General features: G+C 68.6%; 52 protein-coding genes and 1 tRNA gene (2 of these 53 running past the window's edge). 22 read left to right on the top strand and 31 right to left on the bottom strand.

Going from position 1 to position 57,671, the window contains the following annotated elements; genetic code table 11:
• The 16 genes from HQ308_RS15995 to infC all read right to left on the bottom strand — a co-directional run.
• Positions 1–215: the 5' portion of a Trm112 family protein gene (locus HQ308_RS15995; RefSeq protein ID WP_222647099.1), read on the bottom strand. It extends 10 nt beyond the left edge of the window; the window shows 215 of its 225 coding nt (coding positions 1–215); its start codon is at positions 213–215; its stop codon lies beyond the left edge, outside the window.
• Positions 216–264: 49 nt separating this feature from the next.
• Positions 265–3,222, bottom strand: coding sequence for an AMP-binding protein (locus tag HQ308_RS15990; RefSeq protein WP_222647098.1), 2,958 nt, complete (start codon positions 3,220–3,222; stop codon positions 265–267).
• A 109-nt stretch (positions 3,223–3,331) separates the two neighbouring features.
• Positions 3,332–4,759, bottom strand: coding sequence for an argininosuccinate lyase (gene argH / locus HQ308_RS15985; protein ID WP_222647096.1), 1,428 nt, complete (start codon positions 4,757–4,759; stop codon positions 3,332–3,334).
• Positions 4,756–5,982, bottom strand: a complete 1,227-nt coding sequence (locus HQ308_RS15980; RefSeq protein ID WP_056447988.1) for an argininosuccinate synthase — start codon at positions 5,980–5,982, stop codon at positions 4,756–4,758. The genes argH and HQ308_RS15980 overlap by 4 nt, the downstream gene beginning before the upstream one ends.
• A gap of 53 nt (positions 5,983–6,035) precedes the next feature.
• The gene (locus tag HQ308_RS15975) at positions 6,036–6,539 is read right to left on the bottom strand and encodes an arginine repressor (RefSeq protein ID WP_222647094.1); all 504 of its coding nucleotides are present in this window, start codon (positions 6,537–6,539) and stop codon (positions 6,036–6,038) included.
• Positions 6,536–7,483 carry an ornithine carbamoyltransferase gene (gene argF, locus HQ308_RS15970; protein WP_027506738.1) on the bottom strand — a complete coding sequence of 316 codons (948 nt, stop codon included), beginning with the start codon at positions 7,481–7,483 and terminating at the stop codon, positions 6,536–6,538. The genes HQ308_RS15975 and argF overlap by 4 nt, the downstream gene beginning before the upstream one ends.
• Positions 7,480–8,688 carry an acetylornithine transaminase gene (locus HQ308_RS15965; RefSeq protein WP_222647092.1) on the bottom strand — a complete coding sequence of 403 codons (1,209 nt, stop codon included), beginning with the start codon at positions 8,686–8,688 and terminating at the stop codon, positions 7,480–7,482. Before HQ308_RS15965 ends, argF begins: the two co-directional genes overlap by 4 nt.
• Positions 8,685–9,587: an acetylglutamate kinase gene (gene argB / locus HQ308_RS15960; RefSeq protein ID WP_222647091.1), complete on the bottom strand. Its 903-nt coding sequence runs from the start codon at positions 9,585–9,587 to the stop codon at positions 8,685–8,687. The genes HQ308_RS15965 and argB overlap by 4 nt, the downstream gene beginning before the upstream one ends.
• Positions 9,584–10,825 (bottom strand): bifunctional glutamate N-acetyltransferase/amino-acid acetyltransferase ArgJ, encoded by a 1,242-nt coding sequence (argJ, locus tag HQ308_RS15955; RefSeq protein WP_222627010.1) that lies wholly within the window; start codon positions 10,823–10,825, stop codon positions 9,584–9,586. Before argJ ends, argB begins: the two co-directional genes overlap by 4 nt.
• Complete coding sequence (argC, locus tag HQ308_RS15950; protein ID WP_222647090.1) at positions 10,822–11,880, bottom strand: N-acetyl-gamma-glutamyl-phosphate reductase; 1,059 nt, start codon at positions 11,878–11,880, stop codon at positions 10,822–10,824. The genes argJ and argC overlap by 4 nt, the downstream gene beginning before the upstream one ends.
• A gap of 48 nt (positions 11,881–11,928) precedes the next feature.
• Positions 11,929–14,430 carry a phenylalanine--tRNA ligase subunit beta gene (pheT, locus tag HQ308_RS15945; RefSeq protein WP_222647088.1) on the bottom strand — a complete coding sequence of 834 codons (2,502 nt, stop codon included), beginning with the start codon at positions 14,428–14,430 and terminating at the stop codon, positions 11,929–11,931.
• 48 nt (positions 14,431–14,478) lie between these two features.
• Positions 14,479–15,573 carry a phenylalanine--tRNA ligase subunit alpha gene (gene pheS, locus HQ308_RS15940; protein WP_222647087.1) on the bottom strand — a complete coding sequence of 365 codons (1,095 nt, stop codon included), beginning with the start codon at positions 15,571–15,573 and terminating at the stop codon, positions 14,479–14,481.
• A gap of 70 nt (positions 15,574–15,643) precedes the next feature.
• Positions 15,644–16,483, bottom strand: coding sequence for an RNA methyltransferase (locus tag HQ308_RS15935; RefSeq protein WP_037186780.1), 840 nt, complete (start codon positions 16,481–16,483; stop codon positions 15,644–15,646).
• Positions 16,483–16,872 carry a 50S ribosomal protein L20 gene (gene rplT, locus HQ308_RS15930; protein WP_027506746.1) on the bottom strand — a complete coding sequence of 130 codons (390 nt, stop codon included), beginning with the start codon at positions 16,870–16,872 and terminating at the stop codon, positions 16,483–16,485. The genes HQ308_RS15935 and rplT overlap by 1 nt, the downstream gene beginning before the upstream one ends.
• A gap of 47 nt (positions 16,873–16,919) precedes the next feature.
• Positions 16,920–17,114, bottom strand: coding sequence for a 50S ribosomal protein L35 (rpmI, locus tag HQ308_RS15925; RefSeq protein WP_027506747.1), 195 nt, complete (start codon positions 17,112–17,114; stop codon positions 16,920–16,922).
• Positions 17,115–17,164: 50 nt separating this feature from the next.
• Positions 17,165–17,842, bottom strand: coding sequence for a translation initiation factor IF-3 (gene infC / locus HQ308_RS15920; protein WP_082544654.1), 678 nt, complete (start codon positions 17,840–17,842; stop codon positions 17,165–17,167).
• Between the two features lie 501 nt (positions 17,843–18,343).
• On the opposite strand from infC, the gene HQ308_RS15915 reads away from it, so the two are divergent.
• The gene (locus HQ308_RS15915; protein WP_231476444.1) at positions 18,344–18,736 is read left to right on the top strand and encodes a DUF1844 domain-containing protein; all 393 of its coding nucleotides are present in this window, start codon (positions 18,344–18,346) and stop codon (positions 18,734–18,736) included.
• 19 nt (positions 18,737–18,755) lie between these two features.
• Here HQ308_RS15915 and uvrA read toward each other — a convergent pair whose 3' ends face one another.
• The gene (gene uvrA / locus HQ308_RS15910; protein ID WP_222647085.1) at positions 18,756–21,674 is read right to left on the bottom strand and encodes an excinuclease ABC subunit UvrA; all 2,919 of its coding nucleotides are present in this window, start codon (positions 21,672–21,674) and stop codon (positions 18,756–18,758) included.
• A gap of 210 nt (positions 21,675–21,884) precedes the next feature.
• On the opposite strand from uvrA, the gene HQ308_RS15905 reads away from it, so the two are divergent.
• From HQ308_RS15905 to HQ308_RS15895, 3 genes are all read left to right on the top strand, one after another.
• Positions 21,885–22,574, top strand: coding sequence for an MBL fold metallo-hydrolase (locus HQ308_RS15905; RefSeq protein ID WP_222647084.1), 690 nt, complete (start codon positions 21,885–21,887; stop codon positions 22,572–22,574).
• 163 nt (positions 22,575–22,737) lie between these two features.
• Positions 22,738–23,760 carry a DoxX family protein gene (locus tag HQ308_RS15900; protein WP_222627019.1) on the top strand — a complete coding sequence of 341 codons (1,023 nt, stop codon included), beginning with the start codon at positions 22,738–22,740 and terminating at the stop codon, positions 23,758–23,760.
• Positions 23,761–23,915: 155 nt separating this feature from the next.
• On the top strand, positions 23,916–26,201 hold the full coding sequence (locus HQ308_RS15895) for an ATP-binding domain-containing protein (protein ID WP_222647082.1): 2,286 nt from the start codon (positions 23,916–23,918) through the stop codon (positions 26,199–26,201).
• 56 nt (positions 26,202–26,257) lie between these two features.
• Here the strand turns inward: HQ308_RS15895 and HQ308_RS15890 are convergent, their stop codons facing one another.
• Positions 26,258–26,710: a universal stress protein gene (locus HQ308_RS15890; RefSeq protein WP_027506754.1), complete on the bottom strand. Its 453-nt coding sequence runs from the start codon at positions 26,708–26,710 to the stop codon at positions 26,258–26,260.
• A gap of 127 nt (positions 26,711–26,837) precedes the next feature.
• On the opposite strand from HQ308_RS15890, the gene HQ308_RS15885 reads away from it, so the two are divergent.
• Positions 26,838–29,726, top strand: coding sequence for an alpha/beta fold hydrolase (locus HQ308_RS15885; protein ID WP_082544653.1), 2,889 nt, complete (start codon positions 26,838–26,840; stop codon positions 29,724–29,726).
• Positions 29,723–30,607: an ABC transporter permease gene (locus tag HQ308_RS15880; RefSeq protein ID WP_027506755.1), complete on the top strand. Its 885-nt coding sequence runs from the start codon at positions 29,723–29,725 to the stop codon at positions 30,605–30,607. The genes HQ308_RS15885 and HQ308_RS15880 overlap by 4 nt, the downstream gene beginning before the upstream one ends.
• Before the next feature lie 57 nt (positions 30,608–30,664).
• Here HQ308_RS15880 and uvrB read toward each other — a convergent pair whose 3' ends face one another.
• Positions 30,665–32,827: an excinuclease ABC subunit UvrB gene (gene uvrB / locus HQ308_RS15875; protein WP_027506756.1), complete on the bottom strand. Its 2,163-nt coding sequence runs from the start codon at positions 32,825–32,827 to the stop codon at positions 30,665–30,667.
• 109 nt (positions 32,828–32,936) lie between these two features.
• On the opposite strand from uvrB, the gene HQ308_RS15870 reads away from it, so the two are divergent.
• Positions 32,937–34,460, top strand: a complete 1,524-nt coding sequence (locus tag HQ308_RS15870) for an ATP-dependent DNA ligase (RefSeq protein ID WP_222647080.1) — start codon at positions 32,937–32,939, stop codon at positions 34,458–34,460.
• Positions 34,461–34,483: 23 nt separating this feature from the next.
• Positions 34,484–35,005, top strand: a complete 522-nt coding sequence (locus HQ308_RS15865; protein ID WP_222627027.1) for a DUF402 domain-containing protein — start codon at positions 34,484–34,486, stop codon at positions 35,003–35,005.
• A 7-nt stretch (positions 35,006–35,012) separates the two neighbouring features.
• Here HQ308_RS15865 and coaE read toward each other — a convergent pair whose 3' ends face one another.
• Entirely contained in the window at positions 35,013–36,230 is a 1,218-nt protein-coding gene (gene coaE / locus HQ308_RS15860) for a dephospho-CoA kinase (protein ID WP_222647079.1), read from the bottom strand.
• A gap of 169 nt (positions 36,231–36,399) precedes the next feature.
• Here coaE and HQ308_RS15855 point away from each other — a divergent pair, with 169 nt between their 5' ends.
• A complete protein-coding gene (locus HQ308_RS15855; protein ID WP_081821417.1) occupies positions 36,400–36,630 on the top strand; it encodes a hypothetical protein in 231 nt (76 codons plus the stop codon).
• Positions 36,631–36,855: 225 nt separating this feature from the next.
• Here the strand turns inward: HQ308_RS15855 and rpsA are convergent, their stop codons facing one another.
• On the bottom strand, positions 36,856–38,334 hold the full coding sequence (rpsA, locus tag HQ308_RS15850) for a 30S ribosomal protein S1 (protein ID WP_027506761.1): 1,479 nt from the start codon (positions 38,332–38,334) through the stop codon (positions 36,856–36,858).
• A gap of 356 nt (positions 38,335–38,690) precedes the next feature.
• Between rpsA and HQ308_RS15845 the strand changes: the two genes are divergently transcribed.
• Positions 38,691–39,503: a class I SAM-dependent methyltransferase gene (locus HQ308_RS15845; protein ID WP_222647130.1), complete on the top strand. Its 813-nt coding sequence runs from the start codon at positions 38,691–38,693 to the stop codon at positions 39,501–39,503.
• 4 nt (positions 39,504–39,507) lie between these two features.
• Here the strand turns inward: HQ308_RS15845 and HQ308_RS15840 are convergent, their stop codons facing one another.
• The gene (locus tag HQ308_RS15840; protein ID WP_222647077.1) at positions 39,508–40,644 is read right to left on the bottom strand and encodes an isocitrate/isopropylmalate dehydrogenase family protein; all 1,137 of its coding nucleotides are present in this window, start codon (positions 40,642–40,644) and stop codon (positions 39,508–39,510) included.
• Positions 40,645–40,664: 20 nt separating this feature from the next.
• Here HQ308_RS15840 and HQ308_RS15835 point away from each other — a divergent pair, with 20 nt between their 5' ends.
• A complete protein-coding gene (locus tag HQ308_RS15835) occupies positions 40,665–41,207 on the top strand; it encodes a 2'-5' RNA ligase family protein (protein ID WP_027506763.1) in 543 nt (180 codons plus the stop codon).
• On the opposite strand, the gene HQ308_RS15830 is transcribed toward HQ308_RS15835, so the two are convergent.
• Positions 41,197–42,090 (bottom strand): DMT family transporter, encoded by an 894-nt coding sequence (locus HQ308_RS15830; RefSeq protein WP_268788575.1) that lies wholly within the window; start codon positions 42,088–42,090, stop codon positions 41,197–41,199. The two genes, HQ308_RS15835 and HQ308_RS15830, sit on opposite strands and share 11 nt — an antisense overlap.
• Positions 42,091–42,092: 2 nt before the next feature.
• Entirely contained in the window at positions 42,093–42,218 is a 126-nt protein-coding gene (locus tag HQ308_RS22675; RefSeq protein ID WP_261769712.1) for a hypothetical protein, read from the bottom strand.
• Positions 42,219–42,301: 83 nt separating this feature from the next.
• Here HQ308_RS22675 and HQ308_RS15825 point away from each other — a divergent pair, with 83 nt between their 5' ends.
• Positions 42,302–43,300, top strand: coding sequence for a GlxA family transcriptional regulator (locus tag HQ308_RS15825; RefSeq protein WP_027506765.1), 999 nt, complete (start codon positions 42,302–42,304; stop codon positions 43,298–43,300).
• A gap of 103 nt (positions 43,301–43,403) precedes the next feature.
• The gene (gene trxA / locus HQ308_RS15820) at positions 43,404–43,775 is read left to right on the top strand and encodes a thioredoxin (RefSeq protein ID WP_027506766.1); all 372 of its coding nucleotides are present in this window, start codon (positions 43,404–43,406) and stop codon (positions 43,773–43,775) included.
• An 81-nt stretch (positions 43,776–43,856) separates the two neighbouring features.
• On the opposite strand, the gene polA is transcribed toward trxA, so the two are convergent.
• Positions 43,857–46,520: a DNA polymerase I gene (gene polA, locus HQ308_RS15815; RefSeq protein WP_222647128.1), complete on the bottom strand. Its 2,664-nt coding sequence runs from the start codon at positions 46,518–46,520 to the stop codon at positions 43,857–43,859.
• A 215-nt stretch (positions 46,521–46,735) separates the two neighbouring features.
• On the opposite strand from polA, the gene HQ308_RS15810 reads away from it, so the two are divergent.
• Genes HQ308_RS15810 through HQ308_RS15795 form a run of 4 tightly spaced genes read left to right on the top strand, consistent with a single transcriptional unit; the run spans position 46,736 to position 50,937 of the window.
• Positions 46,736–48,118 (top strand): branched-chain amino acid ABC transporter permease, encoded by a 1,383-nt coding sequence (locus HQ308_RS15810; RefSeq protein WP_222647076.1) that lies wholly within the window; start codon positions 46,736–46,738, stop codon positions 48,116–48,118.
• A gap of 2 nt (positions 48,119–48,120) precedes the next feature.
• Positions 48,121–49,113 (top strand): branched-chain amino acid ABC transporter permease, encoded by a 993-nt coding sequence (locus HQ308_RS15805; RefSeq protein WP_027506769.1) that lies wholly within the window; start codon positions 48,121–48,123, stop codon positions 49,111–49,113.
• The gene (locus HQ308_RS15800) at positions 49,103–50,116 is read left to right on the top strand and encodes an ABC transporter ATP-binding protein (RefSeq protein WP_027506770.1); all 1,014 of its coding nucleotides are present in this window, start codon (positions 49,103–49,105) and stop codon (positions 50,114–50,116) included. Before HQ308_RS15805 ends, HQ308_RS15800 begins: the two co-directional genes overlap by 11 nt.
• Positions 50,113–50,937, top strand: coding sequence for an ABC transporter ATP-binding protein (locus tag HQ308_RS15795; RefSeq protein ID WP_027506771.1), 825 nt, complete (start codon positions 50,113–50,115; stop codon positions 50,935–50,937). The genes HQ308_RS15800 and HQ308_RS15795 overlap by 4 nt, the downstream gene beginning before the upstream one ends.
• A gap of 214 nt (positions 50,938–51,151) precedes the next feature.
• On the opposite strand, the gene HQ308_RS15790 is transcribed toward HQ308_RS15795, so the two are convergent.
• On the bottom strand, positions 51,152–52,489 hold the full coding sequence (locus HQ308_RS15790; RefSeq protein WP_027506772.1) for an ABC transporter substrate-binding protein: 1,338 nt from the start codon (positions 52,487–52,489) through the stop codon (positions 51,152–51,154).
• A 189-nt stretch (positions 52,490–52,678) separates the two neighbouring features.
• A complete protein-coding gene (locus HQ308_RS15785; RefSeq protein WP_027506773.1) occupies positions 52,679–53,284 on the bottom strand; it encodes an ANTAR domain-containing response regulator in 606 nt (201 codons plus the stop codon).
• Between the two features lie 148 nt (positions 53,285–53,432).
• Between HQ308_RS15785 and HQ308_RS15780 the strand changes: the two genes are divergently transcribed.
• Positions 53,433–53,509 (top strand) — tRNA-Leu (locus HQ308_RS15780).
• A gap of 21 nt (positions 53,510–53,530) precedes the next feature.
• Here HQ308_RS15780 and HQ308_RS15775 read toward each other — a convergent pair.
• A complete protein-coding gene (locus tag HQ308_RS15775; protein ID WP_222647073.1) occupies positions 53,531–53,908 on the bottom strand; it encodes a hypothetical protein in 378 nt (125 codons plus the stop codon).
• Between the two features lie 72 nt (positions 53,909–53,980).
• Between HQ308_RS15775 and HQ308_RS15770 the strand changes: the two genes are divergently transcribed.
• From HQ308_RS15770 to HQ308_RS15760, 3 genes are read left to right on the top strand one after another with little or no spacing between them, the layout of a single operon-like run.
• Positions 53,981–54,439: an anthrone oxygenase family protein gene (locus HQ308_RS15770; protein ID WP_037186651.1), complete on the top strand. Its 459-nt coding sequence runs from the start codon at positions 53,981–53,983 to the stop codon at positions 54,437–54,439.
• Positions 54,436–54,933: a DNA-deoxyinosine glycosylase gene (locus HQ308_RS15765; RefSeq protein ID WP_222647072.1), complete on the top strand. Its 498-nt coding sequence runs from the start codon at positions 54,436–54,438 to the stop codon at positions 54,931–54,933. Before HQ308_RS15770 ends, HQ308_RS15765 begins: the two co-directional genes overlap by 4 nt.
• The gene (locus HQ308_RS15760; RefSeq protein ID WP_056447941.1) at positions 54,930–55,589 is read left to right on the top strand and encodes a YoaK family protein; all 660 of its coding nucleotides are present in this window, start codon (positions 54,930–54,932) and stop codon (positions 55,587–55,589) included. The genes HQ308_RS15765 and HQ308_RS15760 overlap by 4 nt, the downstream gene beginning before the upstream one ends.
• Positions 55,590–55,598: 9 nt before the next feature.
• Here HQ308_RS15760 and HQ308_RS15755 read toward each other — a convergent pair whose 3' ends face one another.
• Positions 55,599–55,964, bottom strand: a complete 366-nt coding sequence (locus HQ308_RS15755) for a helix-turn-helix transcriptional regulator (RefSeq protein WP_082544652.1) — start codon at positions 55,962–55,964, stop codon at positions 55,599–55,601.
• A 128-nt stretch (positions 55,965–56,092) separates the two neighbouring features.
• On the opposite strand from HQ308_RS15755, the gene HQ308_RS15750 reads away from it, so the two are divergent.
• Positions 56,093–56,341 (top strand): helix-turn-helix transcriptional regulator, encoded by a 249-nt coding sequence (locus HQ308_RS15750; protein ID WP_027506778.1) that lies wholly within the window; start codon positions 56,093–56,095, stop codon positions 56,339–56,341.
• Here HQ308_RS15750 and HQ308_RS15745 read toward each other — a convergent pair.
• Together HQ308_RS15745 and pyk are read right to left on the bottom strand one after the other, a co-directional pair.
• A complete protein-coding gene (locus HQ308_RS15745) occupies positions 56,316–57,191 on the bottom strand; it encodes an acyl-CoA thioesterase II (protein WP_027506779.1) in 876 nt (291 codons plus the stop codon). The genes HQ308_RS15750 and HQ308_RS15745 overlap by 26 nt on opposite strands.
• Before the next feature lie 60 nt (positions 57,192–57,251).
• Positions 57,252–57,671 carry the 3' portion of a pyruvate kinase gene (pyk, locus tag HQ308_RS15740; RefSeq protein ID WP_222647071.1) on the bottom strand. 999 nt of this gene lie beyond the right edge of the window, so only the last 420 of its 1,419 coding nucleotides appear in the window; its start codon lies beyond the right edge, outside the window; its stop codon occupies positions 57,252–57,254.

The raw sequence follows: 57,671 nt of genomic DNA, 5'->3' as shown, positions 1-57,671 counted from the left end.
ATCGGAGCGGGCGCGGTCGCCCGAGTCAGAATGTCCTCGTGCTCGGCGTCGGTGGCGTCACGCGCATCGTCGATGAGCAGCACCGGAATGCCGTTCTCGATGGGGTAGACACGGCGCAGCCGGGGGTTGTAGAGCAGCTCGTCCTGGATCAGCAGAAGCGGACCCTTGTCCTGCGGGCAGGCGAGAATGCTGTGCAAGCGAGCATCGACGCTCAAGAGGACTCCTCGTTCCGTCGTCGCGTCGGTCTTCCGACGCGGTCTCACCCTACTGATGCGCGGTGAAGCGCTCCGCCGCCACTGCCTTCGTCATGCGCTTGTACTCGCCGGACGTCGACGCCAGATACCAGGTCTTGACCCCCGGACCGGGCAGTCCGGCAGCGCGCAGCGTGTCGTCGAGCGGTCGGAACGCGCGGCTCAGCGGGATGTCCGCGACCACGTGCACGACGTCGGGTCGCTCGGCCGGATCCAACACCGACAGCGCATCCGACACCATCGACGCCGTGAGGTTCTGACCCGCCCGCACGGTCACCGCGCACACCGACCACTGGTCACCGTGCTCCCCGATGCCGTACGCCACGGCCAGGTCCACCGGCTCCGCCTCGCCGATCGCGTCGGCTATCGGCTGCGGGTAGACGGGTCCGCGTGCGGTGGTGATCACCGAGCGCTTGTGCCCGAGCAACCAGTAGTCACCGCCCTCGTCCCGACGGAACAGCAGGTTGGTCGGAGTCCACACGTCGCCGGCACTGAAGACACCACGCATGAACGCGCCGCTGGAGTCGTCCAGTCCGGGGCGGCCGAGCAACAGGCCGGGTTCGCCGGTCTCGCAGTGTCGGACGAATCCCTGCTCGTCCACGAGGTACCGACCCGAGACGGCGTCGTATGCCGCGAGTTCCACCCGTGCACTGCCCGGCAGCGGGCGACCCTTTGCCCCGATCTTCGTTCCCGCCACGTTCGCGAGGACGACGTCGCCCTCGGTGGACGCGTAGAACTCGAGTACCCGCGCAGGTGCCAGTCGTTCGAGCGTGTGCCGCCACAGGTTGGTGGGCATGCCCGATCCGATGAGGAGCCGTACGGCGTGCTGTCCTCGGTGCGGAAGGGATTCCGACGTCAGGATGTCCCGCATCATGGTCCACGTGTAGGACACGACCGTGACGCCGTAGCGCTGCACCTCGTCCGCGAAGCGCTCGGGCTCGACACCGCGCGACAGCGCGATGCGGGACCCGCCCGCCAACGCGCCGCCCACCGCCACGAGCAGTCCGGCCGAATGGTGCAGCGGCGCCAGGCAGTACACGGTGTCGCCGCGGGACAGACCTGCGGAGCTGGCCGTACCGAAAGCCGACAGAGCCCAGCGGTAGTTGGTGATGAACTTGGCATCCAGGGTGTCGTCGTTCCCGCTGAACAGCACGAAGGCGAGTTCCCGTGCGCGCCCGGGGTTGGGGACGTACCACCCCGGCAACTCCACCGTCGACGGGTCGACCTGCTCGAGATCCACGACCAGGTCGGAGTCCTCGATGTCGAGCGAGCGGGACTCGCCGCCGCCCAGGACCAGCACGTCCAGTCCGTGGTCGACAGATCCGGCCAGATTGTCGGGGTCGACGATCAGCAGTTCGACGCGCCCGAGTCGCAGCGACGCCGAGAGATCGCTGGTGGGCTGCAGCATGACGGCCACCGCGCCGATGCGGGACAGTGCGGCGACGGCGGCGAGTGCGCTCGGACGTGTCTCCATCAGCACGCCGACGTGCATCGCGGGGCGTACACCGTTGACGATCAGGCCGCGCACCACGTTGTCGATGCGCTGGTCCACGGCGGCGTAGGAGTACACACGGTCGTCGAACACGAAGCACTCACCGGCACTCGCGCGCCGAGCCTGCTCACCGAGCAGACGACCGAGGGAGACCTGCGAATGAGGTTGCAGCTGGCCGAGTCTGGCGAGACGGGGCAGTGTGCGAGCGGCCTCGGACGAGATCTCACGAGACCCCTTCACGGCCCCGGCCGCCGCCGAGGCGATGCCGCGACCGAGACCCAGGCCGACCTCGGCGATGGTGGCCGCGGTGTGGACGAGACGATTTCCCACCGACACGCCGCTCTCCGAGGCCGGGTGCTCGTCGTACCCCATGGCGTGCACCTCGACCGGCCGCGGCCCCAGGCCCTCGCGCCACCGGATCCACCCCGCCGTGCTCGGCCACGTCTGCGTGGCCGCGGTGCTCCCCACCACCAGTCCGAAGTGCCCGGCGCGCAGCCCTGCTTCGTACACCTTGGCCCGCGGAGCCGCCTTGCGGATGCCGCGCACCGCGAGCGGTTGGCCGATGTCGTCGACCTCCCCCACGAACGCGAGGATCGGCATGGTCAGTTCCGCGAGCGAGACGACCTTGCCGCGGATGGAGAACCCACCCGTCATCATGCGGTTGTGCACGACGAACTGCGTCAACAGTTCCGCGACCGCCGGGCCCGACCAGGCGACCCACCCGTCCATCGCGAGGAACCGGCGCTGGGACTCGCGGGGCAGGAGCGCGTCCCGGTCGTGGAGCTGGAGCAGGAAGTCGATGCGCGACTTGACGGTCTTGGCCGGGTCGAGCAACTGGAACCCGGTGCGGGCCATCCAGTCGGTCACCGCGAGACGCGTGAACACGTGCTCGGCGAGGAACTCGGCACCCTTGGTGGCAACGTTCGCCGGGATCCCGAGAGGGAGCGCCGCGAGGGTGTCCACCGGACTGCCGAACGTGATGATGCTGGCGATGTCGCGACTCGAGCGGTACGCGGCGGCCTGGTAACAGAACATGCCGCCCTGCGAGTACCCACCGAGGTGGACCTCGCGACCCGTCCGCTCGGCGACGATGTCGATGATCTCGCTGATCGCGACGATGTGGTCCGCCAGCGTCCGGTTCCACCCGCCCTCCTCGGTGGCCGGCGAACCGAAGTCGACCACCCAGGGGTCCATCCCCGCCTCGTGCAGGATGCCGACGCCGCCCTGGTCGCGGGTGACGTCGTAGACGTCGGCCGACATCATCATCGGCGGTACGAGCACGACGGGCGGACCCGTCTGGTCGGACTCCGGGAAGTACCGACGCAGCCGGTACATACGATCGCGCGCGACCACCGAGAAGGGAGACGGAACGGCATCCGTCTCGAGTCCCCCGAGACGGATGACCTCGAGCCCGTTCTGCGCCGTGGCGACCACACGCCGCAACGACGTCGCGACCGACCCGGTGTCGATTCCCAGCAACTGCACTCCTCGAAGGCGGCATCGATTCGGTCGGTGTGGTCCACGACTCGTCGACCGATGAGGACACAGCGTCTCACACCACTCCGACCGCTCGGATCGGGTCGTCCCGTCAGGCCGTGATCCACGTCCTGAGCTCGCCCGCGGTGCGCTGGACCACGAAGATCTGCTCCGCCACCCGCGCGGGCGCGGTACCGCCGCGGCTGTCCCGCGAGCCGATGGATCCGTCGACGGTGAGCACCGAGCGGACCTCCGGTGTGAGCGCCGGGTCGATCGTCGCGAACTCCTCGTCGGTCAGTTCGTCCAGACCCACACCGCGCGACTCCGCACGTCGCACGCAGTCGCCTGCCACCTCGTGGGCGTGCCGGAACGGCACACCGTTGCGGACGAGCCACTCGGCGATGTCCGTCGCCAGCGTGAATCCCGCCGGCGCCAGCTCGCGCAGCCGGTCGGTGTGGAAGGTGAGGGTGGACACCAACCCGGTCAGGGCGGGCAGAAGCATCTCGAGCTGGAGCACCGAGTCGAAGACGGGCTCCTTGTCCTCCTGCAGATCACGGTTGTACGCGAGGGGCTGAGCCTTGAGCGTCGCGAGCAGACCGGTGAGATTGCCGATCAGTCGCCCGGTCTTGCCGCGCGTGAGCTCCGCGACGTCCGGGTTCTTCTTCTGCGGCATGATCGAACTGCCCGTCGACCATGCGTCGGCGAGTGTCACGTAGCCGTACTCCGGGGTGCTCCACGACACGATCTCCTCGGCGAGACGCGACAGGTCCACGGCAGTCATGGCCAGGACGAACGCCGCCTCGGCGGCGAAGTCGCGCGCACTCGTCGCGTCGATCGAGTTCTCCGCGGAACCGTCGAACCCGAGCTCCGCGGCGATCTTCTCCGGGTCGAGTCCGAGCGACGAGCCCGCCAGGGCGCCCGAACCGTAGGGCGACACCGCGGCGCGGCCGTCGAAGTCCCGGAAGCGCTGCACGTCCCGCAGCAGCGGATGGGTGTGTGCGAGCAGATGATGCGCGAGCAGGACCGGCTGCGCGGCCTGCGAGTGCGTCTTGCCCGGCATCGCCGCGTCGGGATGTGCCTGCGCCTGCGCGGTGAGGGCCTCGACCACGTCCAGCACGCCCGCCGACACCCGCCGCACCGCGTCCCGCAGCCACATCCGGAACAGGGTCGCGACCTGGTCGTTGCGCGACCTGCCGGCGCGCAACCTGCCGCCGAGCTCGGGTCCGACCCGGTCGATCAGCCCGCGCTCGAGGGCGCCGTGCACGTCCTCGTCGGACTCGGCGGGACCGAACGCACCCGAGTCGACGTCGGCGGCGAGCTGATCGAGGCCGGTGAGCATCGCCTCGAGATCGCCCGCCGTCAGCAGGCCGGCCGAGTTGAGCACGCGTGCGTGAGCCTTGGAGGCACGGACGTCGTACGGGGCGAGCACCCAGTCGAAGTGGGTCGACTTGCTCAGCGCCGCCATGGCTTCCGCGGGACCCGACGCGAAGCGCCCACCCCACAGAGCGCCCGCGTTGGTGCCGTGAGCGGGTGACGTCACAGGTCCGACTGTCCCTGCGCCGCCACAGCGCCACGGTCACGGCTGGCCGCGATCTTGGACGACAGGCCGTGCAGCTGCACGAAGCCCTTGGCCGACGACTGATCGAAGGTGTCGCCCGCGTCGTAGGTCGCGAGGTTGAAGTCGTACAGCGACTCCCCACTGCGACGACCGTTCACGACGACGGTGCCGGCGTGCAGCACCAGGCGGATCTCACCGGACACGTGCTCCTGGGTGTGCTGGACGAAGGTGTCGAGTGCACCCTTGAGCGGAGAGAACCACAGGCCGTCGTAGACCTGCTCGGCCCACTTCTGGTCCGTGTGCCGCTTGTAGCGCCCGAGCTCGCGTTCGAGGGTGACGTGCTCGAGCTCCTCGTGGGCACGGATCAGGACCATGGCGCCGGGAGCCTCGTAGACCTCGCGGCTCTTGATGCCGACGAGCCGGTCCTCGACCACGTCGAGGCGGCCGACACCCTGCTTGCCCGCACGGGTGTTCAGTTCCTGGATCGCCTGCAGCACCGACACCGGGCGGCCGTCGATGGCGATCGGGCGTCCCTTGTCGAACGTGATGACCAGCTCGTCCGGCGCGTTGAAGTTGGCCGTCGGATCCTCGGTGTAGTCGTAGACGTCCTTGGTCGGGGCGTTCCACAGATCCTCGAGGAACCCGGTCTCCACGGCGCGACCCCACACGTTCTGGTCGATCGAGAACGGCGACTTCTTGGTGACGTTGATGGGGATGCTGTTCTCCTCGGCGAAGGCGATGGCCTTCTCGCGGGTCCAGGCGTAGTCGCGCACGGGGGCCAGCACCTCGAGCTCGGGCGCGAGCGTGTTGAAGCCGACCTCGAAGCGCACCTGGTCGTTGCCCTTGCCGGTGCAGCCGTGAGCGACGACGGTGCCGCCGTGCGAGCGCGCGTTCTCGACGAGGTGCTTGACGATGAGGGGACGGCTGATGGCCGACACCAGCGGGTAGCGGTCCATGTAGAGGGCGTTCGACTGGATGGTCGGCAGGCAGTACTCGTCCGCGAACTCGTCCCGAGCGTCGACGACGACGGCTTCGACGGCGCCGCAGTCGAGTGCGCGCTGCCGGATGACCTCCATGTCCTCGCCACCCTGGCCGAGGTCGATCGCCACGGCGACCACCTCCTTGCCGGTCTCGCGGCCGATCCAGCTGATGGCGACAGAGGTGTCGAGACCGCCGGAGTAGGCGAGGATGACGCGTTCGGCCATGGGGTGTGTGCTCCTTCGTGTGATTCGGACGTTCTAGGATTCGGACTGGTGGTTCAGCGCGCGAGATTCTCGATGCGGTCGGCGAGCTCGCGTCCGGACAGCGGATCGCGGGCGATCACGAAGATGGTGTCATCCCCCGCGACCGTTCCCACAATCTCGGGCAGTGCCGCGCGGTCCAGTGCACTGGCGAGATAGTGCGCGGCTCCGGGCGGCGTGCGGAGAACGGCCATCGTGGAGCTGGCGTCGGTGGAGACGAGCAACTCGCCGAGAAGCCGGGAGAGCCGATCGGTGCCGCCCGCGACCCCTCGGACCGGGCTGCCGTCCTCGGGAACGACGTAGACGCCCGCACCGCCGTCGGCGGCGCGAAGTTTGACGGCGCCCAACTCGTCGAGATCGCGGGAGAGAGTGGCCTGGGTGGCCTCGATCCCCTCCGCCGCGAGCAGCGACTGGAGTTCCTGCTGCGATCGGACCTGGTGGGTGGAGAGCAGGGCCACGACGCGCGCCTGGCGCCCGGCGCGCGTCGACGACGTCACCGGGCCCTGCGACCCGGCGGTCACGGCGTCCGTCGTCCCGATGCCGCCTGCTCGAGCAGCCACACCAGGACGGCCTTCTGTGCGTGCAACCGGTTCTCGGCTTCGTCCCACACGACGCTGCGAGGGCCGTCGAGCACCGTGTCGCTGATCTCCTCGCCGCGGTGGGCCGGGAGGCAGTGCAGGACGAGTGCCTCCGAGTCGGCACGATCGAGCAGCGACTCGTTGATCTGGAACGGGCGGAGGGGTCCGACGCGGTCCAGGCCGTCGTTCTCCTGTCCCATCGACGTCCACGTGTCGGTGACCAGCACGTCGGCTCCGGTCGCGGCGGCGATCGGATCGTTCGTGACGGTCACGCTCGCTCCCGTCCGCTCACCGCGCTCCTGCGTGGCCGCCAGCACCGACGGGTCCGGCACGAAGCCCTCCGGGGCGGCGATCGTGACGTCGACGCCGGCGGTGACGGCGCCGAGCATGAGGGAGTGCGCCATGTTGTTGGCACCGTCGCCGAAGTACGAGAGGCGCAGACCTCTCAACGATCCCTTGCGCTCGGCGAGCGTCTGGAGATCGGCCAGCACCTGGCAGGGGTGGAAATCGTCGGACAGCGCGTTGACGATGGGCACGCTCGCCCCCGTCGCCATCTGCTCGAGGCGCTTCTGCCCGAACGTGCGCCACACGACGGCGTCGACGTAGCGGGACAGCACGCGCCCGGTGTCCTGCAGCGTCTCCTCGCGTCCGAGCTGCGTGCTGCGGCCGTCGACGACCACTGCGTGGCCGCCGAGCTGCGCGATGCCCATCTCGAACGAGAAGCGGGTGCGCGTCGAGTTCTTCTCGAAGATGACGCCGACGCCGCGCGGACCCTCCAGCGGGCGCCGCGAGAACGGTGCCTTCTTGAGTTCGGCTGCGAGAGCGAGGATCTCGGCCTGCTCCTCGGGGGAGAGATCGTCGTCTCGAAGGAAGTGCCGCAGTGTCACGAGGTCGCCTCTGCTGTCGGCCGCGCCTCGTCGAGGACCGCGGGAAGTGCACGGACGAACGATGCTGCCTGCTCGTCCGTGATGATCAGGGGCGGCGCCAGACGCAGGACGTTCGCCTGCGCCGCGTTCACCAGGAAGCCTGCGTGGCGGGCCGCGGTCTCGACATCGGCCGCCACCGGCTCGGTGAGGACGATGCCCAGCAGAAGGCCCGCACCCCGTACGTGATCGACGAGGGGATGTCCGAGCGCCTCGATGTCGTGTCGCAGGATCTTGCCCAGCCGGTCGGCGTGCGAGAGCAGATCCTCGGACGCGAGAGTGCGCAGCACCGCCAGGGCCGCCGCCGAACACACCGGGTTGCCACCGAATGTGGTCCCGTGCTTCCCCGGGGTGAGCATAGCGGCTGCCGGGCCGATGCCGATGCAGGCGCCGATGGGCAGTCCCCCGCCCAGCGCCTTCGCGAGGGTGATGACGTCCGGGACGATGCCGAACCGCTGATGGGCGTAGAACCACCCCGTACGGCCGATGCCCGTCTGGACCTCGTCGAGGATCAGCAGGGCGCCGTGGCGCGCAGTGATCTCGCGCGCTGCGGGCAGATAGCCCTCCGGCGGGACGACGACTCCGCCCTCACCCATGATCGGTTCGAGGAAGACGGCGGCCGTGTTCTCGTCGACCGCCGCCTCGAGCGCGGCGATGTCGCCGTAGGGAACGTGCGACACACCGGCGGGCATGGGCTCGAACGGAGCCCGCTTGTCCGCCTGCCCCGTGAGCGCGAGGGCTCCCATGGTCCGACCGTGGAACGCGTTCTCCGCCGCGATGATGTTCGGTCGACCCGTGAGACGCGCGATCTTGAAGGCGGCCTCGTTCGCCTCGGTGCCGGAGTTGCAGAGGAACACCCGAGCATCGCCGCCGGCCGCGTGACCGAGGTGCTCGAGGAGGTGCTCCGCCAGTTCGATCGACGGCGGCGCCGCGTAGAGGTTGGACGTGTGGCCCAGCGTCGTCAGCTGGGCGGAGACCGCCTCGACGACGGCAGGATGTCCGTGGCCGAGGATGTTGACCGCGATCCCGGCGAGGAGATCGAGGTACTCCTTGCCGTCGGCGTCCGTCACCACGGCTCCCGAACCGCCGACCAGCGCCACGCGCGGCACGCCGTAGTTGTTCATCAGCGCATTCGAGAAGCGTTGCTGCAGTTGCTCCGTGCTGGTCATGCCCGTCCTCTCGTACTGCCGTCGTGCACCATCGTGCCGATGCCCTCGCCGGTGAACAGTTCCAGGAGCACGGAGTGCTCGAGTCGACCGTCGATGACATGGGCGCTGGGAACTCCCCCGCGCACCGCGCGCAGACACGCCTCCATCTTGGGGACCATGCCGGCGTCCAGGCCGGGCAGCAGTTCGGCGAGGACGTCCGCCTCGATCTCCGAGACGAGCGACCCGCGGTCCGGCCAGTTCGTGTAGAGCCCCTCGACGTCGGTGAGGACGACGAGCTTCTGCGCGCCGAGCGCCTCCGCGAGGGCCGCGGCCGCGGTGTCCGCGTTGATGTTGTGCACGACGCCGTCCGCGTCGGGAGCGATGGTCGAGACGACCGGGATGCGCCCGGCCTCGATGAGGTCGTGCACCGCAGCGGGATTCACCGTCGTCACGTCGCCCACCAGACCGATGTCGGTGGCGACACCGTCGACGGTCACGGTGCGTCGAGTCGCCGTGAACAGGTGCGCGTCCTCGCCGGAGATGCCGACAGCGTAGGGGCCGTGCGCGTTGATCAGTCCGACCAGCTCGCGACCGACCTGCCCGAACAGGACCATGCGCACGACGTCCATCACCTCGGGCGTCGTCACGCGGAAGCCGCCGCGGAACTCCCCCACCAGTCCGAGTCGAGTGAGCATGGCGGTGATCTGGGGACCGCCGCCGTGCACGACCACCGGGTGGATACCGACGGTGCGCAGGAACGCCATGTCGGCCGCGAACGCGGCCTTGAGTCGATCGTCGATCATGGCGTTGCCGCCGTACTTGACCACGACGACCTTGCCCGTCCACTGCTGGAGCCACGGGAGGGCGCCGGCGAGGATGCGTGCTGTGTCGTGTGCGGACACGGGCTCGGACGTCGTCATGACGAGTACGCCGAGTTCTCTTCGACGTAGGCGTGCGACAGATCCGTGGTCCTGATCGACGCCGACGCGGAGCCGACACCGAGGTCCACCTCGACCGTGATGTCGACGGCCGAGAGATCGACCTCACGAGCGCCGGGCACACCCATGCTGTCGACGCACACGGGATCGCCGTTGAACGACACGACGATGCGATCGGGATCGAGCGCGACCGGCGCGATGCCCACAGCGGCGAGAACGCGGCCCCAGTTGGGATCGGAGCCGAACAGCGCCGTCTTGACGAGGGAATCGCGTGCGATGGTTCGCGCCGCCACGAGTGCGTCCTGTTCGGACTCGGCACCACCGACCCTGACGATGATCCGCTTGGTCACGCCCTCCGCATCGGCCATCAGCTGATCCGCGAGGTCGTCGCACACCGCGAGGACAGCGGCGTCGAGTTCCTCCTGTGTCGCCTCGATGCCGCTGGCACCGGACGCGAGGAGCAGCACCGTGTCGTTCGTGGAGGTCGCGCCGTCCACGTCGAGTCGGTCGAAGGACTGTGCCGTCGCGTGCCGGAGGGCGCGATCGAGCTGATCGGCACTCGCCACGGCGTCCGTGGTGACGACACACAGCATCGTCGCCAGCGAGGGCGCCAGCATGCCGGCGCCCTTGGCCATGCCGCCCACGTTCCAGCCGTTCTCGTGGTGGATCGCGGCCTGCTTCGGCCGGGTGTCGGTCGTCATGATCGCGTAGGCCGCATCGGTGCCGCCCGAGATGCCTCCGGCGAGCTCGTGCACCACCTCGGTGACACCGCCGAGCACCTTGTCCATGGGCAACCGGTCGCCGATCAGTCCGGTCGAACACACGGCGATCTCGCCGGCGCCCGTCTCGGTTCCCCAGTCGCTGAGGGTCGATGCGAGGTGCTCGGCGGTACGGTGCGTGTCCTGGAATCCGGGCGCACCGGTGCAGGCATTGGCGCCGCCCGAGTTCAGGACGACGGCGCGGAGCCGACCGGAGGTCAGCACCTGCTGCGACCACAGGACGGGCGCAGCCTTGATCTTGTTCAGGGTGAAGACACCGGCCGCTGCCAGATCGGGACCCTCGTTGACCACGAGGGCGACGTCGAGGCCCCCCTTGGCCCGGAGACCGGCCTCGACCCCGGCGGCCCGGAATCCCGCTGCCGACGTCACACCCTGTGTGCGGACGAGAACCCCGGGAGCGCGCGTGGGGGCGCCGGGAGAGGACTGGCTGTGGTCGGTCATGGTGCTGTTCCCACCGTGGAGAGTCCGGCGCTCTCGGGGAGTCCGAGAGCGATGTTCATCGACTGCACCGCGGCACCGGCGGTGCCCTTCGTCAGATTGTCGATGGCGGCGAGGACCACCAGCAAGCCCGCGTCCTCGTCGACCGCCACCTGCAGGTGGACCGCGTTGGACCCGAGCACCGACCCCGTCTGCGGCAGCTGCCCCTCCGGGAGAAGGTGAAGGAAAGGTTCGTCGGAGCAGTACTTCTCGTAGACCGCACGCGCCTCGGAGGCCGACACTGTCGTCGGAGCGGTGCACGTCGCCAGGATGCCGCGCGGCATCGGAGCCAGCACAGGAGTGAACGACACGATCACGTCGGTGCCGGCGATGGCGGAGAGGTTCTGCGTGATCTCCGGCGTGTGGCGATGCGCGCCGGCGATGCCGTAGGCACGGACCGACCCCATGACCTCGGAACCCAGCAGGTCCGGCCTCGCCGCGCGACCGGCGCCGGAGGTGCCGCTCACGGCCACCACGGTCACGCGGGGCTCGACCATGCCGGCAGCGAACGCGGGCGCCAGAGCCAGCGACGAGGCGGTGGGATAACACCCCGGGACCGCGATGCGCGTCGCTCCGACCAGGGCGTCCCGACCACCGGGCAACTCGGGCATGCCGTAGGGCCAGTGTCCGGCGTGCTCCCCGCCGTACCAGCGATCCCAGGCGGCGGCGTCGGTCAACCGGAAGTCGGCACCGCAGTCGATGATCAGCGTGGAGTCCGACAGCTGTTCGGCGAGGGCGGCTGACTTCCCGTGCGGGAGCCCGAGGAACACGACGTCGTGCCCCTCCAGGGCCGCGGCGTCCGTGTCCACCAGCACGCGGTCCGCGAGCGGAACGAGATGCGGATGGTGTTGCCCCAGCGTGGTTCCGGCGTTTCCACCGGCCGTCAGGGCGCCGATGGTCATCCGGCCGTCGAGCATTGCCGGGTGTCCGAGCAGCAGACGCAGGATCTCGCCACCCGCGTAGCCACTGGCGCCCGCGACGGCCACCCGGGTGCCCGTCGATGTCGATGCACTGTCCATACGATGATTATGCATGACGGTGCAAGCTCATTCAAAAGCGGCGCACCGTCAGTGTCGGAGTTCGGCTCCCACCGCCGTCGCCGCTGCCGCGACGGCGGCATCGCGAGCGGCACTCGCCTCGTCCTCGGTCAACGTACGGTCCGCCGCTCGGAACCGCAGGGCGAAAGCCAGCGACTTCCGGCCGGCACCGACCTGATCGCCGGAGAACACGTCGAAGACACGAATGTCCTCGAGGAGTGGGCCCGCCCCCGACACCAGAGCCGACTGCACGGCGGCGGCCGGGACGGACTCGTCGACGACGACCGCGACGTCCTGCAGCACGGCGGGGAACGGCGAGATGGACGGCGACGGCAGCGGCTCGCGGGTGGGAACGAGATCGAGGTCGATCTCCACCGCGCAGGTCCGCGGCGGCAGACCGGCGCGCTCGAGGACACCGGGATGCAGCTCACCCGCGTGCCCGACCACGACACCGTCGACAACGACTTCGGCACACCTGCCCGGATGCCACGGAAGGTACTGGGCGGACCGGAGTTTCACCTCGACACCGGACGCGCTCGCGATCGTCCTCGCTGCGCTGAAGGCATCGGTGGCGTCGGCGGGGCGGCCGGCGCCCCACGGCCCGGGTGCCGTCACCGCACCGGTCAGGACGACGGCAGCGTGCAGCGGCTGCACCGGCAACGACTGCTTCAGAGCGTCGATCTCGTCCTCGGTGGGACGACGGTCGACGGCGAGCGCATCGATCGGGCGCGTGCCCTCGCCCGGTTCGACGACCTGCGCGACGGCGAACAGCGCCAGATCCCGCTGTCCGCGCGAGACATTGCGCTGGGCGATCTCCAGGAGACCGGGGACGAGAGTGGTCGCCAGTTCGGGTCGGTCCGCCTCCAACGGATTGAGCACCCGCGTGGTCACCCGGCGCGGATCGTCCGCGTCGAGTCCCCAGACGTCGAAGACCCCGGCCGGCAGGAACACGGGCGCGAGGACCTCGACGTGCCCTGTGTAGGCCAGTGCCCGACCCACCGCCCGGCGACGACGCTGGGCGCCGGTGAGTCCGCGGCCCGCGGGAGCGTGCGGCAGGACGGACGGAATGGACTCCAGTCCCTCGAGTCGCAGCACCTCCTCGACCAGGTCGGCGGCCTGACGGAGGTCGGGACGCCACGTCGGCGGCGTCACGACGGCCACCCCGCGCCCGGCCTCGGACACGTCCACGACGACCTCGCACCCGACCTGGGTGAGGCGGCGCACCGCGGTTCCGCTCGGATAGGTCACACCCGCCACCCGGTCCGGCAGGTCGAGATCCATGGTCACGGTGTCGGACACCGTCGGTGCACCGATGTCGGTGAGCAGCGGCTCCACCCGGCCGCCCGCGATCGAGGCCAGCAGTGCGGCGGCACGGTCGAGCGCGCGCACCGGGAGAGCGGAGTCCACCACTCGTTCGTAGCGACGGCTCGCCTCACTGGGCAGCCGGTGACGGCGCGCGGTGCGGAACACGGCGAGCGGGCTCCAGATGGCCGCCTCGAGCAGGATGTCGGTGGTCTCGTCGCCCACCTCGGTGGACGCGCCACCCATGACACCGGCCAACGACACCACGCCGGACTCGTCCGCAATGACGACGTCCTCCGGGTCGAGGGTGCGCACGGTGTCGTCGAGGGTGCGGAGCGTCTCCCCCGCCTCGGCCCGGCGGACCACCAACCCGCCCGACAGCGCGGAGGCGTCGAACGCGTGGAGCGGTTGGCCCAGTTCGAGCATGACGTAGTTGGTGACGTCGACCGCGGGCGAGATGGGTCGCACCCCGGACAGCAGCAGCCGCCGCTGGATCGTCCAGGGGGTCACCGCGGCCGGATCGATGCCCACGACGCGGCGCGCGGCGAAACGGGTGGCATCCGACTCGGAACGGACGTCGACGGGCCACGCCTCGCCCTCGGAGGCGGCCGCGGACACGACGGGCTGCGGGGCGTCGGCGGGATCGACGAAGTCCAGGTCGAAACCGCACGCCAGTTCGCGGCCGAGACCGCGCACGCTCAGGGCGTATCCGCGATCGGGCGTCACGTTGACGTCGAACACGGTGTCGTCCATGCCCAGAACGGCGAGTGCGTCGTCGCCGGGCACGGCCGTGCCGGCAGGCAGCACGAGAATGCCGGAGTGATCCGAACCGATACCGAGCTCGGACACCGAGCAGATCATGCCGTCGGACGTGCGCCCGTACGTGGACCGGGCGGCGATGGCGAACCCGCCGGGCAGAACACTGCCGGGAAGTGCGGCCACGATGAGGTCGCCCTCCGCGAAGTTCCGTGCACCGCACACGATTCCGCGGGGCTCCGCCTCGCCCACCTCGACCAGGCAGAAGCGGATCGGCTTCTTGAACTCGGTCAACTCCTCGATGGACTGCACACGGCCGACGACCAACGGGCCCGTGATCTCCGGAAGAGGGATGACGTCCTCGATCTCGAAGCCGACGGACACGAACCCCGCGTCGAGCTCGTCAGCAGTGACGCTCCACTCGGGAGCGGCCTTCCGGACGACCTCGGTCAACCAGGACTGGGGCACTCGCACGACTTCTCCACTCTCTCTGTCTGAATGCTTGTCTGCAGGGGCCGAGCGTCAGCCGGCCACGCCGAAGGGCAGGCTGAACCGCACGTCGCCCTCGACGATGTCGCGCATGTCGGGAATGTCGTTGCGGAACTGCAGCGTTCGCTCGAGGCCCATACCGAAGGCGAACCCGCTGTAGAGCTCCGGGTCGACGCCACAGGCGCGCAGCACGTTCGGATTCACCATGCCGCAGCCACCCCATTCGACCCAGCCCGCTCCACCCTTCTTGCGGGGGAACCACACGTCCACCTCCGCGGACGGCTCGGTGAACGGGAAGTAGTTGGGGCGCATCCGGGTCCGCGTCTCCGGGCCGAACAACGCACGCGCGAACGCGTCGAGCGTGCCGCGGAGATTGGCGAGCGTGAGCCCCTTGTCCACGGCGAGTCCCTCGACCTGATGGAAGACGGGCGTGTGCGTCGCGTCGAGTTCGTCCGTACGGAACGTGCGCCCGGGGCACACCACGTAGATCGGCAGGTCGCGCTCGAGCATCGACCGCACCTGCACCGGCGAGGTGTGCGTGCGCAGCACCTGACGAGACCCCTCGGGCGCGACGTGGAACGTGTCCTGCATCGTCCGCGCGGGATGGTCGGGCAGGAAGTTGAGCGCGTCGAAGTTGAAGTGCTCGGTCTCCACCTCCGGGCCCTCGGCCACCTCCCACCCCATCGCCACGAAGACGTCGGCGACCTGATCGGCGATGACGGTGATGGGATGGCGGGCACCCACCGGGCGGCGGACGGACGGCAGGGTCACGTCGATCGCCTCGGCGACGAGCACGGCCGCGTCACGTTCGGCGAGCAGCACCTCACGACGATCGTCGAACGCGATCCGCACGCGGTCACGCGCCACCTTGACCCGCTTGCCGGCGTCAGCCCGCTCGGTCTTCGGCAGCGAGCCCAACGCGCGCTGTGCGAGCGCGAGGGGCGCCTTGTTCCCGATGTGGTGGATCTTGGCCTCGGACAGAGCGTCGATGTCGGACGCGGCGGCGAAGGCGGACTCGGCCTCGGTGACGGCTGCGTCCAGCGCCGCGTCGGTCAGCGCCTCCGCGTCGGCAGCGGCCTGATCGGCCTGCGCTTCACCCTCGTTGCGCTCCACGTCCACACACTCCATCGTCTCGATCGGCGAGCACCTCTGTCGCGGTGCTCCTCACGGTCGCCGGGCAGAACCCGGCGGGGAAAGCCTAGGCGGTGCCCCCGCGGCGCTGCACCCGCGCACCGGCGTACAGACACACGGCGGCCGCGGTGGCGAGGTTGAGACTCTCGGCGCGGCCGTGGATGGGAATGCGCACCCGGTGATCCGCAGCAGCCGCGACCTCGCGGGACAGCCCGTGCGCCTCGTTGCCGAACACCCAGGCGGTGGGCCCGGCCAGCGCGTCGTCGGCGTCGTCGAGGTCCAGTTCACCGTCGACGGTCGTCGCCAGCAGACTGGCGCCGGTCGCACGGACCGCGTCGAGTACCGCCGTCACCGAACGCTCCCGTGCGACGGGGAGATGGAAGAGACTTCCGGCGGACGCGCGGACGCTCTTGCCGTTCAGCGGATCGACACTGTCCCCGGCGAAGATCACCGCGCCGGCGCCGGCGGCGTCCGAGACGCGCAGGATGGTGCCCGCGTTGCCCGGCTCGGAGATGTCGACGACGACCGTCACGAGTGACGGGTTCGCGGCCAACGCCTCGGCCAGGGAGACGACGACGGACGTGCACACGGCCACGATTCCAGGCGGCGTCACGGTGTCCGACAGCGATTTCGCCGCGCGCTCGGTCATCAGCTGCGGCTGCGCACCGGCCGCGGCCGACGCCTCGAGAAGTCCGCGGTGCTCGTCGAACCAGCGCTCGGTGGCGAACACCTCGCGCACGACACCGGCGGCGACCGCCTCGGTCACCGCGTTCTCTCCCTCCGCGAGGAAGAGGCCGGTTCGCCGACGTTCGACGCCGCGCTGCAGCTTGACAGCCGAAACGACCCGCGGAGTCCGCTCGGTGAGCGGCGCCGCGGGTCGTGACGGAGTGTCGTCGAAGCGCCTGATCAGGCTGCTTCTCCGGCCGGTGCGTTGATGTCGGCAGGCAGTGCCGCCTTGGCGATCTCGACGAGTGCGGTGAACGCCGCAGCGTCGGAGACCGCGAGCTCGGCGAGGATCTTGCGGTCGACCTCGACCTCGGCGATCTTCAGACCCTGCACGAAACGGTTGTACGTGATGTCGTTCGCCCGAGCTGCCGCGTTGATACGCGTGATCCACAGCTTGCGGAAGTCACCCTTGCGAGCGCGGCGATCGCGGTACGCGTAGGTGAGCGAGTGGAGCTGCTGCTCCTTCGCCTTGGTGTAGAGACGCGAACGCTGCCCGCGGTATCCGCTGGACGCCTCGAGAATCGAACGACGCTTCTTCTGGGCGTTGACCGCCCTTTTCACGCGTGCCACTGGTGAATCCTGTCGTAGAGGGGCCTAGGGCCCGGGTGGGAAAGAGATCAGAGACCGAGAAGCCGCTTGACGCGGGGAACGTCGTTGGGGCTGACGACGGCCTTGCCGTCGAGGCGACGCGTCACGCGCGAGGACTTGTGCTCGAGCAGGTGGCGGCGGCCGGCCTTCTGGCGCAGGATCTTTCCGCTACCGGACACCTTGAATCGCTTCGCGGTGCCGCTGTGAGTCTTCGACTTGGGCATGAGTCCTCAGTTCTGTTACTTCGGTCGGTGGTGCTGGTGGATCCGAACGCTCAGGCGCTCGGTGTGGCTGGTGCCTGCGGCGTCGCCGGCGTCTGCGGAGCAGCGGGTGCCGGCGGTGTCGCCTCGGCGGCGGGTGCAGCAGTCGGCGCGGAGGCCGGCGGCGGCACGGTGGCGCGCGGTGCGTTGGACGCCTCCGCTGCCTTCGCCCTGGTCTTGGCGCCCTTGTGCGGAGCCAGGACCATCGTCATGTTGCGGCCGTCCTGCTTGGCCGAGGTCTCGACGAAGCCGTGCTCGGCGACGTCGGCGCCCAGGCGCTGCAGTAGGCGGTAACCGAGTTCGGGCCGCGACTGCTCGCGTCCACGGAACATGATGGTCACCTTGACCTTGGACCCGGCCTCGAGGAAGCGGACGACATGGCCCTTCTTCGTCTCGTAGTCGTGGTCGTCGATCTTGGGACGAAGCTTCTGCTCCTTGATGACCGTGAGCGTCTGGTTTTTGCGCGACTCACGAGCCTTCTGCGCGGCTTCGTACTTGAACTTGCCGTAGTCCATGATCTTGCAGACCGGCGGACGGGCGTCGGGTGCGACCTCGACGAGGTCGAGATCGGCTTCGACAGCCAGGCGGAGTGCATCTTCAACACGCACGATCCCCACCTGTTCACCGCCAGGTCCGACGAGTCGGACTTCGGGAACTCGGATGCGATCGTTGATGCGGGTCTCAGTGCTGATGGGGCCTCCTCGGTAGTGCGGTGACGGATGGTGGTGCTCGACCCGATGCGGTGCGCCGTCCTACGCGCTCCACACCGGCGCTCGTGCTCTCCGTCTACCTCGACACCGTGGCCACCCGATTTGTTCCCGCGGGAACCTTCCGAACGACGAAAACCCCGTCGCTCACGATCGAGATCGCGAGCATCGGGGTCCGGTACCGACCGGTCGACGGATGACACCATCCGCGGGCCACCCCGTCTCGTCGACGAAGCGCACCACTTCCCGATGTGGCTGGGAAGGACCGGAACCACTGCCCGGCGAACCGTGCGGTGGTGGGAGTCGGACTCCACTTGCTGCCTTCAGGTTCCGCATCCGTGCCCGGCACTCACGCGCCGACACGGACACACCTGAAGGCGGTCGTGGAAAGAAGAATAACACCAGGTGCCCTCGCGGACCGAATCCGTCCGGTCACGCACCGGGCGGGGACGTCGGTGTCGACGCATCGTGGCATCGTCTGATGTCATGACGACCCCCGATGATGCCGTTCAGGCCGGTGCTCCCCAGGTGGAGGGCGATGCGCCGCAGCTCGAGCCGGACGTGCGTGAACTGGCCGACGTCCCTGCGATCGAGGTCATCAGCCGCGCCGCGGTGATGCTCATGAGCTCCGCCGCCGAGAAGCTGGGACTCTCCGACGCGGATCCGTCCGACAGCCCCCACCTCGACCTCGACGAGGCGCGACGCGTCATCACCGCACTCGCCGGACTGGTCACGGCCTCCGTGGAGTACCTGGGACCGCACGCCGGCCCCATCCGCGAAGGGCTGCAGGCACTGCAGAAGGCGTTCCGCGAGCAGTCGGCGCACCCGGACGCGCCCGGCGCCGGGCCCGGCGAGAAGTACACCGGGCCCGTCCACTGACCGTCACGCGACGGCCCGGTCAGGAGACTGCGACAGGCTTGCGCTTGCGGGTCCGCTTGACCGGGACCGGTGGGGTCGAGGCGGCGTCGAGAGACTCCTGCAGGAACTTGCCGGTGTAGCTCTCGGGCACGGCGGCGATCTGCTCGGGAGTGCCCTCGGCCACCATCGTTCCGCCGCCGGATCCGCCCTCGGGTCCCATGTCGATGACCCAGTCGGACGTCTTGATGACGTCCAGGTTGTGCTCGATGACGATGACGGTGTTGCCCTTGTCCACCAGACCGTTGATCACCAGCAACAGCTTGCGGATGTCCTCGAAGTGCAGACCCGTGGTCGGCTCGTCGAGGATGTACACCGTGCGTCCCATGGAGCGCTTCTGCAGCTCTGCGGCCAGCTTCACACGCTGCGCCTCGCCGCCGGACAGCGTGGTGGCCGGCTGCCCCAGACGGACATAGCCCAGGCCCACCTCGTTCAGCGTCTTGAGGTACCGGTGGATCGAGGTGATCGGTTCGAAGAAGTCGGCCGCCTCCTCGATGGGCATGTTCAGCACCTCGGCGATGGTCTTGCCCTTGTAGTGGACCTCGAGCGTCTCCCGGTTGTACCGGGCACCGTGGCACACCTCGCACGGCACGTAGACGTCCGGCAGGAAGTTCATCTCGATCTTCAGGGTGCCGTCACCCGAGCACGCCTCGCACCGGCCGCCCTTCACGTTGAAGGAGAACCGACCCGGCTGGTAGCCGCGGATCTTGGCCTCGGTCGTCGCGGCGAACAGTGTCCTGATCTTGTCGAACACCCCGGTGTAGGTAGCCGCGTTGGACCGCGGCGTACGGCCGATGGGTGACTGGTCGACCCGGACCAGCTTGTCCAGCTGGTCGAGGCCGTTGACGCGGGTGTGCCGACCGGGTACCTGACGAGCGCCGTTGAGCTTGTTCGCCATCACCGTCGCCAGGATGTCGTTGACCAGCGTGGACTTGCCCGATCCCGACACGCCCGTCACGGAGGTGAGCACTCCCAGCGGGAAGCTGACGTCGATGTCCTGCAGGTTGTGCTCCCGGGCACCGATCACGGAGATCGTGCGCTTGGGATCGATCGGGCGACGTACCGCCGGGACATCGATGGCCGAGCGACCCGAGAGGTACGCCCCGGTGAGGCTCTCCGCGTTGGTGAGAAGCGTCTCGTAGGTTCCGCTGTGCACGACACGTCCGCCGCGCTCACCGGCGAGCGGGCCGATGTCGACGACCCAGTCGGACGTGCGAATGGTGTCCTCGTCGTGCTCGACGACGATGAGCGTGTTGCCGAGGTTGCGCAGCCGCGTGAGCGTGTCGATGAGCCGGCGGTTGTCCCGCTGGTGGAGGCCGATGGACGGCTCGTCCAGCACGTACAGGACTCCGACGAGACCACTGCCGATCTGCGTCGCCAGGCGGATGCGCTGCGCCTCGCCGCCCGACAGCGTTCCTGCCGCGCGCGACAGCGTGAGGTACTCGAGTCCCACGTCCAGCAGGAAGCCGAGGCGGGCCTGGATCTCCTTGAGCACCTGGCCGGCGATGGCCTCCTCACGCGGACCGAGCGTCAGCGTGTTGAGGAAGTTCGAGCACTCCGAGATGGACAGTGCACACACGTCGGCGATGGACTTGTCCCCGAAATCGCCCGCGGCGATGGTCACGGACAGGATCTCGGGGCGCAGGCGGGCACCCTCGCACACCGGGCAGTCGACCTCCCGCATGTAGCCGTCGTAGCGCTCCTTCATCTGCTCCGACTCGGTCTGATCCATCCGACGGTGCAGGAAGGGCATGACGCCCTCGAACTCGGCGTAGTAGGACCGGGTGCGTCCGTACCGGTTCTTGTAGCGGACGTGCACCTGATGCTCGCTGCCCTCGAGGACGGCACGCTTCACCTTGGCCGGCAGCTTCCGCCACGGTGTGTCGATGTCGAAGCCCATGGCGTCGGCGAGCCCGGACAGCAGCCGGCCGAAGTACTCGGACGTCTGGCCCATGGACCACGGCGCGATGGCGCCGTCCGCCAGGCTCAGATCGGGGTCCGGAACCACCAGTTCGGGGTCGACCTCCTTGCGGATGCCGAGTCCCGCACACTCGGGGCACGCGCCGTAGGGCGAGTTGAACGAGAACGCGCGGGGTTCGAGTTCGTCGACGGACAGCGGGTGCCCGTTGGGGCACGCCAGACGCTCGGAGAACCGGCGCTCACGGTCGGCGGCGTTCTCCTCGCGGTCGACGAAGTCGAGCACCAGGATGCCGTCGGCGAGGCGCAGCGCGGTCTCCACCGAGTCGGTGAGCCGCTGCTTGGACGACGCCTTGACGGTCAGGCGGTCGACCACCACCTCGATGTCGTGCTTGTCCTGCTTCTTCAGCTTGGGCGGATCGGTGAGCTGGTGCACGGTGCCGTCGACGCGGATACGCGAGTAACCCTGCGTGTTGAGCTGCTCGAAGAGATCGACGAACTCGCCCTTGCGGGTGCGCACGACGGGAGCGAGCACCTGGAAGCGCAGGCCCTCCTCCATCGCGAGCACCTGGTCGACGATCTGCTGGGGCGACTGCTTGGCGATGCGCTCACCGCACTGCGGGCAGTGCGCCGTGCCGGCGCGTGCGTAGAGCAGGCGCAGGTAGTCGTAGACCTCGGTGATGGTGCCGACCGTGGACCGCGGGTTGCGGTTGGTCGACTTCTGATCGATCGAGACCGCGGGCGAGAGGCCCTCGATGAAGTCGACGTCCGGCTTGTCCATCTGGCCCAGGAACTGGCGCGCGTAGGCCGAGAGCGACTCGACGTAGCGGCGCTGACCCTCGGCGAAAATGGTGTCGAACGCCAGGCTCGACTTGCCCGACCCGGACAGACCGGTGAACACGATGAGACTGTCCCGGGGCAGATCGATGTCGACGCCCTTGAGATTGTGTTCGCGTGCGCCCTGCACTACCAGGCGATCCGCCACGGTTGTCCTCTCCTTCGTCACGGCCCACGGCCGTGCAACGTGCTGCGTCGACTCTCTCGTCGACCGCGTGAACTGCCCACTCTTCGTCGGACATGTCGTGTTCGGACACGACAGGCTTCGACGACCATATGCCCGAGGTCCGACAGACTCGACCGGCCGACGGGCTCCGCGCCCGGCTCACGACCGGTCGTCGTGGGTAATCTCACGCTCATGACCGAGAATGCACCGACGATCTCTGACGACTACACCGGCGAGGTGTCCGTGGGGACGGGCTCGCAGCGCCGCACCCTGTCGCACGCCACGATCGTGAAGACCTCGGTGGGCCCGATGGACAACAACGCCTACCTCGTCGTCTGTTCCCGGACGGGCCGATCGCTGCTCGTCGACGCCGCGAACGACGCTCCGACGCTGCGCGCCGTCGTCGACCGCGTGGCACACGAGGTCTCGCTGATCGTCACGACGCACCAGCACTTCGACCACTGGCAGGCACTCGAGGACGTCGCGTCGGCGACGGGCGCCCCGTCGGCGGCACATCCGCTCGATGCGGAACCGCTCCCCGTCGCCCCCACTCGCCTGCTCGACGACGGCGACTCCGTGCAGGTCGGCGACGTCACCCTCGACGTGATCCACCTCCGCGGCCACACTCCCGGGTCGATCGCGCTGGCGCTCACGGACCCCGAGAGCGGCGTCGTGCACCTGTTCACCGGCGACTCGCTCTTCCCCGGCGGCGTCGGCAAGACCGACGGAGAGGCGAATTTCGTGTCGCTGCTGGACGACGTGGAATCGCGGATCTTCGGTCGCTACGACGATCGAACGGTCGTCTACCCGGGCCACGGCAAGGACACGACGCTGGGCTCGGAACGTCCTCACCTCCACGAATGGCGGACCCGCGGCTGGTGATCCGTCACCACGATCCGGTCCCCCGCCCGCCCCACGATTCAATCGCCGGGGCGGGGGGTATGGATACAGTTCGAGAGCGTCACATGCATGTCATGGGCGTGAACAACCGCACTCGTGCAGCCAGAGCAGTCCCCCACACCACAGCCGCAACGCAGGAGGCTCAGTGATTGTCCGCCGGATCGCCCGACCGATGCTCGCATCCATCTTCATCGCAGGAGGCGTGGATGCGCTGCGCAACCCCGCCGGAAGGGCTCAGGCCGCGAAGCCTCTGATCGAGAAGAGCCAGGACGCCCTTCCCGACGAGGTGACGCAGAACGTTCCCTCCGACCCCGAGACGCTGGTCAAGATCAACGCCGCGGTGCAGATCGGCGGCGGATTCCTTCTCGCGACCGGTCGGGCGCCGCGCCTCGCGTCCACCGTGCTCGCGGGCAGCCTCGTCCCGACGACCCTCGCGGGTCACTCCTTCTGGAACGAGACGGACCCGCAGGCGAAGGCGCTGCAGCGCACCCAGTTCATCAAGAACGTCAGCCTCCTCGGCGGCCTGCTCATCGCCGCCGTCGACACCGAGGGCAAGCCGTCCGTCGCCTGGCGCGGTCGCAAGGCGGCCAAGTCGGCCAAGGTCGCCGTCGCCGGCGCCCTCCCGCTGGTGTCCTCCTCGGACAGCTCCGAGACACTCGCCCACGCCGGCGAGCGCGCCAAGGAGCTCGCGGGCGTCGCCGCCGAGCGCGCACAGCCGCTCGTCGAGATCGCCTCGCAGCGTGGCGCCGAGCTGGCGGACGTCGCCCAGGATCGCGGCGGCAAGCTCGCCGAGCTGGCAAAGGAGCGCAGTGCCAAGTGGGCCGATCTGGCCGCGGCACGCGCATCCGAGTTCGCCGACGTCGCCCAGGATCGCGGCAGCAAGTACGCCGAGATCGCCGCGTCCCGCGGTGCCGAGCTGGCCGAGAAGGCCAAGGCCGACGGCAGCGATCTGGCGGAGAAGTACGGCAAGAAGGCCCGCAAGCAGGCCAAGAAGTCCGGCAAGGACGCGCGCAAGCAGTTCGACGCAGCGCGCAAGGAGTACAAGAAGCAGTACAAGTCCACCAGCAAGGACGCGCAGAAGCAGCTGCAGGCCTCGCTCGAGGACGCCGAGAAGCGCGCCAAGGAGGCACGGGCCCGCGTCGAGGGCACGGTGCACCAGTACCTCTGATCTTTTCCCCGCAGCACACGGCCGGTGTTCCCGAGAGATCGGGGGCACCGGCCGTTGCCGTCGGGAGCCCGTAGACTTTTCTGGCGCTTCCGTGCGCCGCCGAGAGGTGCACGACCGCCCTCGTCACCCCGCCCCACTCGCGTACAGGAGACCATGTGCCGGATCAGGGCACCCCGACAGATCTGCACGACGCCGACCTCGATCAGGAACAACAGCGCGTCACCCTGCTCTACGACCGCCTCGACGCTCTGCGGACCTATGCACGGTCCCGGCTGAGCGCCGTCCTGCTCCAGACGGGCGGGACACCGCAGGCGCGCAGCGAACGCGAGTCCTACTCGGCCCTCTACAACGACGACATCGCGAAGTACGACGCGTCCGAGAACGGTCTGTGCTTCGGCCGGATCGACGTCGAGGACGACGCGCCGCGCTACATCGGCCGTGTCGGCATCCTCGACGAGGACGACGACTACCAGTCGTTGCTCTACGACTGGCGCGCCCCGCTGGCCCGCCCGTTCTATCTCGCCACGCCCGCCGCCCCCGAGGGCGTCGTTCGCCGTCGCCACATCCGGACGCGCAGTCGTCGCGTCACCGGGGTGGCGGACGAGTACCTGGACCTCCGGACGGCGCAGGACGCCGGCGTCGCCACCGGATCGGACGGTGTCGCCGGTGAGAGTGCTCTGCTGTCCGCGCTCAACGCCGCACGCACGGGACAGATGAACGACATCGTCGAGACCATCCAGCGCGAGCAGGACGACATCATCCGGTCCACGCATCGCAGCGTCCTGGTGGTGCAGGGTGGTCCCGGCACCGGCAAGACGGCGGTGGCCCTGCATCGCGCCGCCTACCTGCTGTACACGTACCGCAAGCAGCTGGACAAGAGCGGCGTGCTGATCATCGGACCGAACAGCACCTTCCTCGACTACATCGGCCAGGTGCTGCCCTCCCTGGGCGAGACGGGGGTGCTGCTGTCGACCATCGGGGATCTGTACCCGGGTGTCGACGCGAGCCGCGAGGACTCCGCGCGCGCGGCGGAACTCAAGGGCTCCCTCGACATCGTCGACGTCCTGATCGCCGCTGTGCGCGACCGTCAGGAACTTCCGTCGGAGCCGGTGTCGGTCGACTTCGACACCTACACATTGCGGATCGACCGCAAGATGGTCACGCGCGCACGGGGACGAGCGCGGTCCTCGCGTCGACCCCACAACCTCGCTCGACCGATCTTCGTGTCCACCATGATCGATCTGCTCGCCGACCAGTTCGCCGCCATCGTGGGCGGTGACGTGCTCGACGGGTCGAATCTGCTGAGCCGTGACGACATCGCCGACATCCGCGACGAGATGCGGGAGAGCCCCGAACTGATGGGTGCGATCGGCGCGCTGTGGCCGGAGCTGTCCGCCCAGGACGTTCTCGCCGGGCTGCTGGCCTCGGCCGAACGGCTGCGGACGGCCGCACCGGGGTGGGACCCCGAGGACCGTGCCGCCCTCGAACGGTCGGACGACGGACGCTTCAGCGGTGCCGACGCTCCCCTGCTCGACGAGCTCGCCGAGCTCCTGGGTATCGACGACGCCGCGGAACGCGAACGGGAACAGCGTCGCTGGCGCGCCCAGATCGAGGACGCCCAGGGCGCTCTCGACATCCTGACCGGATCGGCACCGCAGGATCTCGAGGACGAACTCGATCCGGAGATCCTCATGGCGTACGACCTCATCGACGCCGACAGACTCGCCCAGCGTCAGGGGCACGGACGCCGGTTGACGGCGGCCGAACGCGCGGCCGGCGACCGCACGTGGACCTACGGCCACGTCATCGTCGACGAGGCGCAGGAACTCTCGCAGATGGCGTGGCGGATGGTCATGCGCCGCATACCCAATCGATGGATGACCCTCGTGGGCGACGTGGCCCAGACGGGCGACACGGCGGGTGCCTCGTCCTGGCAGGACGTCCTGGGCCCCTATGTGGCGCAACGGTGGAAGCTGACCGAACTCACCGTGAACTACCGCACCCCCGCGGCGATCATGGAGATCGCCCGGCGAGTTCTCTCGACGCTCGACCCGGCCGCATCGATCCCGCGGTCGGTGCGGGACAACGGTGAGACGCCGTGGGCGCATCGAGTCACGGAGGACGATCTGGTGTCGGCGGTCGAACGCCACGTCGCCGCGCATCCGCGCCCGGGGATGTCGGCGGTGCTGGCACCCGCGGACATCGCCGCGCGGCTCGCACACCTGGGGGCCGACGACGTCCGGGTGTGCACGGTGCGCGACGCGAAGGGACTCGAGTTCGACTCGGTGCTCATCGTGGAACCCGCACGGATCGTGGACGACTCGGCCCGCGGCCTGAACGATCTGTACGTCGCGCTCACGCGCGCGACACAGCGGCTGGGAATCGTCCACACATCGCCGCTACCGAACGTGATGGGACCCATCGCCCCCGTGACGCAGTGATGCCGTCACGGCACGATCGGATCGTGCCGTGACGGCATCCAGCGGTGGTTCGAGCGTCAGTGCGTGGTGTGCACGATCAACACGTCGCAGCGCGCCTTGCGAGCCGCATCGGACGGAACCGAGCCGAGCAGGCGGCCGGTGAGCGAGTTCAGTCCACGGTTTCCCACCACGAGCAGATCCGCCTTCACCTCGCCGACGAGCTCGAGCAGCGAGTCGACGGGGTTGCCCACCACGGGACGCTCCTCGATCGACGAGGCGCCGGCCGCCACCGCACGCTCCCGCGCGACACGCAGAATCTCCTGTGTCGGAGCGGATCCCGTGATCTGGTACGCGTCGTCCTTCAGTGCGTCCGCGTCCTGCGAGGACGCCTTCGAGTCCGCCGGGTAGTACGCACACGCGATGTAGAGCGTCGCGGCGGAATCGCCCGACAGCGCTGCCGCCTTCTCCACGGCCCGCAGTGACGAATCGGAGCCATCGGTTCCGACGACGACGTTGCGGTAAGCGCTCATACATTCCTCCAGTGGTCATGTCCCGACGATCATCGAGTGTCGATTCGAGACATTAGTCGCAGCGGCGACCGCCCGACGCGGCTTCCGGTCGAAAGCACGTGTCTCTCCCCTCGCATACATTGAAGTAATGCCACGACCCCGATTCCGGTTGCCCGGACGCGCCTCGACGCTCGGACGACCGGTGATCGTCGTCGTCGCGGTGCTCGTCGTCCTCGCCCTCGCCGTGGCGTCGTTCGCACTTCTGCGCGACTCGAACGGTTCCGCGTCGTCGGTGCGGACCGAGGACGCCGTCCGCACACTGCCGGAGAGTCCGGGCAGCAGTGCCACCGTCGACATCGACACGACGCTGTACCTGCCGGACACGGACGGGCCCGTACCGGCGGTGTTGTTGGCCCACGGCTTCGGCGGCGACAAGAACTCGGTGGCCGCCCAGGCACGGGATCTCGCGTCGCGAGGGCTCGTCGTCCTCGCGTACAGCGCGCGCGGCTTCGGCCTCAGCACCGGCAGCATCGGCCTCAACGATCCCGATCGTGAGGTGGCCGACGCTCGCGGGCTGATCGACTACCTGGCCACTCGCCCCGAGGTGCAACTCGATTCCCCGGGTGACCCTCGGGTCGGCGTCGCCGGTGGTTCCTACGGCGGCGCGCTCGCGCTCATGGCGGCCGGAACCGATCCTCGCATCGACGCGGACGCCGCCTCGATCACGTGGAACGACCTGAACCAGTCCCTCTTTCCCAACTACTCGGTGGCCGAGCCGTCGTCGCAGGCACCGACACCCGCCGTGTCCGAGGGCAGCGACGCCGGCGTCCTGAAGCGCGGCTGGGCCGGCATCTTCTTCGGCGCCGGTGCGGCCCCCGCTCCCGGTGGAGCCGGCGACGCTCCGACATCGACCGCCCCCGCTGGAGCATGCGGCCGGTTCGCCCTCCAGGTGTGTCTCGCGTACGCGGAGTCCGCGGTGAGCGGACAACCGTCCGAGGCCACCAGCGAACTGCTGCGTGCGCGCTCGCCCCGGTCGTTCGCCTCCTCGATCACCGCACCCACCCTGCTCGTGCAGGGCCAGCGCGACACCCTCTTCGGACTCGACCAGGCCGACGCCACCGCGCGGCAGATCGCGGCGGCCGGTGGCTCGGTCCAGGTGCGGTGGTTCGACGGCGGCCACGATGCCGGCGGGACCGACGCCACCGCGGACGGTGCGGTCGCGGACTTCCTGGTGCAGCATCTGATCGGGGACGGGACCGACTCCCCGCGCGCCGATTCGGCGTTCACGTACGCGTTGGCGGGCGATCCGACCGACCAGGGCGATCGGGCTCGCGAGCTCACCGCCGCCGCGTATCCGGGGCTCTCGGACGCCACTCCGACCGAACGCCAGGACTTCCCGCTCACCTCGGCCACCGGCAACGACACTCAGACCGTCGTCCGGCCGCCCGGTGGGTCCCCGGCTGCTCTCACGTCTCTGCCCGGGGTCGGCTCCGCCTCGGTCCTCGGCGGCGCCGCGGCCGGGCTCGGCGGGGCCGCGAGCGCACTCCTGACGGGCGACATCCCGGGACAGACCGCGTCGTTCGTCACGGAGCCGCTCGACTCGTCCTACACGATCGTCGGTACGTCGTCGGTGTCCGTCACCGTCGGTCCGACCACCTCGCCGAGCGGCACCGTGCTCTTCGCCAAGCTGTACGACGTGTCCGACGACGGTCGACGCACTCTGCCCAACGGCCTGGTGTCCGCGGTGCGGGTCCCCCCGTCCGACCAGCCCTCCACGGTGAGCGTCACGTTGCCGGGCATGGCATACCAGGTCGCCGCCGGGAATCGCGTCGAGGTGGCGTTCTCCACCACCGACCAGGCCTACGCCGTCCCGCTCGAGCCCGCGGCGGTGTCGGTCACACTCTCCGACGCCACGCTCGCGCTGCCCGAGGTACCCGCCGAGAACGCGGAGTCGACGTTCCCGTGGGTCCCCGTCGTGGGCATCGCGGGGCTCGCCGTGCTGGTCGCCGCCCTCGTCGCTCTCGCATCGTTCATCTCCCGGCGTCGCACCGTCGCCGAGGTGGACGAGTCGCTGGTGGACGTCCCGCTGGTGATCACCGATCTCGCGAAGAGCTACTCCAACGGCTTCCGCGCGGTGGACGGCGTGTCGTTCCGCGTCGGCGCGGGGCAGGTGCTCGGGCTCCTCGGCCCCAACGGCGCCGGCAAGACCACCACGCTGCGCATGCTGATGGGCCTCATCACGCCCTCCAGCGGCGAGATCAGGGTCTTCGGGCACCTGGTCTCTCCGGGGGCGCCGGTCCTGTCCCGACTCGGTTCCTTCGTCGAGGGGTCCGGATTCCTTCCCCATCTCTCGGGGATGGAGAACCTGGATCTGTACTGGAAGGCGACCGGCCGACCGGCGGAGGACGCCCATCTCGAGGAGGCACTCGAGATCGCCGACCTCGGCACGGCGATCCACCGCAAGGTCCGGTCGTACAGCCAGGGCATGCGGCAACGGCTCGCCATCGCGCAGGCGATGCTCGGACTCCCGGACCTCATGGTCCTGGACGAACCCACCAACGGGCTCGACCCGCCCCAGATCCGCACCATGCGCGACGTCCTCATCCGCTACGCGCAGACGGGACGCACGGTCCTGGTCAGCAGCCACCTGCTGGCGGAGGTCGAGCAGACCTGCACGCACGTCGTCGTCATGAACAAGGGCGTCGTCATCAGCTCCGGGACGGTCGACGATCTGATCGGCGCGAGCGGTCCGCTGGAGTTCCGTGTCGATCGGCCCGCCGATGCCGTCTCGGTGCTGCGAGGCATCGACGGCATGGGCGAGGTCGTCGAGGCGGAACCGGAGGGCGCGATCAAGGCGCAGCTCGGAGTGCTCGATCCCGCGATGGTGGTGCGGACGTTGGTGGGCGCCGGTATCGGCGTCTCCTCCGCGTCGCGATCGACACGACTCGAGGACGTCTTCCTCGACCTCGTGCACGACGACACCGACCGACTCCGTCATGCGGCGGAAGCATCCTCGGGGAACGGAACGACCACATGAGCGCCGACAGTCGACCGACGACCACCACCGCGGCGCATCCGGACGGCCGGGTCGCGGGGTACACCCCCGCGGGCACGCTGTCGCTACGGACCGAGCTGACGCGGCAGTTCACGCGGCGGAGAACCCAGTTGTCCCTGGGCTTCCTCGCGTTGCTGCCCGTCATCATGGCCATCGCGTTCACGGTGGGCGGGTCGGACTCCGACACCGCCAGCGGGAGCCTCATCGACCTGGGCACGCAGAGCGGGGTGAACTTTCTCGTCTTCGCCCTGTTCGTGTCGGTGGGATTCCTGCTGATCGTGGTGGTGGCGCTGTTCTTCGGCGACGCGATCGCCAGCGAGGCATCGTGGTCGAGTCTGCGCTACCTGCTCGCGGTTCCTGTTCCGCGAGGTCGGCTGCTGCGACAGAAGGCCCTGGTGTCGGCGATCCTGTCGCTCGCCGCGCTGCTCACGCTCGTGGGGGTGTCGCTCATCCTGGGCAGCGTGCTGTACGGCCTGGGGTCGCTGGTGTCACCCTTCGGCGATGCCCTGTCGTTCGGGCTGTCGATCGGGAGGCTCGCGATCGGCGTCGTCTTCATCGCGATCAATCTGACGTGGGTGGCCGGGCTGGCACTCGCCCTGTCGGTGTCCACCGACGCGCCCCTGGGCGCGGTCGGCGGCACGGTGATGGTGTCGATCGTGGCCCAGATACTCGATCAGATCACGGCACTGGGATCACTGCGCAACCTGTTGCCCGGCCACTACTCGACGTCGTGGACGGGCGTGCTGTCACCGACGCTGTCGTGGAACGACCTGCTCGACGGCGCCTTCTCCTCGCTCGCGTACGCCACGATCTTCGGCATCATCGCGTGGCGACGATTCGCGACGAAGGACATCACGAGCTGACGACGAGGCCCGGCACCGTGTCCGTCGGTGCCGGGCCTTCTCGTGTGCGAGGACGGGTCAGGACAGGCCCGCGGCGTCCATCCCGCGCAGCTCCTTCTTGAGGTCCTGGATCTCGTCGCGCAGACGGCCTGCCAGCTCGAACTGAAGTTCGCGCGCCGCGTTCATCATCTGATCGGTGAGCTGCTTGACCAGGTCTGCCAGCTCGGCGCGCGGCATGGTCGAGACGTCGCGCCCCTCCACGACACCGCTGCTGCCGGCTCGTCCCGCCTCGCCGGGCGCCCGCCGGCCACGGCTCGCGTTGCGGCCCGATCCACCGATGTCCACGGTGGCCTCGGTGTCCTCCGCCTCCTCGTACACCTGGTCGAGGATGTCGGCGATCTTCTTGCGCAGCGGCTGCGGATCCACACCCATCTTCTCGTTGTAGGCGATCTGCTTGGCGCGGCGACGCTCGGTCTCCTCCATGGCGTACTGCATCGAGTCGGTGATCTTGTCGGCGTACATGTGCACCTGGCCGGACACGTTTCGGGCCGCACGGCCGATGGTCTGCACCAGGCTGGTCCCGCTGCGCAGGAAGCCCTCCTTGTCGGCGTCCAGGATCGCGACGAGGGAGACCTCCGGGAGGTCCAGACCCTCACGGAGCAGGTTGATGCCGATGAGCACGTCGTACTCGCCGAGCCGGAGCTGACGTAGCAGCTCGACGCGTCGGAGAGTGTCGATGTCGGAGTGCAGGTAGCGCACCCGGATACCGAGCTCGAGGAGGTAGTCGGTGAGATCCTCCGCCATCTTCTTGGTCAGCGTGGTGACCAGGATGCGCTCGTCCTTCTCGGTGCGCTGGCGGATCTCGTGCACGAGGTCGTCGATCTGGCCCTTGGTGGGCTTGACGACGATCTCGGGGTCGACCAGGCCGGTCGGGCGGATGACCTGCTCGACGACCTCACCGCCGCTCTGTCCCAGCTCGTACTTGCCGGGGGTGGCCGACAGGTACACCGTCTGCCCGATGCGCTGCGTGAACTCCTCCCACGTCAGGGGGCGATTGTCGGTGGCCGACGGCAGCCGGAAGCCGAACTCCACGAGGTTGCGCTTGCGCGACATGTCCCCCTCGTACATGGCACCGATCTGGGGCACCGTCACGTGGGACTCGTCGATGACGAGCAGGAAGTCGTCCGGGAAGTAGTCGATGAGTGTGGCCGGCGCAGTCCCGGCAGGTCGCCCGTCGATGTGGCGCGAGTAGTTCTCGATGCCGGAGCAGAAGCCGACCTGCTTGATCATCTCGAGGTCGTACTGCGTACGCATGCGCAACCGCTGGGCCTCGAGCAGCTTGCCCTTGCCCTCCAGATCGGCGAGCCGCTCCTCGAGCTCGGCCTCGATGTCCCGCACCGCACGCTCCATGCGCTCGGGCCCGGCGACGTAGTGGGTCGCCGGGAAAATGCGCACGCTGTCGACCTGGCGCACCACGTCGCCGGTGAGCGGATGGAGGAAGTACAGCGCCTCGATCTCGTCGCCGAAGAACTCGATCCGGACGGCGAGTTCCTCGTAGGACGGGATGATCTCGACGGTGTCGCCGCGCACACGGAACGATCCGCGGGTGAACGCCATGTCGTTGCGGGTGTACTGCACGTCGACGAGCAGCCGGAGGAACTTGTCGCGCGGGACCTCCTGCCCCACCTCGAGATGCACCGACCGGTCCACGTAAGACTGCGGTGTGCCGAGACCGTAGATGCACGACACCGAGGCGACCACCACGACGTCGCGACGGGACAGCAGATTCGCCGTCGCCGAGTGACGGAGCCGCTCGACGTCGTCGTTGACCGACGAGTCCTTCTCGATGTAGGTGTCGGTCTGGGCGATGTAGGCCTCGGGCTGGTAGTAGTCGTAGTACGAGACGAAGTACTCGACGGAGTTGTTGGGCAACATCTCTCGCAGTTCGTTGGCCAACTGCGCAGCCAACGTCTTGTTGGGCGCCATGAGCAACGTGGGCCGTTGCACCTGCTCGATCAACCACGCGGTGGTGGCCGACTTTCCGGTGCCGGTGGCGCCCAGGAGCACGATGTCCTTCTCGCCCGCCTGGACCCGCTTGGTCAGCTCCGCGATGGCCGTCGGCTGATCGCCCGCAGGGCTGTACTCGCTGACCACCTCGAAGGGACGATCGCTGCGCTCGATGTCGCCCACGGGACGGAACTCGGAGTGCGCCAGGACGGGTTGTTCAGCTGCAAAAGCCATACCACCAGAGTAGGCCCGACCACCGACACAGTCGCCGTTCGGCGGGTCACACGACCCGGCCGCGGGTACACCGACCGTCGCTGTCGGACCTGCGCGTCACAATGAGCCCATGCTGCTCGCACGCGTCGTCGAGACCTCGGCCACGGTGGCCGCCACCCGGTCCCGCAAGGCCAAGGTCCTGGCGCTCGCCGCGCTGCTGTCCGAGTGCGCTCCCGAGGAGGTCGCCCTGGTGACGCTCTACGCGTCCGGCACTCTGCGTCAACGCCGTACCGGCCTGGGGTGGCGCAGCGTCGCCACTCTCCCCCCGGCCGCCGACGCACCGACGCTGACGGTCGCCGCCGTCGACGCGGCGTTCGACGCCGTCTCGACGATGGCGGGTCCGGGATCGCAGGCAGCACGCGCGGCGGCGGTGTCCGCTCTGTTCGGCAGCGCCACCGACACGGAACAGACCTGGCTGCGCGGCGTGGTCACCGGTGAGGTCCGCCAGGGTGCGCTCGACGCGCTGGTCCAGGAAGCCGTGGCGGCCGCGGCCGACGTCCCGCTCCCCGAGGTGCGCCGGGCCGCGATGCTGTCGGGATCCACGGTGACGGCCGCGACGGCCGCGTTCACCGGCGGGTCTGCGGCACTCGCGGAGCTGGGACTGACCGTGGGCCGAGCGGTGCTCCCCATGTTGGCCTCCAGCGCCCCCACCGTGGCCGAGGGCGTGGCGAAGGCGGCCGGTGGCGCCGCCGGCGCCGTGGCGCTCGACACCAAGCTGGACGGCATCCGTGTGCAGGTCCACCGTCGCGGTGAGGACGTCTCGATCAGCACCCGCAGTCTCGACGACATCACCGCACGCCTGCCCGAGGTCGTCGAGTACGTGCGCGCCCTGCCGCTCACCTCCGTGGTGCTCGACGGCGAGGCACTGGCCCTGGACGAACAGGGACGTCCGCGGGCCTTCCAGGAGACGGCGTCACGCACAGCGCAGTCGACGGGTGTGGCCGTGACGCCCTTCTTCTTCGACATCCTGCACCTGGACGGTGAGGACCTGCTGGACCGTGCGCTGCACGAGCGGCTGGCCGTTCTCGACGCTCTGATCCCGGAGGACAACAGGGTGCCGCGGCTGGTGACGGCCGACCTCGAGGCCGCGGACTCGTTCGCGGCCTCGGCGGTCGCGTCCGGTCACGAGGGTGTGGTCGTCAAGAACCTCGATGCGCCGTACGACGCGGGACGGCGCGGCGCCGCCTGGGTCAAGGTGAAGCCGGTGCACACGCTCGACCTGGTGGTGCTCGCAGTCGAGTGGGGATCCGGTCGCCGGTCCGGTCTGCTGTCCAACATCCACCTGGGCGCAGTGGATCCTGCCGGCGGGTTCGTGATGCTGGGCAAGACCTTCAAGGGCATGACCGACGAGATGCTCGCCTGGCAGACGGAGCGGTTCCTGGCTCTCGAGACGGGACGGACCTCGCACGTGGTGCACGTGCGGCCCGAGCAGGTCGTCGAGATCGCGGTCGACGGACTGCAGCGTTCCTCGCGCTATCCGGGCGGCATCGCACTCCGATTCGCGCGCGTGGTCCGCTACCGCGACGACAAGGTGGCTGCGGACGCCGACACGCTCGACGGCGTGCGCAGCATGTTCGCGCCGCCCGCTCCGTGACGGTGAGCGGTACGGTGCGGACCATGACGGGTCTGGCACACGTGCACCCACCGAAAATCGAGGTGTTCGACGTCGCGGGACGCACCAACACCGATCCGAAAGGTGTCGTCCGCCCGGTCGACGTGTACGAGACGACCGACTGGGGGCTCTACATGGCCCGTCCGTCGGACCATCCGTCCTTCGACTACCTGGAGTCGTGGATCGTCCCCAGCCTGGGTATCCGCGCGTCGATCTTCCACTACCTGCCCACGCATGTCCGCGACCAGAATCACTACGTCGACATCGGCGAGTTCGTCCGCGACGGGGACGTGTGGCACTCGGTCGACCACTACCTCGACATCGTCGTCCGTACCGGCCGCGACGCCGAGCTCCTGGACGTCGACGAGTTGCTCGTCGCGCACAGCACCGGGTTGCTCGACGCGCGGACGACGGAGGCCGCCATCCGTCGGGCGTCCGACGCCGTGGACGGAATCGCGGCGGCGAACCACGACGTCGACGGATGGCTCGCCGCTCTCGGCATGACGACCCACTGGGCGGATCGCTGAGGAGCGATCAGTCGGCTTTCCACCCCGTCCGAGCCGCCCACTCCACGACCTCGGGATACACAGTGTCGAAGTACGGCGCCTTCTCCCCCACGTACGCCTCGATGGCGTCCACGTACTCGCCGTGTTCCGCGGCTCGCGAGGCAGCACGGGTCTTCACGTCGAGGTACGCCTCCCGAGCGGCGGGGTCGGCGCGAAGCCGGTCTCGGAACATGAGCGCGAAGACCTGCCCGGGGTACCCGTCGACCCGGAGGTGGATGTTCACCGGTCTGCCCGGGTCGGCTGCGCCGTGCAGACGCTTCTCCCACAGTGCAGGATCGGCTTCCCCCGGCACCGCCGACGGCTTCGGGTCGTCGGCCGTGATGTGTTCGATGCGCGGAAAGGTGGCCGCCGTCAACGGATCGCCCAGTGCGTCCGCGGTGGCGAGATCCGCCACCGTCACCTGGATGTCGAGGACGTCCTTCGCCGGGAAGTCGGGAACCGCGGTGGATCCGATGTGGTCGATCCGTAGCGCTCGGTCGCCGCAGGCGAGGCGCACGCGATCGATCACGCGCTGTGCCTCGGCCGGCCACATCGGGTCGGCCGGCACCACGCGGGGGGCGGTCCGGGCCACGGTCGCCGAGCGGAGGTTGGCCGCGAAGAGCTCGAGACGATCGGCCCAGAGTTCACGGACGGTGGCCTCCAACGCCTCCGGTGTCCCGGAATTGTCGAGCCACACGTCGGCGGCGGCGCGGCGCTGCTCGTCCGTCGCCTGGGCTGCGATGCGGGCGCGGGCGTCGTCCTCGTTCAGTCCACGCGAGGCCACCAGCCGTCGCACCCTCTCCTCCGCCTCGACGTGGACGACCACGACGAGGTGAAAGGCTGCGGCGGTGCGAGATTCGACGAGCAACGGGATGTCGTGCACCAGGACGCAGTCCGGCGGAGCGCTGTTCACGAGTTCGGTCGTGCGCTGCCCGATCAAGGGGTGCAGGATGCCGTTCAGAGCGAGGCGGGATTCCTCGTCCCCGAAGGCCTTGGCCGCCAACGCCGGTCGATTCAGGCTGCCGTCGTCAGCCAGGATGTCCCCGCCGAAGCGCTCGACGAGAGCGGCCAGTCCGGGCGTGCCCGGCTCCACGACCTCGCGCGCGATCTTGTCGGCGTCCACCACCACGGCGCCGAGGTCGGCGAGGGTGCGTGACACCGTCGACTTCCCCGCGCCCATTCCACCGGTCAATCCGATTCTCAACACGCACCCAGTGTGGCCGAGTCCGGCGCGCAGCGCATCAACACGCCGCGAATCACCAGTCTCAAATGCACCATGTTTCCCAACCTGTCGGTTATCTTCGAGGCGCACAACAGGCTTTCGTATTTTCTCCGGAAGGCTCCGCGAGACGGTACTCGACAGGTAAAGGACGGGCATGAACACCATTGCGGGAGAGGGAGTCGGTCGGATGCAGTCCGGACGGCACCGCCTGGGCATGTCCGACGGCGTCCACTGCATCCTGATCCCTCAGGTCGCCGATGCGCTGGCGGAACATCGCCGCAACTGGTTCACCTCGCTCATCAGCCCTGCCCGCCACAGCTTCGCGTCCATGCGCAAGCGCGGCGTGCAGATGGGCACCGGCTGGAGTGCAGCCGCAGCGAGCTGACCCACCGCACCACCGACCACACGAGAGAAGGCCCGATCCTGCGCGGATCGGGCCTTCTCTCGTGTGTGGAGCCGGTCGGGTGCCGGTGCCACGAACGGGAGAAGCCCCGAACCTGTGCGGTTCGGGGCTTCTCTCGTTCAGCGGTCGATCAGCGGATCATGCTCCGCCGGGTCGGCGAATCAGGCTCCGCCGGGTCGGCGAATCAGGCTCCGCCGGGTCGGCGAATCAGGCTCCGCCGGACAGCTTCTCGCGCAGAGCGGCGAGCTGAGCGTCACTGGCGAGCGATCCGCCGGTGGACTCGGGAGCTGCTGCCGCCGGTGCACCCTGTGCGGACGGGGTACCGGTCTCCGAGGAGTAGCCGGCCGCTGCGTTGGCAGCTTCCTGCGCCTCGTCGGCTGCGGTCTTCTCCATCTGCGCGGTGTGCATCTTGTGGCGACGCTCCGCCTCGGCGTAGCGGCCTTCCCACTCCTCGCGCTGCTTGTCGAAGCCCTCGAGCCATTCGTTGGTCTCGGGATCGAAGCCCTCGGGGAAGACGTAGTTGCCCTGCTCGTCGTACGAGTCGGCCATGCCGTACTTGGACGGATCGAACTCGGCGCTGTAGTCCTCGTTGGCCTGCTTCAGCGACAGCGAGATGCGGCGACGCTCGAGGTCGATGTCGATGACCTTGACGAGCGCGTCGTCGCCCACGGTGACGACCTGGTCCGGGACCTCCACGTGGCGCTCGGCCAGCTCGGAGATGTGGACCAGGCCCTCGATGCCCTCTTCGACGCGCACGAACGCACCGAAGGGAACCAGCTTGGTGACCTTGCCCGGGACGATCTGACCGATCGCGTGGGTACGGGCGAACTGACGCCACGGGTCTTCCTGCGTCGCCTTGAGCGACAGGGAGACACGTTCGCGGTCCAGGTCGACGTCGAGAACCTCGACCGTGACCTCGGTGCCGACCTCGACGACCTCGGACGGGTGGTCGATGTGCTTCCAGGACAGCTCGGACACGTGGACCAGGCCGTCGACTCCGCCGAGATCGACGAACGCGCCGAAGTTGACGATGGAGGACACGACGCCCTTGCGGACCTGGCCCTTCTGGAGCTGGTGCAGGAACTCGCTGCGCACCTCGGACTGCGTCTGCTCGAGCCATGCACGGCGCGAGAGGACGACGTTGTTGCGGTTCTTGTCGAGCTCGATGATCTTGGCCTCGATCTCCTTGCCGACGTACGGCTGGAGATCGCGGACACGACGCATCTCGACGAGCGACGCGGGAAGGAAGCCACGGAGACCGATGTCGAGGATGAGTCCACCCTTGACGACCTCGATGACGGTGCCCTTGACGGCCTCGTCCTTCTCCTTGAGCTCCTCGATGGTGCCCCAGGCGCGCTCGTACTGTGCGCGCTTCTTCGACAGGATCAGACGACCCTCTTTGTCCTCCTTGGTGAGGACGAGAGCTTCGACCTCATCGCCCACGGAGACGACCTCGTTGGGGTCGACGTCGTGCTTGATGGAGAGCTCGCGAGAGGGGATGACGCCTTCGGTCTTGTAACCGATGTCGAGCAGGACCTCGTCACGGTCGACCTTGACGATCGTGCCCTCGACGATGTCGCCATCGTTGAAGTACTTGATCGTCGCGTCGATCGCGGCGAGAAAATCCTCGGCGGAGCCGATGTCGTTGACGGCTACCTGCGGCGAGGTGACGGTGGATGAGGCCATGTGGTGAGTTGCTCCGGACGGGTTGGGGTCGGTGGATGGATGTTCGGTCGGACAGACTCGTTCTTCCTGCGGACAGGACACGCGTGCTGCCGTATCTTGAGCGCTGGGAGACGAGACACGACGCAGTCCCCCCGGACACGTCACGGACCCTCGCCGACGAGCGGGAGTCCGACCACGTGCACGCGAAGACAGACATTCGCGTATCGAAGACTACTCGGTGCCCCGCGCACCGAGCAAACCCGGTTACCGTGTTGCGCGTGTCCACAGAAACCCCCGGCGATCTCGGTGTTCCGGCACGTCCGACCGGGTCCACGCCCGGCCACGCTCCCGCCGCCGGCGCGGCCCCCGCGGAGCCGCTGCCCGGTCGCCGCCGCGTCGACTCCCGATCCTCCGAGCGGGCGTCCCGGTCCTGGTGGGACCACGATTCCGACGAGTACCACCGCACCCACGGCGACTTCCTCGGCGTGACGAGCGAGGCCGGCGAGTTCGTGTGGTGCCCCGAGGGTCTGCACGAGGGCGACGTGCACCTGCTCGGTGACGTCGAGGGGCGCGACGTGCTCGAGATCGGATGCGGATCCGCACCCTGCTCGCGTTGGTTGGCCAGTCACGGTGCCCGCGCGACGGGCCTCGACATCTCGGCCGGGATGCTGGCGCACGGCGCTGCGGCGATCGCGGCCCGCGAGGCATCGTCCCCCGGCAGTCCGTCACCCGCGCTGATCCAGGCCTCCGCGGAGAACCTGCCGTTCGCCGACGCGTCCTTCGACGTGGTGTGCTCGGCCTTCGGCGCGATCCCGTTCGTCGCCGACTCCGCCGGAGTCATGCGTGAGGTCCGGCGCGTGTTGCGCCCCGGCGGACGGTGGGTGTTCTCGGTCAACCACCCGATGCGGTGGATCTTCCCGGACGATCCGGGCCCGGCTGGGCTGACCGCCACCATCCCCTACTTCGACCGCACGCCGTACGCCGAGTTCGATCCTGACGGCACCGCCACCTACGTCGAGCACCATCGCACGGTGGGCGACCGCGTTCGCGAGATCGTCGCCGCCGGGCTGACTCTGGTCGACATCGTCGAACCCGACTGGCCGGAGTGGCTCGATCGCGAGTGGGGTCAGTGGTCGCCGTTGCGTGGAGAGCTCTTCCCCGGCACCGCGATCTTCTGCTGCACCGCCTGACCTGTCAGAGACCACGCGCCACGTGGGCGTCGACCGTCTCGAGGAACTCGCTCGTGGACGCGAGTCCCCCGATGTCCGCGGTACCGACTCCCGAGGCGATGGTCGCCTCGACCGCCGCGCGGATCCGCTCACCCACCCGTGCGTGATCGGCGGGCCCGGGTCCCGCCGCGAGGTGCTCGAGCATCGCGGCCACCGACAGCAGCAGCGCCGTCGGGTTGGCGCGGTTGCGGCCCGCGATGTCGGGCGCCGCGCCGTGGGCGGCCTGAGCCATCACCTTGGTGTCCGAGGCGTTGATCGACGGTGCCGTCCCGAGCGACCCGGCCAACTCGCCGGTGAGGTCGGACAAAATGTCTCCGAACATGTTCTCGGCCACCAGGACGTCGAAGGTCTCCCCCGACCGCACGAGCTTCGCCGTGAGGGCGTCGATGTGCTCGTGGTCCACCTCGACGTCCGGGTGCCGCTCGGCCACCTCCATGCACACGTCCTTGAACAGCCCCGTCGTCAACCGCAACACGTTCGTCTTGTGCACCACGGTCACGTGACGCCGACGAGTCTCCGCGAGGGCGAACGCCTGCTCGGCGATGCGTTCGCACGCTCGACGGGTGAACACCGCCACGGCCAGGGCGACGTCGGGAGTGGGCATGAACTCCCCGGATCCGACGGCCATGTTGCGGTCGGCGTAGAAGCCCTCGGTGTTCTCCCGGACGACGACCAGGTCCATGTCCGGACTCGTCGCCCGCACGCCCGGCAACGCGCGTGCCGGCCGGATGTTCGCGTACAGATCGAACTCCTTGCGGATGCGACCACCCGGCGTCAGCTGCCCCCGCGTCTCCTCGGGGTAGGACGCGCTGTCGTGCGGTCCGAGGACCCAGGCGTCCAACTCTGCCAACGCGCTCAGGGTGCGCGGCGGTACCGCGTCGCCGAACTCGTCGAGTGCCGCACGACCGAAGGGCAGCTCCACCCACTCGACGGGAGTGGCACCCAGGGCCTGCACGGCCGCATCGACGATCTGTACGGTCCCGGGCACGATCTCGGTGCCGATGCCGTCGCCGTGCAGGACACCGATGCGGTGCGGTGCGCGGCGCGAACCGGCACCGGAGTCGTCGGACTGTGAGGCCCCGGGATGCGCTGCACTCGTCATGGCCGCCATCATTACCCATCATGGTGCAGTCGGTGGAACTCCTCCTGGACGAGCGCAGCGACGATGCGATCCGGCGCGAGTGGAACTACCTCGCCGAGCTGGGCCTGCCGAGTCAGGCTCGGCACGCGGGGGCGTCCAACCGTCCGCACGTCACCATCGCGGTCGCGTCGAGGATCGACGACGTCGCCGAGCGCCGGCTCGCCGCTCTGATCGCCGACGGACGAGACGCCGGGTCGTGGCGGTTCCCCGAGTCGGTACGCCTCGGCGGGTTGGTGGTCTTCGGCGGATCGCGGGCGGTCCTGGCCCGCTCCGTCGTGCCGACCGCGGCTCTCCTGGATCTGCACGCGCGGGTGTACGAGGCGCTCGCCGACTCGCCCGGCATTCCCCCGCATCTCGAACCCGGGCACTGGACTCCGCACGTGACCCTGGCGATGCGCGCGCGTCCCGAGGACATCGGTTCCGCAGCATCGCATCTCGTGACCGATCTTCAGGACGTCGACGCCGAGGTGTCGGCCGTCCGTCGCTGGGACGGCGACGCGAGAGCCGACTGGCTCATCGGGTGACAGGCGGCGCGGCCACCGAGGCGGCTCGGCGCCTCGTCGTGACCACCACCCCGACGATGATGAGCGCGGTACCGAGCACCGCGTTCGCGGTGACCGACTCGTCGAGCACGAGGGCGCCGAGCGCGATGCCGACGACGGGACTGAGGTACGTCACGGTCGACGCGGCGGACGGTCCCCATCCCGTCACGACGTTGGTGTTCCACAGGAAGGCCAGCCCGGTGCCGGCACAGCCGAGCGCGAGCATCGACGCGACGACGGGCACGTCGAGACGCACCGCGTCGCTCGCCACCACGGGTGCCGCGACCAGCATCATCATCGCGGCGAGACCGATCTGCATCGTCGCCACCGCCAACGACGGCACACCCAGCGGGATGACGAACCGGCGCAGGTACACCAGCGCGACACCGTAGGACGCGGTGGCGCCGAGGCACGCCAGCTGCGCACGCGGGCTGCCACTCAGACCGCTCTCCCACGGCGCGAACACCACGACGATGCCGGCGAAGCCGATCAGGAGGCCCGCGGCGCGCAGCAGAGTCGGCCGTTCGGCGGGAAGAACAGCGAAGGCCAGCACCGTCGTCATGAGCGGCGTCGTCGCGTTGACGATGGATGCCGTGGCCGAGTCGATCTCCTGCTCCGCCCACGCGAACAGCAGCCACGGGAGGATGCACTGCACCACCGCGAGGAACGTCGAGTGGAGCCACACGACTCCTCGCCGCGGGAGTCGAACATGCATGGGACGCAACAGGATCAGCAGTGTGGCCGCACCGAGGACGAGTCGCGCCAGCACCACCTGGACGAAGCTCAGCCCCTCGAGGCCCACCTTCATGAACAGGAAGCTCGCGCCCCACACCGCTGCGGTGGCCAGGAACTGCAGTACGAGCACGATCAGAAACGGTAGTCGCCGTGGCGGGTCACCTCGGCATGGGTGTCGGGTGTCCGATCCGCGAGTGCGAGGGCGGCGAGGACAGTGAGGAGGAGCAGGACTGTCGCGAGAACGAGGAAGAAGGTCATGCGAGAAATACTCCGCCGCAGCGGTTTCCACCAACAGTGGCAGTAATGACATATTTCGTCGTTTTCCTGCCATACTGGGCGACATGCTGACGAAGGTGGTCGTCCCGCTCCTGCCGTTGACCGAGGCGTTCGAACTGGGTGTCGCGTGCGAGGTCTTCGGATTCGACCGGTCGGACGACGGACTGCCGGTCTACGACTTCTCGCTGATCGCGGCCGTCCCCGACCCGATCCGCACTCGGTTCGGCTACTCCATCGACGTCCCGTACGACCTCGATCGACTCGACGACGCGGATCTGATCATCATGTCCGCGGGTGGTACCGCGACGGCGCCGGACGGCACGTTCGCCTGCGGCACCGGTGACGGCCACGACCTCGAACCGCTGGCCGAGAAGTTGCGCGCTGCCGTGGCAAGAGGCGCGCGCGTCGCAAGCCTGTGCACCGGCGCCTTCGTTCTCGGCGAGGCGGGACTGCTGGACGGACGTCGGTGCACGACCCACTGGCGCCATGCGGCGCGCCTGGCCGAGCGCTTTCCCGGCGCCACGGTCGACTCGAACGTGCTCTACGTCCAGGACGGCAACGTCTACACCAGCGCGGGAACCGCTGCCGGGATCGACCTGTGCCTGCACATCGTGCGGTCCACACAGGGCGCCGCGGTGGCCAACGGCATCGCACGACGCATGGTGGTGCCCCCGCACCGTGACGGCGGCCAGGCCCAGTACGTCGCGGTGCCCGTCCCCACCTGCGACTCGGACACCCTCGCCCCGCTCATCGACTGGATCGCCGAGAACCTGCGCGAGGACCTCACCGTGGACGTCCTGGCAGCACGCGTCTCGATGTCGCCCCGCACCTTCGCTCGCCGATTCCAGGCGGAGACGGGCACGACCCCGGCACGCTGGATCAGCGATCAGCGCGTTCTCGAGGCGCAGCGACTCCTCGAGTCCAGTGACCTGTCGGTGGACGCCGTCGCGGACACCGTGGGATTCGGTTCCGCGGCGGTGTTGCGCCAGCACTTCCTGCGGCTACGCCGCACCACACCGCAGTCCTACCGGCGCACCTTCCGGGCGGCGCCCGTCTCGGTCTGATCGAATTCGGGAATGACGGCGCGGGTCCGCCTGTTGACGGTGGACAGAACACCATGCCGGAGCCCACACGAGGTGGGTCGGCACTCACGACGAAAGGATCCTCGTGGCAACGCAGACCCTCACCCAGCAGAACTTCGACGAGACCGTCACCGGTAACGACGTCGTTCTGGTCGACTTCTGGGCCGACTGGTGCGGACCGTGCAAGCAGTTCGCCCCGACGTTCGAGAAGTCCTCGGAGCAGCACCCCGACGTCGTGTTCGGCAAGGTCGACACCGAGGCGGAGCAGGGACTCGCCGCCGCCGCGAACATCCGCTCGATTCCCACGCTCATGGCGTTCCGCGAGGGCGTCCTCGTCTTCGCGCAGCCCGGCGCACTTCCGCAGGCGGCGCTCGAGGACCTGGTCGGCCAGATCAAGGGCCTGGACATGGACGACGTCCGCAAGCAGATCGCGGAGCAGCAGGCCGCGGCCGAGTGACCACCGCGGGCTGACACCCGCACCACGACGGCGGGCGACGGAAGAGATTCCGTCGCCCGCCGTCGTCGTCGTGTGGTCGCCTCAGTGTGCGGCGTCGTCCCAGGTGCGACCCGTTCCCACGGAGACGTCGAGCGGCACCGACAGCTCGATGGCGTGCGCCATCTTGTCTCGGACCAACGCCTCGACCTCGGCGCGTTCGGACTCGACGACCTCGAGCACCAGTTCGTCGTGCACCTGGAGGAGCATCCGCGAGGTGAGCCCGGCCTCGACCAGTCCGAGCTGGACGTCGATCATCGCGACCTTGATGATGTCGGCCGCGGTGCCCTGGATGGGGGCGTTGAGGGCCGCGCGCTCGGCGACCTCGCGGCGCTGACGATTGTCGCTCGTCAGATCCGGCAGGTAGCGGCGACGTCCGTAGAGAGTCGAGGTGTAGCCGACCTTGCGCGCCGCCTCCACGACCTCGTGCAGATAGTCGCGCACCCCACCGAACCGGGAGAAGTACGCCTCCATCTGCTCCTTGGCCTCCTCGGTGGAGATCTTGAGCTGCTGGGAGAGGCCGTAGGCACTGAGCCCGTACGCCAGTCCGTACGACATCGCCTTGACCCGGCGGCGCAACTCCGGCGTCACCTCGTCGATGGGCACCCCGAAAGCGCGCGACCCGACGAAGCTGTGCAGATCCTCGCCGGTGTTGAAGGCCTCGATGAGCCCCTCGTCCTTGGAGACGTGCGCCATGATCCGCATCTCGATCTGGCTGTAGTCCGCCGTCATCAGCGAGTCGTAACCCTCGCCGACGACGAAGCCCTCCCTGATGCGACGGCCCGCGGACGTCTTGACCGGAATGTTCTGCAGGTTGGGCTCGGTGGAGGACAGCCGACCCGTCGCGGCGATGGTCTGGTTGAACGTGGTGTGGATGCGCCCGTCGTCGCTGACCGACTTGAGCAGACCGTCGACCGTCACCTTGAGCCGCGTGGCGTCCCGGTGATCGAGTAGGTGCCGGAGGAAGGGATGCTCGGTCTTCTCGAACATCGACTGCAGCGCTTCGGCATCGGTGGTGTAGCCGGTCTTGGTGCGCTTGGTCTTGGGCATGTCGAGCTCGTCGAACAGGACCACCTGCAACTGCTTGGGTGACCCGAGGTTGATCTGCTTGCCGATCACCGCATAGGCCGCCTCGGCGGCGACGCCCACCTCCCCGGCGAACTGGCTCTGCAGGTCGTGCAGATGATCGAGATCGATCGCGATACCGGTGTTCTCGACGGTGGCGAGCACGCCGAGCAGCGGCAGCTCCATGTCCCAGAGCAGCGGCGCGGACTCGATCTCGTCGAGCTCACGGTCCAGCGCGTCCGCGAGATCCAGCACCGCCTGCGCTCGCAGTATCTCCCCCTCGGCCACCGCTGCCTGCGTCTCGTCCTCGCTGTCGAGCAGGGACAGCTGGGCGTCGCCGGCGTCCTCGATGCGCAACTCGCGCTTGAGGTACCGCAGCGACAGGTCGTCGAGCGCGAAGCTCCGCTGCCCCGGTCGGACCAGGTAGGCCGCGAGTGCGGTGTCGCTGGTCAGCCCCGCGACGGGCCATCCGCGACCGCGCAGCGCATGCAACGCCCACTTGGCCTCGTGGAGAGCCTTGGGCCGCGACTCGTCCGCGAACCAGGCCGCGAGCGCCTGCTCGTCCTCGGCGGTGAGCCCGATGGTCTCGACGTAGGCGCCCTCCCCGTCCGCCGACGCGAACGCGACGGCCGACGCGTCACCGTCGAACGGGGACCGCGTCCCCACGACGGAGAGCCCGGTGCGGACACCGTCCTGCGTGTGCGCCTCGAGCCACTCGGCGAGCTCGCCCGGTTCGAGCGCGCGGCCCCGCACCTCGAAGCCCTCCTCCGCCTCCGGCTCGGTCGACGAGAGGGTGGCGAAGAGCCGATCGCGCAACACACGGAACTCGAGATCGTCGAACAGCGCGTGCACGCGCTCGCGGTCCCACGGCGCCAGCTGCAGCTGATCCGGTGTGTACGGCAGAGGGACGTCGCGCACCATCTCGGTGAGCTGGCGATTGAGGACGACGCTGGAGAGATTGGCGCGCAGCGCGTCGCCGACCTTGCCGCGCACGGTGTCGACCTTGTCGACCAGGTCCTCGAGGCTGCCGTACTCCCGGATCCACTTGGTGGCGGTCTTCTCCCCCACCCCCGGGATGCCGGGAAGATTGTCGCTGGGGTCTCCACGCAGCGCCGCGAAGTCCGGGTACTGGGCCGGGGTGAGTCCGTACTTGCTCTCGACCTCCGCCGGCGTGAACCGCGTCAGGTCGGAGACGCCCTTGCGCGGGTAGAGGACGGTCACCTGGTCGTTGACCAACTGCAGCGAGTCCCGGTCGCCGGTGACCACCAGCACCCGGTACCCCGCCGCGACCGCCTGCGTGGTGAGGGTGGCGATGATGTCGTCCGCCTCGAAGCCCGGCTCCGCCATCACCGGGATGCCCAGTGCTCCGAGGACGTCCTTGGTGATGTCGATCTGGCCCGCGAACTCGTCGGGCGTCTTGATGCGATTGGCCTTGTACTCCGGGAACTTGTCCGCCCGGAAGGTCTGACGAGAGACGTCGAAGGCCGCGCCGACGTGCGTGGGCGACTCGTCCCGCAGCAGATTGATGAGCATGGAGGTGAACCCGTACACCGCGTTGGTTGTCTGCCCGCTGGTGGTCTTGAAGTTCTCGGCGGGCAGGGCGTAGAAGGCGCGGTACGCCACCGAGTGACCGTCGATCAGCATCAGGAGGGGCGAGGACTCGGTTACTGGACTCACGCAGGTCAGTCTAGGGAGGCGTACCGACACGGGCGTGGTCGGCGGTCGACCGCATCGAAACAAGACTGAAACATCGAAGAAATCGAAGCGGCCGTTCTCGATACCCGGAGCCCGATAGAGTCCGACAATTGCAAGCAGAGCCGAGATTCCTCGGCGTTAGTCGACCGTCCGAGAGGACCCCCGTGCCCCCCTCGAGTCCTCGACGGCCCGGACGAACGACGGCCACCGCCGCCCTCGTCCGCGCGCTCGTCGTCGTACTCCTCGGCCTCATCGCCGCAGCCACCTTCGGTGGAACGGCCCTGGCCCAGGAACCCACTCCGTCCCCCACTCCGAGCTCGAGCTCCCCACCCGCGAGCGGCTCCGAGTCCGACTCCGCTCCACCCGCCGACGCGGTGAACGTCAGCGGCAGCCTGAACAACGCCGGTGAACGCCTCGTCGGCGTCGACGTCGTGGCCCTCGACTCCGGAGCGTCCGAGGTGGCTCGCACCACGTCGGAAACCGGTGGGCGATGGACACTTCCGGTCTCACCCGGCAGTTACACGTTCCGCGTCGACCCCGAGACCCTGCCCGACGGTGTCTCCGTGCAGGGCGACGTCGAGCGCACCGTGGAGGCAGGTCGCGCCAACACCGTCATCTTCAGTTTCGGTGAGGAACGCAGCGCCACGGTCGTCCCGTTCTACGAGAAGTTCCTGCGCACCACCATCGACGGGCTGCGCTTCGGACTGGTCATCGCGCTCGCCGCGATCGGTCTGAGCCTCATCTTCGGCACCACCGGGCTCACCAACTTCGCCCACGGCGAGTTGGTCACGCTCGGCGCCGTCGCGGCATGGGTCTTCAACCAGAAGCTCGGGATCCAGCTGATCCCGGCGACCGTCCTGGCGGTGATCGTCGGTGTGGCGGTCGGCTGGGCGAACAACGCCGGACTCTGGAGACCGCTGCGCAGACGCAAGACGGGCCTCATCGGCCAACTCGTCGTCTCGATCGGTCTCGCGATCGCCCTGCGGTACCTGATCCTCATCTTCTTCTCCGACCGCGCCGAGCCGTACAAGGACTACCAGGCGCAGGTGCAGCGTGAGTGGGGGCCGTTCGCCATCACCGACGTCAACCTCGCCTGCATCGTCATCAGCGTCGTGGTGCTCGTGCTCGTCGCGCTCATGCTGCAGAAGACCCGTATCGGCAAGGCCATGCGCGCCGTCGCCGACAACCGCGATCTCGCCGCGTCGTCCGGCATCAACGTCGAGCGCGTCGTGACCTTCGTCTGGTGCATGGGCGGCGGTCTCGCCGCTCTGGGCGGCGTGCTGTTCGGGCTCTCCGAGCTCGGCGGACGCGTCCAGTGGGAGATGGGCTTCAAGCTCCTCCTGCTCATGTTCGCCGGCATCACCCTCGGTGGCCTCGGTACGGCGTACGGCGCCCTGCTCGGCTGTGTCATCGTCGGTCTGCTGGTGCAGTGGTCGACGCTCGTGATCAACCCCGACCTCAAATACATCGGAGGATTGCTCGTCTTGATCGTCATCCTCATCGTCCGGCCGCAAGGCATCCTGGGCTCGCGGCAAAGGATCGGCTGACCATGGACATCATCGGAGCAATCCAGGTATCGCTGGCCCAGCTCGTCGGGCCCTCCGCGATCTTCTACGCACTTCTCGCCATCGGACTGAACCTGCACTTCGGCTACGCAGGACTGCTCAACTTCGGTCAGATCGGCTTCGCCCTGCTGGGCGGATACGGCGTCGGCATCATGACCATCACGTACGAACAGCCGCTGTGGCTCGGCATCCTCGTCGGACTCGCGGCAGCCGGTCTCCTCGCGCTCGTGCTCGGTATCCCCACCCTGCGCCTGCGGGCGGACTATCTCGCCATCGTCACCATCGCGGCGTCGGAGATCCTGCGACTGGTCTTCCGGTCCACCGCGTCGAACGGTGTCACCGGATCGACCAACGGCCTCTTCGGTTTCGCCGATCCGTTCACCAACCTCAGCCCGTTCGACTCGGGCAAGCAGTACTCGTTCGTCGGCGTGAAGTTCTACGGCGACGACCTGTGGGCGATGGTGGTCGGATGGTCACTGGTGCTGATCCTGTGCGGACTCGTGTACCTGCTCACGCACAGCCCCTGGGGACGCGTCCTCAAGGCGGTGCGCGAGGACGAGGACGCCGCCCGCTCGCTGGGCAAGAACGTCTTCGTCTACAAGATGCAGGCCCTCGTCCTCGGTGGCGTCATCGGCGGTATGGGCGGCGTGTTCAACGCTCTGCAGACCAAGTCGATCAACCCGGACTTCTACTCGACGGCGCAGACCTTCTTCGCCTTCGGCGCACTGATCCTCGGCGGTGCGGCCACGGTCTTCGGTCCGGTCGTCGGAGCCATGCTCTTCTGGTTCTTCCTGTCGATCCCCGACGTGCTGCTGCGTCAGGCCGCCGCCGGCGACGACCCGCTCATTCCGATGACCGAACAGCAGGTCGGCGCCACACGATTCGTCCTCCTCGGCATCCTCATCGCGGTGCTGATGATCTTCCGCCCGCAGGGACTGCTGGGCAACAAGCGGGAGGTACAGCTCGATGCCAAGTAACACCATCGCGGCACGCAAGCCGCTCAGCGCCGAGGTGCGCGCGGCGTTGTTCGCCGACGTCGCGAACACCCCCGGCGTCGCCAAGCCCGACCCGACCATGGTGGTCGACGGCGTGTCCCGGACCTTCGGTGGCCTCAAGGCCGTCGACGTGGCACACCTCGAGATCCAGCGTGGCTGCATCACCGGCCTGATCGGCCCGAACGGCGCCGGCAAGACGACCTTGTTCAACCTGCTCACCGGGTTCGACCAGCCGGACACCGGGTCCTGGTCGATGGACGGCAAGTCGCTGGGCAGGATGACGCCGCACCAGGTGGCGCGCCACGGTGTGGTGCGCACGTTCCAGCTGACGAAGGCACTGTCGAAGCTGACCGTGCTGGACAACGTCCGGCTCGGTGCCACGGGACAGAAGGGTGAGCGGATCTTCAACACGCTCATGCCGTGGACGTGGAAGGCGCAGGAGCGGGAGGTGACCGAGCGTGCGCGGGAACTGCTCGCGCGATTCAAACTCGACGCGAAGTCCGAGGACCTCGCGGGATCCCTCTCCGGCGGACAGCGCAAGCTGCTCGAGATGGCGCGAGCGCTCATGACCGATCCCGCCGTCGTCATGCTCGACGAGCCCATGGCCGGCGTCAATCCCGCACTGACGCAGAGCCTTCTGGGCCACATCAAGTCGCTGCGCGACGACGGCATGACCGTCGTCTTCGTCGAGCACGACATGGACGTCATCCGCGACATCAGTGACTGGGTCGTGGTCATGGCTCAGGGCAGCGTCATCGCCGAGTCCGCGCCCGCGCAGCTGGCGGACAACGAGGCCGTCGTCGACGCGTACCTGGGAAGCCACCACGATCAGGCGCTCGAGTTCGACGCCGACGGAAATCCTGTGGGCGCCACGGCAGAACTGGCTGAGGCGCTCGAGCAGGCCGAGGTCGAGACACTCGAGTCGGGCGGAGATCTCTCCGCGGCCGAACCCGAGATCGGGACGGACAAGAGGACCACGACATGACCGAATCCGGAGCGACCACATCCGGGGGAACCGGGCTCACCGCAGCAGAATTCGCGGCGACACCGGACGAACACCGCCGCCTGGCCACCGACGCGCTCGTGCGTGCCGACGATCTGGTGGCCGGATACATCCCCGGCGTGAACATCCTGAAGGACTGCAACTTCTATCTGAACGACGGCGAGATCGTCGGCATCATCGGCCCCAACGGTGCCGGCAAGTCGACGTTGCTCAAGGCACTCTTCGGTCTCATCCCGATCCGCAGCGGATCCGTCACGCTGCGCGGCGACACCATCACCTCCGCCGAGGCACACGTGCTCGTGACGAAGGGCGTCGGTTACGTTCCGCAGACCCAGAACGTGTTTCCCTCGCTCACCATCGAGGAGAACCTCGAGATGGGGATCTACCTGCGGCCGAAGAAGTTCCAGGAACGGTTCGACTTCGTGAGCGAGCTCTTCCCGCTGCTGTCGGAGCGTCGCAAGATCAAGGCGGGCGCACTGTCCGGTGGCGAGCGGCAGATGGTCGCCATGGGCCGCGCGCTGATGATGGAACCGTCCGTGCTGCTGCTCGACGAGCCGTCGGCCGGACTGTCTCCGATGTTCCAGGACGAGGTCTTCATCCGCTGCAAGAAGATCAACGCGGCAGGCGTCTCCATCATCATGGTGGAGCAGAATGCTCGCCGGTGCCTCCAGATCTGTGACCGCGGCTACGTGCTGGATCAGGGCAAGAATGCGTACACCGACACCGGCACGAACCTGATGAACGACCCCAAGGTCATCGAGCTGTACCTCGGCACGTTGGCGGGGAGCAAAGAGAAGAAGTAGTACCCGCGCACACCGACAGGGGCGCTCCGAGTTCGCTCGGGGCGCCCTTCTCGCTGTCTGCGGCCCCTCACCCTCGGCGAGTACGTCCGAAGTGCCGTGCAACGAGCCGTATTCACAGCACTGTCGACGTACTCGCGGGAGGAGCAGCCGAGCCTCACGACAGCAGAACGGGCCCGACTCCAGTGGAGTCGGGCCCGTTCCGGGCTACTGCAGATCAGCCGCCGACGACGATATAGTCCTCGGTGGTGAGCTTGTTGTCCGGTCCGAAGACCAGCTTGCCGTACGAGCCGACGGACGGCTCGCCGCCGTCGGTGAACGCGAGCTCACCGGTGACACCGTCGTAGTCGATGTCGGTTCCGGCCTTCACCAGCGGCAGGCACTCCTGGAACGTGGTGCACTTCGTTCCGTCCTTGGTGACGGAGTTGATGTTCGCCGCGATGTCGACACCCGCGGTGGACTTCGCCTGCTCCGCGGCCAGGGCGGAGATCACGACGGCGTCGTAGGACTCACCGGCGTAGTTGAAGTCGACCAGAGCCGGGTTGACGGCCTTGAGACGGTCCTGGAAACCGGCGCCCACGTCGGTGAGCGGCGTGGTGCCACGCATGGTGTCGAGCAGGCCGGGTCCGACCGACTCGCCGAGGGCGTTGCCCATGTTGCCGTCGACGCCGTAGACGGCGGTGCCGTCCGACGGTCCGATGCCGATCTCGTGCATACGGGTGATGATCTTCGCCGACTCCTCGAAGCCGATGATGGCGACGGCGTCCGGGTTGAAGTTCTTCACCTGGTCCACCTCGGCGTTGAACGACTGCGCGTTGGGGTCGTAGATGATCTTCTGGATCTGGTCGGACGCGATGCCGGCGTCCTCGAGGTTGGTGACAGTGTTGCTCGCCAGGCCCGTACCGTACGGGTCGTTGAGCGCGAGGATGGAGACGCGCTGGCCGCCGTCCTCGGCGATGAGCTGCGAGAGCGCCTGTGCCTGAAGCACATCGGTCGGTGCCGTGCGGAAGTACTGGCCCTTGTCCGCGTAGCAGACGAACTGGTCGGAGGTGTTGGCCGGCGAGATCTGCACGACGCCGGCGCTGGCGATCTTGTCGATGACCTTGAGGGACACCGAGGACGACGCTGCACCCAGGATGACACTGACGCCGGCCGCGAGCTCGCGGTCGACGGTGCTGTTCGCGGTGTCCGTGGTGGTGTCGCCCGAGTCGCCGGGGATGAGCTCCATCGGCTGGTCGAGAACGCCACCGGCGCCGTTGACGTCGTTGACGGCGAGCTGCACGCCGGCGACCTCGGGCGGGCCGAGGAAGGCGAGGCTACCGGTCTCGGGAAGCAGTGTGCCGAGCTTGAGCGGAGTGGTCACCGGCGTCGCGCCGGCAGTTGCCTGCTCGGGTGTGCAGTCGGTGTCCACGGTGGCCTCCGCAGCTGCGGAAGAGCCGCCGGCAGCGCTGGTTTCGCTGCCGGAACTCGAATCGTCGCTCGAGGAACAGCCGAACAGGGCGAGCGAAGCGACGCTCACCACCGCAGCCGTCCGAACGATGGTTCGTCTTGCCATCTGTCGTCTCCTAGAAATATGTGCGTCACGCACCCGATACCGTGACGCTCGTGAAGGAGAACCTATCGCTCCCCGACGGTTCGCGACCCGTGGAACAAGCCCTGTGACCTTACTGTGACGTCTACGCAGCCAGTTTTAACGCGGCCGTAGCCTGGCACAGTCTTCGAGGCCGGATCACGGCACTCGGTGTCACGCGACGGGGGCGTCTCCGAGCGTCTCGATGACGACGGAGGCGACCGCTTTCATGGTGGTGCGGCGGTCCATCGCGGCCCGCTGGATCCACGTGAAGGCCTCCGGCTCGGAGAGCGACTGGGACGTCATCAGCAGACCCTTAGCGCGCTCGATGAGTTTGCGCGTGTCGAGGCGGTCGTGGAGATCCGCGATCTCGGTCTCCAGCGCGGAGATCTCGGTGAACCGGCTGGCGGCCAGTTCCACGGCGGGCACCAGGTCCGCCTTCGTGAAGGGCTTCACCAGATACGCCATGGCGCCGGCGTCGCGGGCCCTCTCGACGAGTTCGCGCTGGCTGAAGGCCGTCAGGATCACGACCGGAGCCAACCGAGCCGCGGCGATCTCGGAGGCCGCGTCGATACCGTCTCGACGCGGCATCTTCACGTCCATGATCACCAGATCCGGAACCAGGGCGCGGACGAGGTCCACCGCTTCCTGACCGTCCGCGGCCTCCCCGACGACGTCGTACCCCTCCTCGCGCAACATCTCCACGAGGTCCAGCCGAATGAGTGACTCGTCCTCCGCGACCACCACACGACGTGGCTGCGACGGTGCCGGTGTGTTCACGCTGACTCGCCCTCCCTCGATGCACTCTCCCCTGCGGCGGCCCCGTTCTCGACGCTGCGCCCGGGCCGTCGTCAGGGTACCGGTGCACCGCATCCGGCACCGATCTTCTACACTCGGTGACCGCACCAGCTCGCCCCGCGAGCGGTTCGCCCTCGTATCCCAATTGGCAGAGGAAACGGATTCAAAACCCGTGCAGTGTGAGTTCGAGTCTCACCGAGGGCACCAGTACATCTCCCCCGCAGCCGCTCAGGCCATCGATCGAACGTCCAGCGAGAGCGCGAATCCCGGACCGGCCGCCCCCGTCGTCAGGCGCAGCACGTGGCGCCCCACCCGTCGGCATGCGAAGGAGATCGGGAACGCCACAGCCTGCTGTTCCCCCTCGAGGTGACCGGCGACGGGCAGTTCGAACACGTGCAGAGGCTCGTCCTCGCCGTCCGTGATCTCCACCCGTACCCGCTCACCCGACACGTCGTCGGGGCCACGCTGCAGCAGGACCACCAGGTAGGCCTCGACGGGCTGCGCGAGGGACGGGACCACACACCAGTCCCAGATGCCGCCGAGCACGTCGAGCTTCTGGTCCGACTGGCGCGCGTAGTCGGCGAAGAAGGCACTCGTGACGATCATCGGACGACCCCGGCGGTGGGCACCGTGATCTGATGGGACGACAGAACCGCCGCATCATCGAAAGGCTCCGTCGTGTCCGTTCTGCTCTCCGCCGCCGTCGTCGCGGCGGGTGTCGGTTCCGCTGCGGTGGCCGGCGTCCTGCTGGCCTTCTCCATCGCCGTGATGCCGGCGCTGGGCGTACAGCCCGCGTCCGCCGCCACGGCGGTGATGACGCGCGTGAACGTGGTCATCGTCGCTCCCGTCTTCATGGTCCTGCTGTTCGGTACCGCGGCGGCATCGGTCCTCGCCGCCGTCACCGCGTTCCTCGAGCCTGGCACACCCGCCGTTCTCGTCGCAGCGGCGGCGGCGCTCTACGTCGCGGGCTGCCTCGGCGTGACCGTCGCCGTCAACGTGCCGCTCAACGATCGGCTCGCTGCCGCGGAGGACGTGTGGCCCGAGTACCTCACTCGGTGGACCCGGTGGAACCACGTCCGCGTGGTCGCAGGACTGGGTGCGTCGGTGCTGTTCGTCGTCGCCGGTGTCGCAGCATGACGGTGGTGCACGGCTTCGCCCCGCTCGTCGGCGACTCGCCGCACACGCTGGTGCTCGGTTCCATGCCGGGGGTCGCGTCGCTGACAGCCGAGCAGTACTACGCCCATCCGCGGAATGCGTTCTGGCCCATCATGACTCACATCTTCCACCTACCCGGGGATGTCGGTTACGCGGAGCGCGTGCGCGCACTCACGGCCGCGGGCGTCGCGGTGTGGGACGTTCTCGAACTGTGCACTCGCGAGGGCAGTCTCGACTCGGCCATCGAGAGCGACACGGTGGTGCCGAACGACATCGACGCGCTGCTCACGGCCCACCCCACCCTGGACCGCATCGTGTTCAACGGCGCCGCGGCGGCGCGGCTGTTCGCTCGCCACGTGGCGCTGTCCCGGCCCGTCGAGACGTTCCGGCTGCCGTCCACCAGCCCTGCCCATGCCGCCCTGAGCACGGCGGCGAAGGTCGACGCCTGGCGCATCGTCGCGAGGGACGACCGGTGACCGCGACGGCCTCGAGTCTGCGCTTCGCGCTCCTCGTCACCGCCGCGAGCGGGTTCCTCGATGCCTACACCTACGTCAGCCGAGGCGGCGTCTTCGCCAACGCGCAGACGGGCAACGTCATCTTCCTGGCGATCGAGGTGTCGCGGACGCACTGGCGGGACGCGGCCCAACACCTGTGGCCGATCCTCGCGTTCGTGGTCGGTGTCTCGATCGCCAACGTCATCAAGACGGGACGGGCCGAACGCCGAGTGCACCGGCCGATCCGGTGGTCCATCGCGGCGCAGGCAGCCATCCTCGCCGTGGTGGGCTTCGTACCCGCCACGGTGCCGAATGCGCTGGTCACCGTGCCGATCTCGTTCATCGCCGCGCTGCAGATCGCCCTGTTCCGGAACATCGGCGATCTCAACTACATCGCGATCGCGATGACCGGAAATCTGATGCGCGTGACCGAGGCCGGCTTCGCTGCGATCGTCGACCGCGACTCCGCCGGCCGACGGGCGTTCGGTGTCTACAGCGCCGTGATCGCCGTGTTCGTCCTCGGCGCACTGGCCGGCGCCGCCGCGACCGGGTCCGTCGGCGTCCGCGCCGCGTGGATACCGGCCGCAGTGTTGGCGGCGACGCTCGCGATCTTCGTCATCGACGAGCGCACGCCCTGAACACCCCGCTCAGTCGTGGCTCACCGGTGACCCCGATGCGACCATGCCCCGCGCCAGCTCGAGTCGACGTCGGACGGCCGTGATCAACTCGTCGTCCGTCAGCGCGGCGGCGCTGGCGGCCAACTCGATCGACGCGTCGACTTCTCGAGGCTCGAGGTAGCGCGCGACGACGAGCGCCTCCACCGGATTCCGACCGAAGTGCCGTGCGACCGCGATCACGCGATCCGCACTCGGCGTGTTCTTCCCCAGTTTCCATCTCGAGACCGACGCGGGGTCCACCCCTGCAGCCCGCGCGATCTCCACTTGTGATGCTCTGTCTGTGACGCGGTTCAGATACTCCCACCACGTCTCCCCCACCCCGGACGTCTGATCCATGGCGCGAACACTACTGACACGGACGCAAGTTCACGCGCAGTGTGTCGATTGCCCGCCCGCCAGTGCATGTGTACCTTTCGTCTCGTGCGCGCAACGAGCGCGACACGATCGATCACCGGGGGGAATCGATGGCGAATCTCGAGCTGGACCGCGACGGGCTGGAACGACTACGGCGCTTCGCTCACATCACGACCGACGGGCAACTGGCCGAACGCATCGGGGTCGACCCGGCCACGGTCTCCCGCATTCTCAGCGGGAAGTGCGCGCCCGGAACGAAATTCATCGCCGGCCTGCTCTCGGAGTTCGGGACCGACCGCTTCGACGACGTCTTCGTGGTGACCGACGACCGCGTCATCGTGCCGGGAAATGGCGGATGAGCCCTTCCTGCACCACGGTCGCCACCAATTCTCCTCCGCGCGAGAAGAATCGGCCGGTGGCCAGTCCGCGGGACCCCGCGGCGACCGGCGACTCGGTGGCGTAGAGCATCCACTCGTCGAAGCGGAACGGACGGTGGAACCAGATGGAATGGTTCACTGTCGCGGCCACGATGCGGTCGAAACCCCAGGACAGACCGTGTGTGGTGATGATCGAGTCGAGCACCGTCGTGTCCGACGCGTATCCCATCGTGGCGACGTGCAGAGCGGGATCGTCGGGCAACGGTCCGTCGGACTTCATCCATACCCTGTTGTGGTTCGACCGTTCTCCGGTGCCCTTCATGATCCAGGCCGGATCATTGGCGTACCGCATGTCGATCGGCTTCAGCGCGTCCACGAACATCTTCAGACGGTCCTCGTACCCGTCGAAGTGGTTGCCCAGCGGCGGCAGCGATTCCGGGTACTCCACCTCGGGCCACTCGACGCTGTGCTCGAGGCCGCCGCGCGAGTCCTGGTAGGCGGCGAGCATGACGAACAGCTCCTCGTCACCCTGGTAAGCCGTCACCTGACGGTTGGCGAAGGCGCGGCCGTCACGATGACGTTCCACGCGGAAAGTGATGTCTCGCTTGACATCTCCGCCGCGAATGAAGTGTGCGTTGATGGCGTGGATCGGCCTCGCCCCGCTGACGGTGCGGCCGGCCGCGACCAGCGCCTGGGCGACCAGCTGTCCGCCGAACGTTCTGCTCCCGACCTCTGCCGGGTGACGGCCGACGTAGGTGTTCTCGTCGACCTCCGTGAGGTCGAGGATGTCCAGCAACACGTCGAGGTCGCGTGAGCGCCCCGCCGTGGCGATCGGCGCGTCCCCCCGACGCGCCGATTCCGGTCTGTCGACCGTTCCCCCCAGTTCGGTCACTTACCGGTCCTCTTCTCCGATTCGGTGCACGTGGATCAAGTTGGTGGAGCCTACAGTGCCGGGAGGCGCACCGGCGACGATCACGACCTGGTCGCCGCGGTGATAACGGTCGAGCTCGAGCAACGACTTGTCGACCTCACGCACCATGCCGTCGGTGGTGTCGACGAACGGCACCAGGAACGTCTCGGTGCCCCAGGTCAGAGCGAGCTGACTGCGCACCTCGGAGATGGACGTGAAGGCCAGCAGCGGCAGCCGCGAATGCAGACGCGCCATGCGCCGCACGGTGTCACCGGACTGCGTGAAGGCAACGAGAGCGCGTGCGTCGAGCCGCTCTCCGATGTCGCGAGCCGCGTAGGAGATGACGCCGCGCTTGGTGCGCGGAGTGTGGGTGAGCGCCGGAACCGCGTCGCCCTCCATCTC

The organism is Rhodococcus sp. BP-241 (assembly GCF_019836145.1).
GTDB lineage: Bacteria > Actinomycetota > Actinomycetes > Mycobacteriales > Mycobacteriaceae > Rhodococcoides.
This window is presented reverse-complemented; position numbering and strand designations above follow the sequence as displayed.

Excerpts from the sequence above, each read along its gene's own strand:
- HQ308_RS15790 (WP_027506772.1), bottom strand. The coding sequence starts at position 52,489 with ATGGCAAGACGAACCATCGTTCGGACGGCTGCGGTGGTGAGCGTCGCT.
- HQ308_RS15890 (WP_027506754.1), bottom strand. The coding sequence starts at position 26,710 with ATGAGCGCTTACCGCAACGTCGTCGTCGGAACCGATGGCTCCGATTCG.
- HQ308_RS15825 (WP_027506765.1), top strand. The coding sequence starts at position 42,302 with ATGCTGACGAAGGTGGTCGTCCCGCTCCTGCCGTTGACCGAGGCGTTC.
- HQ308_RS15755 (WP_082544652.1), bottom strand. The coding sequence starts at position 55,964 with ATGGATCAGACGTCCGGGGTGGGGGAGACGTGGTGGGAGTATCTGAAC.
- HQ308_RS15800 (WP_027506770.1), top strand. The coding sequence starts at position 49,103 with ATGCCAAGTAACACCATCGCGGCACGCAAGCCGCTCAGCGCCGAGGTG.
- rpmI (WP_027506747.1), bottom strand. The coding sequence starts at position 17,114 with ATGCCCAAGTCGAAGACTCACAGCGGCACCGCGAAGCGATTCAAGGTG.
- argC (WP_222647090.1), bottom strand. The coding sequence starts at position 11,880 with ATGGACAGTGCATCGACATCGACGGGCACCCGGGTGGCCGTCGCGGGC.
- HQ308_RS15880 (WP_027506755.1), top strand. The coding sequence starts at position 29,723 with ATGAGCGCCGACAGTCGACCGACGACCACCACCGCGGCGCATCCGGAC.
- HQ308_RS15865 (WP_222627027.1), top strand. The coding sequence starts at position 34,484 with ATGACGGGTCTGGCACACGTGCACCCACCGAAAATCGAGGTGTTCGAC.
- HQ308_RS15965 (WP_222647092.1), bottom strand. The coding sequence starts at position 8,688 with ATGACCAGCACGGAGCAACTGCAGCAACGCTTCTCGAATGCGCTGATG.
- HQ308_RS15840 (WP_222647077.1), bottom strand. The coding sequence starts at position 40,644 with ATGACGAGTGCAGCGCATCCCGGGGCCTCACAGTCCGACGACTCCGGT.
- uvrB (WP_027506756.1), bottom strand. The coding sequence starts at position 32,827 with ATGGCTTTTGCAGCTGAACAACCCGTCCTGGCGCACTCCGAGTTCCGT.
- HQ308_RS15980 (WP_056447988.1), bottom strand. The coding sequence starts at position 5,982 with ATGGCCGAACGCGTCATCCTCGCCTACTCCGGCGGTCTCGACACCTCT.
- polA (WP_222647128.1), bottom strand. The coding sequence starts at position 46,520 with ATGCTGATCGACGGTCACTCGGTGGCGTACCGCGCCTTCTACGCCCTG.
- HQ308_RS15905 (WP_222647084.1), top strand. The coding sequence starts at position 21,885 with ATGACCGAGAATGCACCGACGATCTCTGACGACTACACCGGCGAGGTG.
- HQ308_RS15835 (WP_027506763.1), top strand. The coding sequence starts at position 40,665 with ATGGTGCAGTCGGTGGAACTCCTCCTGGACGAGCGCAGCGACGATGCG.
- HQ308_RS15765 (WP_222647072.1), top strand. The coding sequence starts at position 54,436 with ATGACGGTGGTGCACGGCTTCGCCCCGCTCGTCGGCGACTCGCCGCAC.
- pheS (WP_222647087.1), bottom strand. The coding sequence starts at position 15,573 with ATGGAGTGTGTGGACGTGGAGCGCAACGAGGGTGAAGCGCAGGCCGAT.
- HQ308_RS15805 (WP_027506769.1), top strand. The coding sequence starts at position 48,121 with ATGGACATCATCGGAGCAATCCAGGTATCGCTGGCCCAGCTCGTCGGG.
- HQ308_RS22675 (WP_261769712.1), bottom strand. The coding sequence starts at position 42,218 with ATGACCTTCTTCCTCGTTCTCGCGACAGTCCTGCTCCTCCTCACTGTC.
- argJ (WP_222627010.1), bottom strand. The coding sequence starts at position 10,825 with ATGACCGACCACAGCCAGTCCTCTCCCGGCGCCCCCACGCGCGCTCCC.
- HQ308_RS15885 (WP_082544653.1), top strand. The coding sequence starts at position 26,838 with ATGCCACGACCCCGATTCCGGTTGCCCGGACGCGCCTCGACGCTCGGA.
- HQ308_RS15750 (WP_027506778.1), top strand. The coding sequence starts at position 56,093 with ATGGCGAATCTCGAGCTGGACCGCGACGGGCTGGAACGACTACGGCGC.
- HQ308_RS15855 (WP_081821417.1), top strand. The coding sequence starts at position 36,400 with ATGAACACCATTGCGGGAGAGGGAGTCGGTCGGATGCAGTCCGGACGG.
- rpsA (WP_027506761.1), bottom strand. The coding sequence starts at position 38,334 with ATGGCCTCATCCACCGTCACCTCGCCGCAGGTAGCCGTCAACGACATC.
- HQ308_RS15795 (WP_027506771.1), top strand. The coding sequence starts at position 50,113 with ATGACCGAATCCGGAGCGACCACATCCGGGGGAACCGGGCTCACCGCA.
- HQ308_RS15870 (WP_222647080.1), top strand. The coding sequence starts at position 32,937 with ATGCTGCTCGCACGCGTCGTCGAGACCTCGGCCACGGTGGCCGCCACC.
- HQ308_RS15915 (WP_231476444.1), top strand. The coding sequence starts at position 18,344 with ATGACGACCCCCGATGATGCCGTTCAGGCCGGTGCTCCCCAGGTGGAG.
- HQ308_RS15775 (WP_222647073.1), bottom strand. The coding sequence starts at position 53,908 with ATGATCGTCACGAGTGCCTTCTTCGCCGACTACGCGCGCCAGTCGGAC.
- argB (WP_222647091.1), bottom strand. The coding sequence starts at position 9,587 with ATGACGACGTCCGAGCCCGTGTCCGCACACGACACAGCACGCATCCTC.